Source organism: Streptomyces sioyaensis, from assembly GCF_004122735.1.
Lineage (GTDB): Bacteria > Actinomycetota > Actinomycetes > Streptomycetales > Streptomycetaceae > Streptomyces > Streptomyces sioyaensis.
Genome location: NZ_SDIF01000004.1, coordinates 57,672 through 112,770, shown reverse-complemented (window position 1 = coordinate 112,770; position 55,099 = coordinate 57,672). Strand labels below are relative to the sequence as shown.

54 protein-coding genes and 1 riboswitch (2 of these 55 only partly in view) are annotated in these 55,099 nt (G+C 71.9%); of the genes, 25 read left to right on the top strand and 29 right to left on the bottom strand.

Translation table 11 applies throughout. From position 1 onward, the window contains the following. The 3 genes from EST54_RS02645 to def all read left to right on the top strand — a co-directional run. A protein-coding gene (locus tag EST54_RS02645) for an HD-GYP domain-containing protein (protein WP_161989245.1) crosses the window boundary here: on the top strand, window positions 1-150 show its end. Its footprint begins 1,065 nt before the window's first position; the window shows 150 of its 1,215 coding nt (coding positions 1,066-1,215); its start codon lies off the left edge, out of view; its stop codon occupies window positions 148-150. A 428-nt stretch (window positions 151-578) separates the two neighbouring features. Beyond that, the gene (locus EST54_RS02640) at window positions 579-1,577 is read left to right on the top strand and encodes a tetratricopeptide repeat protein (protein WP_129244538.1); all 999 of its coding nucleotides are present in this window, start codon (window positions 579-581) and stop codon (window positions 1,575-1,577) included. A gap of 68 nt (window positions 1,578-1,645) precedes the next feature. Further along, window positions 1,646-2,290, top strand: a complete 645-nt coding sequence (gene def, locus EST54_RS02635; RefSeq protein ID WP_129244536.1) for a peptide deformylase — start codon at window positions 1,646-1,648, stop codon at window positions 2,288-2,290. Window positions 2,291-2,339: 49 nt separating this feature from the next. Here def and EST54_RS02630 read toward each other — a convergent pair whose 3' ends face one another. The 3 genes from EST54_RS02630 to EST54_RS02620 form a co-directional block, all read right to left on the bottom strand. Then, window positions 2,340-4,322, bottom strand: coding sequence for a transglycosylase domain-containing protein (locus EST54_RS02630; protein WP_129244534.1), 1,983 nt, complete (start codon window positions 4,320-4,322; stop codon window positions 2,340-2,342). 108 nt (window positions 4,323-4,430) lie between these two features. Further along, on the bottom strand, window positions 4,431-5,480 hold the full coding sequence (locus EST54_RS02625) for a ribonucleotide-diphosphate reductase subunit beta (RefSeq protein WP_129244532.1): 1,050 nt from the start codon (window positions 5,478-5,480) through the stop codon (window positions 4,431-4,433). Continuing rightward, a complete protein-coding gene (locus tag EST54_RS02620) occupies window positions 5,480-7,942 on the bottom strand; it encodes a ribonucleoside-diphosphate reductase subunit alpha (protein WP_174857377.1) in 2,463 nt (820 codons plus the stop codon). The genes EST54_RS02625 and EST54_RS02620 overlap by 1 nt, the downstream gene beginning before the upstream one ends. Window positions 7,943-8,131: 189 nt before the next feature. After that, a riboswitch (cobalamin riboswitch) is annotated at window positions 8,132-8,222 on the bottom strand. Between the two features lie 159 nt (window positions 8,223-8,381). On the opposite strand from EST54_RS02620, the gene EST54_RS02615 reads away from it, so the two are divergent. After that, window positions 8,382-8,969: a Uma2 family endonuclease gene (locus EST54_RS02615; RefSeq protein WP_129244530.1), complete on the top strand. Its 588-nt coding sequence runs from the start codon at window positions 8,382-8,384 to the stop codon at window positions 8,967-8,969. 72 nt (window positions 8,970-9,041) lie between these two features. On the opposite strand, the gene mctP is transcribed toward EST54_RS02615, so the two are convergent. The 3 genes from mctP to EST54_RS02600 form a co-directional block, all read right to left on the bottom strand. Continuing rightward, window positions 9,042-10,730, bottom strand: a complete 1,689-nt coding sequence (gene mctP, locus EST54_RS02610) for a monocarboxylate uptake permease MctP (protein WP_129244527.1) — start codon at window positions 10,728-10,730, stop codon at window positions 9,042-9,044. Further along, window positions 10,727-10,987, bottom strand: coding sequence for a DUF3311 domain-containing protein (locus EST54_RS02605; protein ID WP_129244525.1), 261 nt, complete (start codon window positions 10,985-10,987; stop codon window positions 10,727-10,729). Before EST54_RS02605 ends, mctP begins: the two co-directional genes overlap by 4 nt. Before the next feature lie 221 nt (window positions 10,988-11,208). Next, on the bottom strand, window positions 11,209-11,964 hold the full coding sequence (locus tag EST54_RS02600; protein WP_129244614.1) for a GntR family transcriptional regulator: 756 nt from the start codon (window positions 11,962-11,964) through the stop codon (window positions 11,209-11,211). A 383-nt stretch (window positions 11,965-12,347) separates the two neighbouring features. Between EST54_RS02600 and EST54_RS02595 the strand changes: the two genes are divergently transcribed. After that, complete coding sequence (locus tag EST54_RS02595) at window positions 12,348-13,898, top strand: glycoside hydrolase family 3 protein (protein ID WP_129244523.1); 1,551 nt, start codon at window positions 12,348-12,350, stop codon at window positions 13,896-13,898. 55 nt (window positions 13,899-13,953) lie between these two features. Here the strand turns inward: EST54_RS02595 and nagB are convergent, their stop codons facing one another. Continuing rightward, window positions 13,954-14,736: a glucosamine-6-phosphate deaminase gene (gene nagB, locus EST54_RS02590; protein WP_129244521.1), complete on the bottom strand. Its 783-nt coding sequence runs from the start codon at window positions 14,734-14,736 to the stop codon at window positions 13,954-13,956. Between the two features lie 606 nt (window positions 14,737-15,342). Between nagB and EST54_RS02585 the strand changes: the two genes are divergently transcribed. After that, window positions 15,343-16,815 carry a sensor histidine kinase gene (locus EST54_RS02585; protein ID WP_129244612.1) on the top strand — a complete coding sequence of 491 codons (1,473 nt, stop codon included), beginning with the start codon at window positions 15,343-15,345 and terminating at the stop codon, window positions 16,813-16,815. Window positions 16,816-16,991: 176 nt separating this feature from the next. Here the strand turns inward: EST54_RS02585 and EST54_RS02580 are convergent, their stop codons facing one another. Beyond that, on the bottom strand, window positions 16,992-17,249 hold the full coding sequence (locus tag EST54_RS02580; protein ID WP_003983230.1) for a WhiB family transcriptional regulator: 258 nt from the start codon (window positions 17,247-17,249) through the stop codon (window positions 16,992-16,994). 320 nt (window positions 17,250-17,569) lie between these two features. After that, window positions 17,570-18,553 carry a diacylglycerol/lipid kinase family protein gene (locus EST54_RS02575; RefSeq protein ID WP_129244519.1) on the bottom strand — a complete coding sequence of 328 codons (984 nt, stop codon included), beginning with the start codon at window positions 18,551-18,553 and terminating at the stop codon, window positions 17,570-17,572. A gap of 96 nt (window positions 18,554-18,649) precedes the next feature. On the opposite strand from EST54_RS02575, the gene EST54_RS02570 reads away from it, so the two are divergent. After that, window positions 18,650-19,111, top strand: coding sequence for a hypothetical protein (locus EST54_RS02570; RefSeq protein WP_129244610.1), 462 nt, complete (start codon window positions 18,650-18,652; stop codon window positions 19,109-19,111). An 89-nt stretch (window positions 19,112-19,200) separates the two neighbouring features. On the opposite strand, the gene EST54_RS02565 is transcribed toward EST54_RS02570, so the two are convergent. The 4 genes from EST54_RS02565 to EST54_RS02550 form a co-directional block, all read right to left on the bottom strand. Then, window positions 19,201-20,160 (bottom strand): RNA polymerase sigma factor SigF, encoded by a 960-nt coding sequence (locus tag EST54_RS02565; protein WP_129244608.1) that lies wholly within the window; start codon window positions 20,158-20,160, stop codon window positions 19,201-19,203. 43 nt (window positions 20,161-20,203) lie between these two features. Next, the gene (locus tag EST54_RS02560) at window positions 20,204-20,617 is read right to left on the bottom strand and encodes an ATP-binding protein (RefSeq protein ID WP_006603191.1); all 414 of its coding nucleotides are present in this window, start codon (window positions 20,615-20,617) and stop codon (window positions 20,204-20,206) included. A gap of 288 nt (window positions 20,618-20,905) precedes the next feature. Further along, window positions 20,906-21,394 carry a GNAT family N-acetyltransferase gene (locus EST54_RS02555; RefSeq protein WP_129244517.1) on the bottom strand — a complete coding sequence of 163 codons (489 nt, stop codon included), beginning with the start codon at window positions 21,392-21,394 and terminating at the stop codon, window positions 20,906-20,908. Between the two features lie 32 nt (window positions 21,395-21,426). After that, complete coding sequence (locus EST54_RS02550) at window positions 21,427-21,687, bottom strand: UBP-type zinc finger domain-containing protein (RefSeq protein WP_129244515.1); 261 nt, start codon at window positions 21,685-21,687, stop codon at window positions 21,427-21,429. Between the two features lie 59 nt (window positions 21,688-21,746). On the opposite strand from EST54_RS02550, the gene EST54_RS02545 reads away from it, so the two are divergent. Further along, a complete protein-coding gene (locus EST54_RS02545) occupies window positions 21,747-23,345 on the top strand; it encodes a Na+/H+ antiporter (RefSeq protein ID WP_129244513.1) in 1,599 nt (532 codons plus the stop codon). Between the two features lie 143 nt (window positions 23,346-23,488). On the opposite strand, the gene EST54_RS02540 is transcribed toward EST54_RS02545, so the two are convergent. The 3 genes from EST54_RS02540 to EST54_RS02530 form a co-directional block, all read right to left on the bottom strand. After that, the gene (locus EST54_RS02540; protein ID WP_129244511.1) at window positions 23,489-24,421 is read right to left on the bottom strand and encodes a 1-aminocyclopropane-1-carboxylate deaminase/D-cysteine desulfhydrase; all 933 of its coding nucleotides are present in this window, start codon (window positions 24,419-24,421) and stop codon (window positions 23,489-23,491) included. Window positions 24,422-24,467: 46 nt separating this feature from the next. Further along, on the bottom strand, window positions 24,468-25,058 hold the full coding sequence (locus EST54_RS02535; protein WP_129244508.1) for an N-acetylmuramoyl-L-alanine amidase: 591 nt from the start codon (window positions 25,056-25,058) through the stop codon (window positions 24,468-24,470). Window positions 25,059-25,224: 166 nt separating this feature from the next. Continuing rightward, window positions 25,225-25,458, bottom strand: a complete 234-nt coding sequence (locus EST54_RS02530) for a hypothetical protein (protein WP_006603185.1) — start codon at window positions 25,456-25,458, stop codon at window positions 25,225-25,227. A gap of 309 nt (window positions 25,459-25,767) precedes the next feature. Between EST54_RS02530 and EST54_RS02525 the strand changes: the two genes are divergently transcribed. Together EST54_RS02525 and EST54_RS02520 are read left to right on the top strand one after the other, a co-directional pair. Beyond that, entirely contained in the window at window positions 25,768-26,694 is a 927-nt protein-coding gene (locus EST54_RS02525; RefSeq protein ID WP_129244506.1) for a glutaminase, read from the top strand. A 99-nt stretch (window positions 26,695-26,793) separates the two neighbouring features. Further along, window positions 26,794-27,027, top strand: a complete 234-nt coding sequence (locus EST54_RS02520; RefSeq protein ID WP_129244504.1) for a hypothetical protein — start codon at window positions 26,794-26,796, stop codon at window positions 27,025-27,027. 55 nt (window positions 27,028-27,082) lie between these two features. Here the strand turns inward: EST54_RS02520 and EST54_RS02515 are convergent, their stop codons facing one another. Together EST54_RS02515 and EST54_RS02510 are read right to left on the bottom strand one after the other, a co-directional pair. Next, window positions 27,083-28,021 carry a beta-ketoacyl-ACP synthase III gene (locus EST54_RS02515; RefSeq protein WP_129244502.1) on the bottom strand — a complete coding sequence of 313 codons (939 nt, stop codon included), beginning with the start codon at window positions 28,019-28,021 and terminating at the stop codon, window positions 27,083-27,085. A 315-nt stretch (window positions 28,022-28,336) separates the two neighbouring features. Then, on the bottom strand, window positions 28,337-30,655 hold the full coding sequence (locus EST54_RS02510; protein WP_129244500.1) for a heavy metal translocating P-type ATPase: 2,319 nt from the start codon (window positions 30,653-30,655) through the stop codon (window positions 28,337-28,339). A 375-nt stretch (window positions 30,656-31,030) separates the two neighbouring features. On the opposite strand from EST54_RS02510, the gene EST54_RS02505 reads away from it, so the two are divergent. The 5 genes from EST54_RS02505 to crcB (EST54_RS02485) all read left to right on the top strand — a co-directional run bounded on the left by EST54_RS02505 (window position 31,031) and on the right by crcB (EST54_RS02485) (window position 34,491). Continuing rightward, window positions 31,031-32,116, top strand: coding sequence for a magnesium and cobalt transport protein CorA (locus EST54_RS02505; protein ID WP_129244606.1), 1,086 nt, complete (start codon window positions 31,031-31,033; stop codon window positions 32,114-32,116). Between the two features lie 232 nt (window positions 32,117-32,348). Continuing rightward, complete coding sequence (locus tag EST54_RS02500) at window positions 32,349-33,215, top strand: isocitrate lyase/PEP mutase family protein (protein ID WP_129244498.1); 867 nt, start codon at window positions 32,349-32,351, stop codon at window positions 33,213-33,215. Between the two features lie 84 nt (window positions 33,216-33,299). Further along, window positions 33,300-33,737, top strand: a complete 438-nt coding sequence (gene crcB / locus EST54_RS02495) for a fluoride efflux transporter CrcB (protein ID WP_129244496.1) — start codon at window positions 33,300-33,302, stop codon at window positions 33,735-33,737. Continuing rightward, entirely contained in the window at window positions 33,734-34,120 is a 387-nt protein-coding gene (locus EST54_RS02490; RefSeq protein ID WP_129244494.1) for a DUF190 domain-containing protein, read from the top strand. Before crcB (EST54_RS02495) ends, EST54_RS02490 begins: the two co-directional genes overlap by 4 nt. Continuing rightward, window positions 34,117-34,491, top strand: coding sequence for a fluoride efflux transporter CrcB (gene crcB / locus EST54_RS02485; protein WP_129244492.1), 375 nt, complete (start codon window positions 34,117-34,119; stop codon window positions 34,489-34,491). Before EST54_RS02490 ends, crcB (EST54_RS02485) begins: the two co-directional genes overlap by 4 nt. A 219-nt stretch (window positions 34,492-34,710) precedes the next feature. Here crcB (EST54_RS02485) and snpA read toward each other — a convergent pair whose 3' ends face one another. Further along, entirely contained in the window at window positions 34,711-35,379 is a 669-nt protein-coding gene (snpA, locus tag EST54_RS02480) for a snapalysin (RefSeq protein ID WP_129244490.1), read from the bottom strand. 218 nt (window positions 35,380-35,597) lie between these two features. Here snpA and EST54_RS02475 point away from each other — a divergent pair, with 218 nt between their 5' ends. Further along, window positions 35,598-36,557, top strand: a complete 960-nt coding sequence (locus tag EST54_RS02475) for a LysR family transcriptional regulator (protein WP_167511463.1) — start codon at window positions 35,598-35,600, stop codon at window positions 36,555-36,557. 67 nt (window positions 36,558-36,624) lie between these two features. Here EST54_RS02475 and EST54_RS02470 read toward each other — a convergent pair whose 3' ends face one another. Together EST54_RS02470 and EST54_RS02465 are read right to left on the bottom strand one after the other, a co-directional pair. Further along, the gene (locus EST54_RS02470; protein ID WP_129244488.1) at window positions 36,625-37,314 is read right to left on the bottom strand and encodes a hypothetical protein; all 690 of its coding nucleotides are present in this window, start codon (window positions 37,312-37,314) and stop codon (window positions 36,625-36,627) included. A 136-nt stretch (window positions 37,315-37,450) separates the two neighbouring features. Then, entirely contained in the window at window positions 37,451-38,758 is a 1,308-nt protein-coding gene (locus EST54_RS02465; protein ID WP_203525395.1) for an RNA polymerase sigma factor, read from the bottom strand. 239 nt (window positions 38,759-38,997) lie between these two features. Here EST54_RS02465 and EST54_RS02460 point away from each other — a divergent pair, with 239 nt between their 5' ends. After that, window positions 38,998-40,284: a cation:proton antiporter gene (locus tag EST54_RS02460; RefSeq protein ID WP_129244484.1), complete on the top strand. Its 1,287-nt coding sequence runs from the start codon at window positions 38,998-39,000 to the stop codon at window positions 40,282-40,284. 231 nt (window positions 40,285-40,515) lie between these two features. Here the strand turns inward: EST54_RS02460 and sodN are convergent, their stop codons facing one another. Further along, window positions 40,516-40,911: a superoxide dismutase, Ni gene (gene sodN / locus EST54_RS02455; protein ID WP_129244482.1), complete on the bottom strand. Its 396-nt coding sequence runs from the start codon at window positions 40,909-40,911 to the stop codon at window positions 40,516-40,518. A gap of 168 nt (window positions 40,912-41,079) precedes the next feature. On the opposite strand from sodN, the gene sodX reads away from it, so the two are divergent. Beyond that, on the top strand, window positions 41,080-41,550 hold the full coding sequence (gene sodX / locus EST54_RS02450) for a nickel-type superoxide dismutase maturation protease (RefSeq protein WP_129244602.1): 471 nt from the start codon (window positions 41,080-41,082) through the stop codon (window positions 41,548-41,550). On the opposite strand, the gene EST54_RS02445 is transcribed toward sodX, so the two are convergent. Next, complete coding sequence (locus EST54_RS02445) at window positions 41,454-42,092, bottom strand: CGNR zinc finger domain-containing protein (RefSeq protein ID WP_129244480.1); 639 nt, start codon at window positions 42,090-42,092, stop codon at window positions 41,454-41,456. The genes sodX and EST54_RS02445 overlap by 97 nt on opposite strands. Window positions 42,093-42,186: 94 nt before the next feature. On the opposite strand from EST54_RS02445, the gene EST54_RS02440 reads away from it, so the two are divergent. After that, a complete protein-coding gene (locus EST54_RS02440; RefSeq protein ID WP_129244478.1) occupies window positions 42,187-42,948 on the top strand; it encodes a class I SAM-dependent methyltransferase in 762 nt (253 codons plus the stop codon). Between the two features lie 99 nt (window positions 42,949-43,047). Here the strand turns inward: EST54_RS02440 and EST54_RS02435 are convergent, their stop codons facing one another. The 3 genes from EST54_RS02435 to EST54_RS02425 form a co-directional block, all read right to left on the bottom strand. Next, window positions 43,048-43,800: an amino acid ABC transporter ATP-binding protein gene (locus tag EST54_RS02435; protein WP_129244600.1), complete on the bottom strand. Its 753-nt coding sequence runs from the start codon at window positions 43,798-43,800 to the stop codon at window positions 43,048-43,050. 47 nt (window positions 43,801-43,847) lie between these two features. Further along, window positions 43,848-44,792: an amino acid ABC transporter permease gene (locus EST54_RS02430; protein ID WP_129244476.1), complete on the bottom strand. Its 945-nt coding sequence runs from the start codon at window positions 44,790-44,792 to the stop codon at window positions 43,848-43,850. Window positions 44,793-44,854: 62 nt separating this feature from the next. Continuing rightward, window positions 44,855-45,829 carry an ABC transporter substrate-binding protein gene (locus EST54_RS02425; RefSeq protein WP_129244474.1) on the bottom strand — a complete coding sequence of 325 codons (975 nt, stop codon included), beginning with the start codon at window positions 45,827-45,829 and terminating at the stop codon, window positions 44,855-44,857. 546 nt (window positions 45,830-46,375) lie between these two features. On the opposite strand from EST54_RS02425, the gene EST54_RS02420 reads away from it, so the two are divergent. The 5 genes from EST54_RS02420 to EST54_RS02400 all read left to right on the top strand — a co-directional run bounded on the left by EST54_RS02420 (window position 46,376) and on the right by EST54_RS02400 (window position 50,508). Further along, window positions 46,376-47,599, top strand: a complete 1,224-nt coding sequence (locus tag EST54_RS02420) for an NAD(P)-dependent malic enzyme (protein WP_129244472.1) — start codon at window positions 46,376-46,378, stop codon at window positions 47,597-47,599. Window positions 47,600-47,749: 150 nt separating this feature from the next. After that, window positions 47,750-48,712: a zinc-binding dehydrogenase gene (locus EST54_RS02415; RefSeq protein WP_129244470.1), complete on the top strand. Its 963-nt coding sequence runs from the start codon at window positions 47,750-47,752 to the stop codon at window positions 48,710-48,712. 134 nt (window positions 48,713-48,846) lie between these two features. Then, entirely contained in the window at window positions 48,847-49,521 is a 675-nt protein-coding gene (locus EST54_RS02410; protein WP_129244468.1) for a HutD/Ves family protein, read from the top strand. A gap of 214 nt (window positions 49,522-49,735) precedes the next feature. Beyond that, the gene (locus tag EST54_RS02405; RefSeq protein ID WP_009718008.1) at window positions 49,736-49,945 is read left to right on the top strand and encodes a helix-turn-helix domain-containing protein; all 210 of its coding nucleotides are present in this window, start codon (window positions 49,736-49,738) and stop codon (window positions 49,943-49,945) included. Next, on the top strand, window positions 49,945-50,508 hold the full coding sequence (locus EST54_RS02400) for a Clp protease N-terminal domain-containing protein (RefSeq protein ID WP_129244466.1): 564 nt from the start codon (window positions 49,945-49,947) through the stop codon (window positions 50,506-50,508). The genes EST54_RS02405 and EST54_RS02400 overlap by 1 nt, the downstream gene beginning before the upstream one ends. 139 nt (window positions 50,509-50,647) lie before the next feature. Here the strand turns inward: EST54_RS02400 and EST54_RS02395 are convergent, their stop codons facing one another. Beyond that, window positions 50,648-51,529, bottom strand: a complete 882-nt coding sequence (locus EST54_RS02395) for an SCO6745 family protein (protein ID WP_129244464.1) — start codon at window positions 51,527-51,529, stop codon at window positions 50,648-50,650. A gap of 356 nt (window positions 51,530-51,885) precedes the next feature. On the opposite strand from EST54_RS02395, the gene EST54_RS02390 reads away from it, so the two are divergent. Then, window positions 51,886-53,049 (top strand): serine hydrolase domain-containing protein, encoded by a 1,164-nt coding sequence (locus EST54_RS02390; protein WP_129244462.1) that lies wholly within the window; start codon window positions 51,886-51,888, stop codon window positions 53,047-53,049. Window positions 53,050-53,137: 88 nt separating this feature from the next. Here EST54_RS02390 and EST54_RS02385 read toward each other — a convergent pair whose 3' ends face one another. After that, window positions 53,138-54,301 (bottom strand): PadR family transcriptional regulator, encoded by a 1,164-nt coding sequence (locus EST54_RS02385; RefSeq protein WP_129244460.1) that lies wholly within the window; start codon window positions 54,299-54,301, stop codon window positions 53,138-53,140. 2 nt (window positions 54,302-54,303) lie between these two features. Then, on the bottom strand, window positions 54,304-55,099 hold the 3' portion of the coding sequence (locus EST54_RS02380; protein WP_129244458.1) for a DUF4097 family beta strand repeat-containing protein. It continues 134 nt past the right edge of the window; 796 of the gene's 930 nt are visible here — the last part of the coding sequence; the start codon falls outside the window, past its right edge; it ends in the stop codon at window positions 54,304-54,306.

Here is a 55,099-nt window from a genome sequence, read left to right as displayed (position 1 = left end):
GCCTACGACGACCTGTCGGGCGGCTCCGCGGGCCCGGGCGGCCCGCTGCGCGCGCTGGAGCGGCTGCGGCTGGCCACCGCGCAGGACCACGAACCACGGGTCGTCGAGGCGCTGGCCCGGGTGCTGTCGTGCGGCGGCCGCGCGGTGTGAGATGGCCGACTGTGGCGCACGGCGCGGGACGGGCGGCGCCCGCTCGGCGGCCCGCGGAGCCCCGGCCTGCCGCGTCCCGCCCCGGCAGCTCCCGGCGGGCCGCACACCGCCCGCGGACGGCCTGCCTGGGGCCCCGGAGGCCGCTCCGCCGCCCCGTCCCCGCCGTTGGGCCCGCGCCGTGCCCCCGAGGTGCGGGAACCCATGGGTAATGAGCGGCCGCCGAGATGGGCATGGTTGGATGCGAAGGAAGCCCCTTGCAGGGGGATTCAGGGGGTCGGCGAAGGGCAAGGAGCCGCAGGGGAGCGGCAAACCGGGCTGAGCCCGGCGGCAATCTGTGGCAGGTTGTCGAGTAGGCCCCTCGGAAGGCCCCGGGCGCCGCCCGGGGAGACCTCCTCGGCGGCATCAAGAGCAACCAGCAGGCGGGAATCGTGAGGATCTTCGGCAAGGTACGGCACCGGCCCTCCGCCTCGTGGCGTCAGGCGACCGACCGCGCTTTCACGCTGATCGGCGACGGCCGTTACGAGGACGCGGGGGCGCTGCTGACCCGTGCCGCGGACATGGAGCCGTGGCTTTCGGAGTCCTGGTTCAACCTCGCCCTGCTGCACAAGTTCCGGCACGACTGGGAGCAGGCCCGGGCGGCCGGTCTGCGTGCGGTGGCGCTGCTGGACCGGGAGGCGGGGGCGCCCGACTGGTGGAACGTCGGCATCGCCGCCACCGCCCTGCAGGACTGGCCGCTGGCCCGCCGCGCCTGGCAGGCGTACGGCCTGAAGGTCCCCGGTGAGGGCTCCCCGTCCGGTGAACCGCTCGGTATGGCGCTGGGCAGCGCCGCCGTCCGGCTCTCCCCGGAGGGCGAGGCGGAGGTCGTCTGGGGCCGCCGGCTGGACCCGGCGCGGATCGAGGTGCTGTCGATCCCGCTGCCGTCCTCCGGGCGGCGCTGGGGCGAGGTGGTGCTGCACGACGGCGTCCCGCACGGCGAGCGGACCATCCTCAGCGCCGACGGCGCCACCAGGGCCTATCCGGTCTTCGACGAGATCGAGCTGTGGGCGCCCTCCCCGGTCCCCACCTGGGTGGTGCTCCTGGAGGCCGCGTCGGAGGCCGACCGGGACGCCCTGGAGCGGCTGGCGGCCGACGCGGGCTTCGCCGCCGAGGACTGGTCGTCCTCGGTGCGGCTGCTGTGCCGTACGTGCTCGGAGAGCCGGATGCCCAGCGACGAGGGCGACGGCGAGCACCTGGACCCGCACGACCACAGCGAGCCCGGCCACCCCGGGCCGCTCGGGCACCGCACCGCGGGCTCGGGCTCGCTCTGGGTGCCGGAGCGCGAATGCGGCATCGCGGCGCCGTCCGCCCTGGTGCGTGGCCTGCTGGACGGCTGGGTCGCGGACAGCCCGGACACCCGGGAATGGCGGGATCTTGAAGAGGTCTGCTGAGCGCCCGCCGGCGTCCCCGTAGGCTGTAGGGCGACTAACCAGGGTTTTCAGGAAGGCGTACGGCGGAGATGGCCCAGCAGCCTGTGTTTGATCAAGAGGGTGACCAGCGCGTGGATGAGGCGTTCGTCGACGACGTCACCGACGCCGGGGAGCGGGAGGAAGCCCACCGTGCGCGGGGCACCTCGCGGCCGATCACGGTGGTCGGCAACCCGGTGCTCCACAAGGAGTGCAAGGACGTCACGGCGTTCGACGAGGAGCTCGGCCGGCTCATCGACGACATGTTCGCCAGCCAGCGCACCGCCGAGGGCGTGGGCCTGGCCGCGAACCAGATCGGTGTGGACCTGAAGGTCTTCGTCTACGACTGCCTTGACGACGAGGGCGTCCGGCACGTCGGTGCGGTCTGCAACCCCGTCCTGGAGGAGCTGCCGGCCGAGCGCCGCATCCTGGACGACTCCAACGAGGGCTGTCTGTCCGTGCCCGGCGCCTACGCCGAGCTGGCCCGCCCCGATTACGCCGTGGTCCGCGGCCAGAACGCCAAGGGCGAGCCGATCGCGATCGAGGGCACCGGCTACTTCGCGCGCTGTCTGCAGCACGAGACCGACCACCTCCACGGCTACCTCTACATCGACCGGCTGAGCAAGCGGGAGCGCAAGGACGCGCTGAAGCAGATGGCCGAGCGGGAGCCCCGCTACCCCGTCGTCGCCAACGACTGACGACGCGGGCGCGCGGGCGCCCGGCCGGTGGGCCGGGCGCCCTTCGCCGTCACGGTGCCTGCTGGTAGGCGCTCCAGACCTGGGGCGGGACGGTCGTCCCCAGCCCGGTCTCCGCGCCGCCGACGTCCTGCATCGGCAGCAGATCGGGGGCGCCCGGTTTGTTGCGGAACATGGTGACGGCGGTGGTCGGCTCATTGCCGTCCCCGTCGCCGGGAAGCTTGCCGGGACGGAAGCCGCCCCCGCTGCCGGGATCCGTGCCGAGGTCCGGCACACCGGCCGGCGGGCTGCCGATGAACCACGCCGACTTCATCCGGTCGCCCGGCTCGGTGAGACCGGCCGCGACCGGCTGCTGTGCCGCCTTGTCGCCCTGTGCTTCCAGGGCCTGCCGGCCGCGTTCCTCCAAGGCGCCGGACACCTGCTGGGCGACCCCGGCGTCGAGGACCTGGTGCGACTCGGGGCGGCGCAGGCCGGGTACCGGGCGGCCGTCGTGGGTGAGCGCGGACACCGCATACGGGTCGGTGTGCAGCCCGCCGTTGGCGAAGGTGGTGTAGGCGCTCGCCATCCGGATCGCGCTGGGGGCCGAGGTGCCCAGCGGGAAGGTCTGTTCCAGGCGCGCCATGCTCTCCTTACGCAGCCCCGAGGCCACCGCCAGATCCCGGATCCGCTCCAGCCCGATCTCCTTGCCGGCCTGCACGAACGGCGGGCTCTGGGCCTTCAGCAGGGCCCCGCGCAGGTCCCCGAACCGGGCCTTGCCGGCCGCCGCGCCGGACGGGTCGGCCCCCGGTGCCTCGGTCGCCGGGCCGTGCCACGCGGCGTCCGGCTCGTCGACCTGCTGCTGGAGCGCGGCCGCCAGCACGAACGGCTTGAAGGCGGACCCGGCCGGGACCGCCGTGGTGTCCGCGTTGTTGCTGAAGTGCTTGGTGGCGTCCGCGCCGCCGTAGAGCGCGACGATCGCCCCGTCCTTGGGGCGTACCGAGGCGGCGCCGAATTCCACGAACCTGTCGGACGTGCGCCGTTTCGGATCGATGGTGTCGCGGCGCACGTCGGTGACGGCCTTTTCCAGGCGGCGGGTGCGCTTTTTGTCGAACGTGGTGTGGATGCGGTATCCGCCGCGTGCCAGGTCTTTGTCGGTCAGGCCGGTGTCGGCCTTGATGAACTTGTTGGCGACATCGACGAGATAGCCGGTCTGGCCGGCCTGGCTGGTGGGTTTCGACAGCGCGCGGGGCTCGGGGAAGGTGCGGTATTTCGCCCGCTCCCGCGCGCTCATCTTCCCGGTGTCGACCTGCCGGTCGAGTATCCACTTCCAGCGGGCCACGGCGCGCGCGTGATTGGCCTTGCTCAGCCCCGGGTCGTACTGCTCGGAGCCCTTCAGCAGGGCCGCCAGCAGCGCGCCCTGACTGGGGTTCAGTTTCGTGGCGTCGATGCCGTAATACGCATGGGCGGCCGCCTGGATGCCGTACGAACCGCGGCCGAACCAACTGGTGTTCAGATAGCCGCGCAGTATTTCCCGCTTCGACTTCTGGTTGCTCACCTTCAGCGCGATGACGAATTCCTTCGCCTTGCGGGTGACCGTTTGGTCCTGCGAGAGATAGGTGTTCTTCACGAACTGCTGGGTGATGGTGGAGCCGCCCTGGGTGTCCCCGCCCGACACCATGGTGACCAGGGCCCGGCCGATGCCCTTGAGCGAGATTCCGGAGTCGGTGTAGAAGGTGGCGTTCTCCGCCGAGATCACGGAATTCTCGACGGAGTCGGGAACTTTGTCGAGGGTGACGTTCTGCCGGTTGACGGCCCCCACGCTCACCATCTGGCTGCCGTCCGCCCAGTAATAGACGGTCGCCTCCTGGCCGGCGAGCGCGTTCTCACTCGGTATGTCGACCTTTGCGTACACGATTGCTAACAGCCCCGCCAGGCCGCCCACGCCGAGCGCGACGGCGCTCAGCCACTGTCTCCATGACGGCAGCCAACGGCGCAGACCTTCCCGTCCCTGACGCGGATAGTCGATGAACCGACGACGCCCCTTCGTGCCCTTCATGCCCGCTTAGATGTGGTGGCCACGCGTTCCGGTTGCGAAGGTAACAGAACGCTCACAAAAGGCGGGTGACCGGAGCGAAGGGGCGTCGCGGTCCGTCTTCGAGGACTTCTAGAAGTCGTCGTCGAAGGAGACCGAGCCCTCGACCGCGACCTGGTAGGCGGAGGCCCGGCGCTCGAAGAAGTTGGTCAGCTCCTGGACGTTCTGCAGCTCCATGAAGGAGAACGGGTTCTCCGAGCCGTAGACCGGCGCGAAGCCCAGCCGCTGCAGGCGCTGGTCGGCGACGCACTGGAGGTACTCGCGCATCGACGCGGTGTTCATGCCCGGCAGCCCGTCACCGCACAGATCGCGCCCGAACTGGAGCTCCGCCTCGACGGCCTCCTTGAGCATCTCGGTGACCTGCTGCTCCAGCTTGTCGTCGAACAGGTCCGGCTCCTCCTGGCGGACGGTGTCCACCACCGAGAACGCGAACTCCATGTGCATCGACTCGTCGCGGAAGACCCAGTTGGTGCCGGTGGCCAGCCCGTGCAGCAGACCGCGCGAGCGGAACCAGTACACGTATGCAAAGGCGCCGTAGAAGAACAGCCCCTCGATGCAGGCCGCGAAGCAGATCAGATTCAGCAGGAAGCGGCGCCGGTCGGCCCGGGACTCCAGCCGGTCGATGCTCTCGACCGAGTCCATCCACTTGAAGCAGAACTCGGCCTTCTCCCGGATGGACGGGATGTTCTCCACCGCGGCGAAGGCGGCGGCGCGGTCGTCCGGGTCGGGGAGGTAGGTGTCCAGCAGGGTCAGATAGAACTGGACGTGCACCGCCTCCTCGAAGAGCTGACGGCTCAGGTACAGCCGCGCCTCGGGGGAGTTGATGTGCTTGTAGAGCGTCAGCACCAGGTTGTTGGCGACGATCGAGTCACCGGTTGCGAAGAACGCCACCAGCCGGCCGATCATGTGCTGCTCGCCCGGCGAGAGCTTGGCGAGATCGGCCACGTCGGAGTGGAGGTCGACCTCCTCCACGGTCCAGGTGTTCTTGATCGCGTCCCGGTAGCGGTCGTAGAACTCGGGGTACCGCATGGGCCGCAGGGTCAGCTCGAAGCCCGGGTCGAGGAGGTTCTTCTCGCCGGTGGTGGCGGTGTGGGTTGCCGAAGCGCTGGTCTCGGTGGTCATTACTGGCAGGCCTCGCAGGACTCGGGGTTTTCCAGGGAGCAGGCGACGGCCTCGGGGTCGGTGGCCTGCTGGGGTACGGGGGCACTGGCGGCGGCGGTGCCGCGCGCGGACTGGGCGATCCGGGTCGCCGGCCGGGAGCGCAGGTAGTACGTCGTCTTGATGCCGCGCTTCCAGGCGTAGGCGTACATCGAGCTGAGCTTGCCGATGGTCGGCGACGCCATGAAGAGGTTCAGCGACTGGCTCTGGTCCAGGTACGGCGTACGGGCCGCGGCCATGTCGATCAGGGCGCGCTGCGGGATCTCCCAGGCGGTGCGGTACAGCGCCCGGGTCTCCTCGGGAATCCACGCGACGTCCTGCACCGAGCCGTTGGCCTCGCGCAGCGCGTCACGGGTCCGGGCGTCCCACAGGCCCAGCGCCTTGAGCTCCTCGATCAGGTAGGCGTTGACCTGGAGGAACTCCCCGGACAGCGTCTCGCGCTTGAAGAGGTTGGAGACCTGCGGCTCGATGCACTCGTACACGCCCGCGATGGAGGCGATGGTCGCGGTCGGCGCGATCGCCAGCAGCAGGGAGTTGCGCATGCCGGTCAGGGCGATACGGCTGCGCAGCGCCGCCCAGCGGTCGGCCCAGCGCGGCTCGGCGTTCGGGTAGTGGTCCGGGTGCAGTACCCCGCGGGCGGTGCGGGTCGCGGACCAGGCCCGGTGCGGGCCGTGCCGCTCGGCGAGGTCGGCGGACGCCTCGTACGCGGCGAGCATGATCCGCTCGGAGATGCGGGTGGACAGCTCCCGCGCCTCGGGCGAGTCGAAGGGCAGCCGCAGCCGGAAGAAGACGTCCTGGAGGCCCATCAGGCCCAGACCCACCGGCCGCCAGCGGGAGTTGGAGGCGCCGGCCTGTTCGGTCGGGTAGAAGTTGATGTCCACGACGCGGTCGAGGAAGGTGACGGCGGTGCGGACCGTGGCGTCCAGCCGCTCCCAGTCCATCGCCTCCTCCCAGCCGCCGGCGTCGTTGCCGAGGTGCGCGGCGAGGTTCACCGACCCCAGGTTGCAGACCGCGGTCTCCCCGTCGTTCGTCACCTCCAGGATCTCCGTGCACAAGTTGGAGGAGTGCACGACCTGGCCGGGCTCGGCGGTCTGGTTGGCGGTGCGGTTGGCGGCGTCCTTGAACGTCATCCAGCCGTTGCCGGTCTGCGCCAGGGTGCGCATCATCCGGGAGTACAGCACCCGCGCCGGGACCTGCTTGACGGCCCGGCCCTCGGCCTCGGCCCGGCGGTAGGCGGCGTCGAACTCCTCGCCCCACAGGTCCACCAGCTCCGGGGCGTCCGCGGGGGAGAACAGCGACCAGTCGGCGTCCGCCTCGACCCGGCGCATGAACTCGTCCGGGATCCAGTGCGCGATGTTCAGGTTGTGGGTACGGCGGGCCTCCTCACCGGTGTTGTCGCGCAGCTCCAGGAACTCCTCCAGGTCCGCGTGCCAGGTCTCCAGGTAGACGCAGGCGGCGCCCTTGCGCCGGCCGCCCTGGTTCACGGCCGCGACCGAGGCGTCCAGCGTGCGCAGGAACGGCACGATGCCGTTGGAGTGTCCGTTGGTGCCGCGGATCAGCGAACCGCGGGCGCGGATGCGGGAGTACGACAGGCCGATGCCGCCGGCGTGCTTGGACAGCCGCGCGACCTGGTGGTAGCGGTCGTAGATCGAGTCCAGCTCGTCCAGCGGGGAGTCCAGCAGATAGCAGGACGACATCTGCGGGTGGCGGGTGCCGGAGTTGAAGAGGGTGGGGGAGGAGGGCAGGTAGGACAGCGAGCTGGTGAGGCGGTAGAGCTCGGCGACGTCCGCCAGCGCGCGCTCGCTGCCCTCGTCGGAATCAGAGCTCTCCGCGAGGCCGCAGGCCACCCGCAGCAGGAAGTGCTGGGGGGTCTCGATGACCTGACGGGTGGTGGGGTGGCGCAGCAGATAGCGCGAGTGCAGGGTGCGCAGCCCGAAGTAGCCGAAGCGGTCGTCGGCGCCGTCGGCCAGGGCCCGCTCGACCAGCGCGTCCAGCCGGGCCGCGTGGACCCGTACGAACTCCGCGGTCTCGTCGGCGATCAGGCCCTCGCGGTGGCCGGTCGCGACCGAGGCGGAGAACGAGACGGCGCCCTGGCCGGCGGCCTCCTCGGCGATGGCGAGGGTGAGCAGCCGCGCGGCGAGCTTGGAGTACTGCGGCTCGTCACCGATCAGACCGGCCGCGGCATCGGTGGCCAGCGACCGCAGTTCGGCCGCGCCCGCGCCCTCGTACCGGCCGCGCAGGGCGGCGGCGGCCACCTTGCCGGGGTCGGTCGCGGTCAGGTCCTCGGTCAGTTCGGTCAGGGTGCGCAGCAAGGCGACGCCCGGGCCGTCCTCGCCCGGGCCGCCGTCGGCACCGCCGGCAGGCGTGGCCACCGCAGGCGGCACGACCTCGGCGTCTGACGCGGGCTCCGTTGGCGCGATGGTCACGTGATGCTCTCCCTCACTCGGCGGGGGCCGGGAGAGCCGGACGCGACGGGCGCACGCGGGCATGCGGCACCCCGACACGGTCAGGAGTGCGCGGGCTCACCACGCGGCGTCCACCGGCCCAGCCCTCGGGGCCCGGACGTATCGACGTCCACACCCATGGCGGTGCGGTCGTACCGTCGGCAGGTCCTCGGACTCCGGGCGCGCGTCGGGGCCGGTTTCCGGCCGGGGAAGCGCGCCTTGACACCGTTGCGGGACAGTTCCGGATTCGCACCGGATTCCCCTGCGGCGACAGCGAGGACGAGCATACATGTGGTGGTGGCCCGTCAGACGCACCCCCATATCTAGTGTGTCGTGAGTGATCACACAGTGTCTGTCAGTGGCCTCGGCTATGGTCGGTGGCAGCTCTCTGTTCCGTCCCGTGGAGTAAGGAGAAGGCCTCATGACCGCGCTCGCCGACCGGCCGCACATCATGGAGACCGAGCATTTCGAAGAGGCCGCCCGGATACTCGCCCGCCTGGAAGAAGGCGCGCGGTTGGAACTCATCGACGGGAAGGTCAAGAGCAAGCCCATGCCGGACGGGGATCACGGACGGATCATCGAGTGGCTGACGCGCATCTGCATTCAGTCACACCCCGAGCTGTGGCTCTATCCGGACCAGGGGCTCAAAGTGGAGGAGTACCGCAGCGGCAGGGCCCGGCCGGACGGGGTGCTCTCCGTCAGTGGCGCTTTTGTCGGCAAGGGGGAATGGGCGGCCCCTGAACCGGTGTTGATGGCAGTCGAGGTCACCTCCGCCGACTCCGACACGCACCAGCGTGACCGTGTGGAGAAGCCCCGTGCGTACGCGGGAGCCGGTATCCCGCTCTATCTGCTCATCGACCGGCAGGAATGCCAGGTGTCGCTGTACAGCGACCCCGATGGCACCCGCTACGAAGACGTCCGCACCGTTCCGTACGGCAAGTCGCTCCACCTCCCCGACCCCGTCGGCATCACCCTCGAAACCGAGCAGCTGAAGGACTGGGTGAACTGACCCGCGCACGGCAGCGGGCCGCCGCTTCCCCGAAGGAACGCGACGGCCCGATGCCGAAGGCCGGCCGGTGGCTCAGTGGCCGGCCGGTGCTCCCGCCGTGGCGGGTGGCAGTTCGACGACGACGCCCTCGTCGCCGGCGTCCGCCGTGTAGTCCGCGGGGCTGGTCTCGTCGGTGCCCTCGGGAGCGTTGACGGCCTTCAGGACGACGGTCAGCACGACCGACACCACGACGTTCAGGACGAAGGCGGTCAGACCGATGTAGCCGATCTCACCGATGCCGGGGATCTCCTTGCTGGAGCCGCCGAAGTGCGCCTGGGTCGGGCTGGCCACGCCGTACGCCGCGAGCGTGCCGTAGAGCATGCCGACCGCCCAGCCGGCCAGCAGCGCCCAGCGGTGGAACCAGCGGGTGAACAGGCCGCCGACCAGCGACGGCATGGTCTGCAGGATCCAGATCCCGCCCAGCAGCTGGAAGTTGATCGCGACGGTCTTGTCCATGGTGAGGACGAAGATCAGCGCGCCGACCTTCACCAGCAGCGAGACGAGCTTGGCGACCTTGTGCTCCTGCGCGGGCGTGGCGTCCGGTTTCAGGAAGTCCTTGTAGACGTTGCGGGTGAAGAGGTTGGCCGCGGCGATCGACATGATGGCTGCGGGCACCAGCGCCCCGATGCCGATCGCGGCGAACGCGACGCCGGTGAACCAGCTCGGGAACATGTCCTCGAAGAGCTGCGGGATGGCCAGCTGGGGGTTGCCCTGGATGTCCGTGCCGGCCTTGATCGCCATGAAGCCCAGCAGCGCCAGCAGCCCCAGCATCAGGGAGTACAGCGGCAGGATGGTGGTGTTGCGGCGGATCACATTGCGGCTGCGCGAGGACAGCGTCGCGGTGATCGAGTGCGGGTACATGAAGAGCGCCAGCGCCGAGCCGAGCGCCAGAGTGGCATACGCCCACTGGGCGTTGGGCCCGCTGGTCAGCTCGCCGCGCGGTTTGCCGGGCACGGGTCCCGGCTGGGCCAGCGCCTTGCCGGCCGAGTGGAAGACCGCGTCGAAGCCGCCCAGCTTGATCGGGATGTAGATGATCGCCACGCCGATGACGAGATAGATCAGCCCGTCCTTGACGAACGCGATCAGCGCCGGCGCCCGCAGCCCCGAGGAGTAGGTGTACGCGGCCAGGACGGCGAACGCGATCAGCAGCGGCAGGTCCTTGACGAACCAGTTGGTGTGCTCGCCGCCGCCGATGCCCAGCACGTCCAGGACGGCCTGGATGCCGACCAGTTGCAGCGCGATGTACGGCATCGTGGCGAGGATGCCGGTGAGCGCCACGGCCAGCGACAGGCCCTTGGAGCCGAAGCGGCCGCGCACGAAGTCCGAGGTGGTGACGTAGCCGTGCTTGTGCGAGACCGACCACAGACGCGGGAGGAACGTGAAGATGAGGGGGTAGACCAGGATCGTGTACGGCACGGCGAAGAAGCCGGCCGCCCCCGCCGCGTAGATCGCCGCCGGAACGGCCACGAAGGTGTACGCGGTGTAGAGGTCGCCGCCCAGCAGGAACCACGTCACCCAGGTGCCGAAGCTGCGGCCGCCCAGCCCCCATTCGTCGAGGTTGGCGGACTCCTCGGCCTTGCGCCAGCGGGCGGCCAGGAACCCCATGACCGTCACGGCGAGGAAGAAGAAGATGAAGACGGCGAGCGCCACGCCGTTGACGCCCTTGGTCGCGGAGGCGGCCAGCACGGCCGAGGTCTCCGGTGCGGTCGTGGTCAGGCTCATTCCGACCCACCGCCCTTGCGCGCCCGCTGCTCACGCTGCACGAGCTTGTACGCGATCATGGTGAGCACGGTCGAGATCAGCACCCACGCCATCTGGTACCAGTAGAAGAACGGGATCCCGATGAGCGTCGGCTCGATCCTGGCGTACGAGCTCACCCACAGCATGGCGACGAACGGAGCGATCAGGCAGAGCCCGGCGATCACCCGTGTGGGCGTGACCACCTGTCTGCGATCCGGCGTTGCAGCTGACTGTGTCATGACCGTTGCTCCGTCCCCTCGCGGTGTCCTGCGTAATCGGCTGGAAATCTATGGCAGCGACGTGGCGCGCGTCACCACCCATCCGCATATCGGTATGAAGACTCCACCTTGCGGCAGGCCGCGGGGGGTGCGGTGGCAGGGCCGGGCCGGATCCGGGCAGCGGTGGCCGCGGCCCGGCGGGGCCGGGCGGACGGTGCCCGGCCCGCCCCGGGGCCGGCGGGTCAGTCCGTGGGGCGGCGCAGCCTGGCGACGAACTTGTAGCGGTCGCCGCGGTAGACCGAACGCACCCACTCCACCGGCTGCCCCTGCGCGTCGAGGGAGTGCCGGGAGAGCATCAGCATCGGCAGCCCGACGTCCGTGCCCAGCAGACCCGCCTCGCGCGGGGTGGCCAGGGAGGTCTCGATGGTCTCCTCGGCCTCGGCCAGCCGGACGTCGTAGACCTCGGCCAGCGCGGTGTAGAGGGAGGTGTACTTGACGAGGTTCCGGCGCAGCGCGGGGAAGCGCTTCGCCGACAGATGGGTGATCTCGATGGCCATCGGCTCGCCGCTGGCCAGCCGCAGCCGCTCGATGCGCAGGACCCGCCCGCCGGTGGCGATGTCCAGCAGCCCGGCGAGCCGGTCGTCGGCGGTGACGTAGCCGATGTCCAGCAGCTGGGAGGTCGGCTCCAGGCCCTGGGCCCGCATGTCCTCCGTGTAGGAGGTCAGTTGCAGCGCCTGGGAGACCTTGGGCTTGGCGACGAAGGTGCCCTTGCCCTGGATGCGCTCCAGCCGGCCCTCGACGACCAGCTCCTGCAGGGCCTGCCGCACCGTGGTGCGCGAGGTGTCGAACTCCGTGGCGAGGGTGCGCTCGGGCGGGACCGGGGTGCCGGGCGGCAGGGTCTCGGTGATCTCCAGCAAGTGCCGCTTGAGCCGGTAGTACTTGGGCACCCGCGCGGTCCGTGCGCCGCTCTCGGCAGTGCTGCCCCCGTCCGTCTCCATGACCCGCCTCTCCGACTCCTGTCGTGCTGCCGTCACCGGCTCCTCCGTACGTAGCGGCTCACATCGTGGCACGAGAGCCTTCCCCGTGCGCTGTTGCAGGTCCCGGCCCCGCCGGATGTCGGTCAGACAACGGACCTGGCAGCGACCCTTATACACCCCTTGACACCCCAAAAGGTCTAGGCCAAGCTGCGGGCGCTGGTCTAAACCATTAAAGACCACGCCCGGCCTTGGGGGGAGAGCGCCGTGGAGCGTGGGCGCACAGCGGCGACAATCCAGGAGACCGGGACGACCGCACCCAGGGCGGGCCGCCCGGGAGACGCGGTCCGGCAACACAAGGCGGTCGGCGGTCTCACCTCCGGCGCAGTGAAGGGATGACGCAGCCCATGGCCCCTCTCGTCCGCGCGGTACCCACCGACACCCTCACCCGCGACGCACTCACCGTCCTCCAGCCGGGCTTCACCGGCACCACCGCCCCCGACTGGCTGCTGCGCCGGATCGGCGAGGGCCTGACCTCGGTCGGCCTCTTCGGCCGCAATGTCGCCGATCCCGCGCAACTCACCGCGCTCACCGCCCGGTTGCGCGCCGAACGCGCGGACCTCCTCATCGCCGTCGACGAGGAGGGCGGCGACGTCACCCGCCTCGAAGTGCGCGGCGGCTCCTCCTTCCCCGGCAACCATGCGCTCGGCGCCGTCGACGACACCGCCCTGACCCGCGATGTCGCCCGGGAACTCGGCCGTCGGCTGGCCGAGTGCGGCATCACCCTCAACTGGGCGCCCTGCGCCGACGTCAACTCCGACCCCGACAACCCGGTCATCGGCGTCCGCTCCTTCGGCGACGATCCGCAGCTGGTCGCCCGGCACACCGCCGCCTATGTCGAGGGGCTGCAGTCCGCCGGCGTCGCCGCCTGCACCAAGCACTTCCCCGGACACGGGGACACCGCCGTCGACTCCCACCACGACCTGCCGCGGATCACCGCCGGGCTGACCACCCTCCAGGAACGCGAACTGGTGCCGTTCCGCGCCGCCGTCGCCGCCGGCACCCGCGCCGTGATGAGCGCACACATCCTGCTGCCCGCCCTGGACGCCGACCGCCCCGCCACCCTCAGCCCGGCGGCGCTGGGCGGTCTGCTGCGCGCCCCCGCCGACCGCGGCGGTCTCGGTTTCGACGGGCTGATCATCACCGACGGGATGGAGATGCGGGCCGTCTCCGCCGCGTTCGGCCTCGAACGGGGCAGCGTGCTGGCCGTCGCGGCCGGTGCGGACGCCCTCTGTGTGGGCGGCGGACTGGCGGACGAGGACACCGTGCTGCGGCTGCGCGACGCCCTGGTGCGGGCGGTGCGCGCGGGGGAACTGCCCGAAGCGCGGCTCGCGGACGCCGCGGCACGGGTACGCGCCCTGGCGCGCTGGACCCGGCGCACGGACGCGGGGGAGGGGGTCGCGCCCGCCCCCGGGATCGGCCTCACCGCGGCCCGGCGGGCCCTGCGCCGCACCGCCGACGGCCCGTTCACCCCCCTGACCACGCCCGCCTGCGTCGCGGCCTTCACCCCGCTGGCCAACATCGCCGTGGGCGACGAGACCCCCTGGGGCGTCGCCGCCGAACTGGCCCGGCTGCTCCCCGGCACCGGGACGGTCACCTGCACCGCGGAGTCCGCGGCCGCGGCCGGCACCCCCGCGCTGGTCGACGGCCTGCTCACGGCGGCCGCCGGGCGCCGTCTGGTCGCCGTGGTCCGCGACATCCACCGCCACCCCTGGATGGCCGAGGCGCTCGACGCCCTCCTTGCCGCCCGCCCCGACACCGCGGTCGTCGACATGGGTGTCCCGCAGTCCCCGCCGCGGGGCGCTCTGCACCTCGCCACCCACGGCGCCGCCCGGGTCTGCGGCCGGGCTGCCGCCGAGGTCCTCACCGGGCGGCCGGGCCCGGCGGACGGGGACTGACCACCGGGCCCGGGAACTACGGGCCGGAACTACGGGCCCGGGAACTCCGGGCCCTTCAGAGGCCCTGCCAGTGCGGCTTCGCGGCGTAGGTGGCGCGGAAATAGTCGGCGAGCTTCAACCGCGACGCGGCGGCCTCGTCCACGACGACCGTCGCATGCGGGTGCAGCTGCAGCGCCGAGGCCGGGACCAGCGCGGTGAGCGGCCCCTCGACGGCCCGGGCCACGGCGTCGGCCTTGCCCGCGCCGGTGGCGAGCAGCACCAGATGGCGGGCCTCCAGGATGGTGCCGATGCCCTGGGTGATGACGTGGTGCGGTACCTCGTCGAGGCTGTCGAAGAACCGGGCGTTGTCCTTGCGGGTCTGCTGGGTCAGCGTCTTGATCCGGGTACGCGAAGCGAGCGACGAGCAGGGCTCGTTGAAGCCGATGTGCCCGTCGGTGCCGATGCCCAGCAGCTGAAGATCCACCCCGCCGGCCTCGCGCAGCGCACGGTCGTACGCCTCGCAGGCGGCCTGGACGTCCTCGGCCGCGCCGTCGGGCCCCATGAAGGAGTCCGCGCCGAGGCCGAGCGGCTCGACCACCTCGCGCAGGACCACCGAGCGGTAGGACTCGGGATGCCCGGCCGGCAGGCCCACATATTCGTCGAGCTGACAGACGCGCGCCCGTGCGGCGTCCACCGACCCGGCCCGGACCTGGGCCGCGAGTGCCTGGTAGATGGGCAGTGGGGTGGAGCCGGTGGCCACACCGAGCAGCGCGTCGGGCTTACGGCGCAGCAGGGCCGCCAGGGCCTCCGCGATCAGCTCGCCACCCGCCATGGCGTCCGGAACGATGACAACTTCCACGCTTGGCCTGCCGTTCTGGAGAATCTCATGTGGTATAGACCAATCTAGCAGAGCGCGGCCCCCGGAACCCGTTGGCGCTGCCGAACGGACGGCTGCGATATCCGGGGGATCGGGGGCTTCCGGTGGCGGCGAGGCGTGCCGGGGTGGCGCGGGGCCGGACGGCGGCGCGCCGGCGAACTCGCGGTCGCGAGCGGTGGGGTGGAGAGGTGGATCGCCCTCGCGGGGCGGGCGGGGCGCTCGGCCCCGGCTCATCGGCCCGGCGGCAGTGACCGGAGGTGCACGGCCCCGGAAACACCCGCGGGCCGCGGCGCCGGGACAGGACCCTCAACCTGTCCGGCACCGCAGCCCGGAGCTGACATCGGCCGGTCCCGCCCTACGGGCGGAAGGCACCCCCGTGTGCGGTGGGGGCACGGTCCCGTCCTGGGACCGGTCGATCGGAGGCCTCGGCGCAGTCAGGGCAGAGAGCGCCTGCGGCCTCGTTCCGTTCTCCTGTGCGGGGAGAACGGAGGCCTTGCCGCATTCTGGAGTAGACCATTCTCACTTGTCCATGCCCATGCAGACGCAGCGCCTACAGGGTACGCCGGTAGGCTCCAAGACGTGCCCTCCATGAACGACCTCGTACGCCAGCACACCGCTCTGAGCGACACCGACCTCGAGTGGCTCCATCTGCTGGTCTCGGAGTGGCAGCTGCTCTCCGACCTCTCCTTCGCCGATCTGGTGCTGTGGGTGCCGACCCTCGACGGCACCCGCTATGTCTCGGTGGCCCAGATGCGGCCCAATACGGGCCCCACCTCCTATCAGGACGACATGGTCGGCCATCTCGTTCCCCGCGGCCGGCGCCCGATGCTGGATTCCGCGCTGGACGAGGGCCGCATCGTGCGCGAGGGCGACCCGGAGTGGCGCGAGGAGGTGCCGGTACGCGTCGAGTCCATCCCGGTACGCCGCGAGGGCCGGGTGCTCGGGGTGATCGCCCGCAACACCAATCTGCTGACCGTACGCACCCCCAGCCGGCTGGAGCTCACCTATCTCCAGAGCGCCTCCGACCTCGCCCAGATGATCGCCGCCGGCACCTTCCCCTTCCCCGGCCAGCAGGTCGACATGGACGCCTCGCCGCGCGCCGGCGACGGACTGATCCGGCTCGACGCGGACGGTGTCGTCCAGTACGCCAGCCCCAACGCCCTCTCCGCCTACCACCGGCTCGGTCTCGCCGCCGACCTGGTGGGCCATCACCTGGGCCGGGCCACCGCCGAACTCGCCCCCGCCCGCGGCCCGGTGGACGAGGCACTGGTCCGGCTCGCCAGCGGCTGGGCCCCCCGGGAATTCGAGGTCGAGGGAAATGAGGGCGTCATTCAATTGCGCGCCATTCCGCTCAAACCGAAGGGGACGCACATCGGTTCACTGGTTTTGCTGCGCGATGTGACCGAACTGAGACGTCGCGAGCGCGAGCTGATCACCAAGGACGCCACCATCCGGGAAATCCACCACCGGGTGAAGAACAATTTGCAGACGGTGGCCGCGCTGCTGCGGCTGCAGTCCCGCCGGATGGATTCCGCCCAGGGCCGCGACGCGCTCAACGAGGCCGTACGCAGGGTCGGTTCGATCGCGATCGTGCACGAGACGCTGTCCCAGACCCTCGATGAACGGGTCGAGTTCGACGAGATCGCCGACCGGGTGCTGGCCATGGTGGCGGAGATCTCCCCGGGCAAGGTGACCACCCGCCGCACCGGACGCTTCGGCATCCTGGACGCCGAGGTGGCCACCCCGCTGTCGATGGTGCTCACCGAGGTCCTGCAGAACGCCCTGGAGCACGCCTTCGGCCCGGCGGAGCACGGCACGGTCGAGGTCAGCGCGGTGCGCGGCGGCAGCCGTACGGAACCCCGGCTGCTGGTCACCGTCCAGGACGACGGCCGCGGCCTGCCCGAGAACTTCGATCCGCAGCGCGCCGGAAATCTGGGGCTGCAGATCGTACGGACCCTGGTGGAGGGGGAGTTGGGCGGCACGTTCGACATGGTGCCGGCCCCCGAGCGCGGCACGCAGGTCATCCTCGACGTCCCCGTACGCGCCGAGAAGCAGCACTGAGACCCGGGCCGCCGTCCCCGCCGCCGGTCCGTACCCGCCCCGGACAGCAGCAAGCCCCGGACCCATCCGGTCCGGGGCTCAAAGCTCTTGCGATGCGATTACGACCGGGCTGATCGGCTCCGGAGGTGCATCGGGGGTACTGCGCGCTGCGGCTCGGGGGCCACGGGGCGGCTGGCTCAGGCGCTGGCGTTGCGCGCCCGGTTGCGAGCTGCACGGCGCTTCATCGCGCGGCGCTCGTCCTCGCTCAGACCTCCCCAGACGCCGGAGTCCTGGCCGGACTCGAGCGCCCACTGCAGGCACTGCTCCATGACGGGGCAGCGGCGGCAGACGGCCTTGGCTTCCTCGATCTGCAGGAGCGCAGGACCGGTGTTGCCGATGGGGAAGAAGAGCTCGGGGTCTTCCTCGCGGCAAACGGCGCGGTGACGCCAGTCCATGGCTGCTCCATCTCCTCGTGTGACGGGATCGTTGCTTGTGAATGTGAACGCTTTCACGAATCCCTCCACAAGGGAAGGGCCGAACCCCAGTCGTGAACTGGCGCGGTCCTGAAGAATGAGGAGGAGGATTCGGGCTCTCAAGGGGGCCGGTGAAGCGGCCGTCCCGATCGCCAGGAAGAGACTCGCAAACCTCGGCTGCGGATACAACCCCTTCCGGAAACTTTTTTTTGAATCCTTGGTGTCGCCTAGCTCACAGCCGTCATTCCAGGGGGTGGAAACCAGTCTAAACGTTCGAGTGAAAGGACTTTGGCCCCTACTGCTCACACAATCACACGCAGTGCACGGCGAACGCCTGTGAACGTCACACTCGTACGCAGTCCCAGGTGGTCACCGTCCATCTGGAAGGGCAGGGGAACCTGCGAATGCAAGGTGAAGTTCGTGAGGTCGTGATGTGAGAGTGCGTGCTTGCCGTGGGGCCCGCGCTCGGGCGTTGACGTCAGAAGCTGGGTGACATACCGGGTCACCGCGGCCGGTGAGAGCTTGCTCAGTGCGAACACATCCAGGGCCGTGTCGAACGAGGCGTCCGGCGCCGGGTAGATCGGCCGATTGCCCAGGTAGGACCACGGAGCGGTGTTGCAGATTATGGCCAGCGCGAGGTTCTCGACGATCTCCGCGGCGCCCTCGGTGTCGCCCGGGCGTTCGAGGGTGATCACGCCCCGCCTGCGGTTCGCCTCGCCCAGGAACTGCCGTACGACCTGTCGCACGTACAGGGCGTGGGTCGAACGCTTGCCGCGTTCGCGCTGCTGCTCGACCCGGCCGACGACACCGGCGTCGAAACCGAAGCCCGCGCAGAAGGTGAACCAGCGTTCCGGTACGCCCTCGTCCTCGGTGCCGGGCGTGCCCGCGGCGAGGCCCAGGCCGATCGTGCGCTCGCTGCCGTCGCGCAGCGCGTCCAGCAGGGCGCCGGTCGCCTCCACCACGTCGTTGGGCAGCCCGAGGGCGCGGGCGAAGACATTGGTGGAGCCGCCGGGGACGACGGCCAGCCGGGGATGTGACTCCGGATCAGGGCCGCTCGCCAGCAGACCGTTGACGACCTCGTTGACCGTGCCGTCGCCGCCGAGCGCCACGACCAGTTCGGTCTGCCCGCCCTCGGTGGCCTGCCGGGCGAGATCACGTGCATGCCCGCGGTACTGCGTCTCGGCGACCTCCAGCTTGAGGTCGCTGGCGAGCGCGTGGGTGAGGACGTCACGGGTGCGGACACTGGTGGTGGTTGCTGCGGGATTGACCACGAGGAGTGCGCGCATATGGAGCAGCGTACCTACCTGCTGTTACCGGTCTCACGCCCCGTCCGCCCCCGGGGCGTCCCCGGCGGCGGCGCGCACCGGCGCTACCCTGCTGGGGTGAGCAGTCAGCAGAAGCAGTCCGCGTCCCGAGCCGCCGACGCCCCCGCCGTCCAGGAGCCGGCCGGCCCGCGGCCCGCCCGGTTGACCGCCGCCGCGGCGCTCACCGCGGTCGAAGGGCTCGCGCTGGCCGCCCTCGGTGCGTACATGCTGATCATGGGGCTCGCCGGTGCGCCGGACAGTGCGCAGCAGGCGGAGATGGGCGGGCTGACCGTCGTCGCGCTCGCGGTGCTGCCGCTGGTGGCCGCGCGGGGGCTGTGGCTGCGCCGCCGCTGGAGCCGGGGCCCCGCGCTGATCACCCAGATCGTGGCGCTGCCGGTGGCCTGGACGCTGGTGAACGGCGGCGGTGCGCTGATCGCGGCCGGCATCGCACTGGCCGTGGCCGCGCTGGTGGTGCTCGTCCTGCTGGTCAATCCGACGGCCACCGAGGCCCTGGGCATCGGGCCGCGGGAGGCTCCCTGACCGGCGCCGGGAACGGAACGGACGAAGGGGCGGGATCCGGTGGATCCCGCCCCTTCGCCTGTCGGCCGGTGCGTGCGCGCCGGGTCCGTTCACTCCTCGACGAGCAGCTTGTCGCGCAGCTGGGCGAGGGTGCGGGCCAGGAGCCGGGAGACGTGCATCTGGGAGATGCCGACCTCCTGGGCGATCTGCGACTGGGTCATGTTGCCGAAGAACCGCAGCAGCAGGATCTTCTTCTCCCGCGGCGGGAGGTCCTCCAGCAGCGGCTTGAGGGACTCGCGGTACTCCACGCCCTCCAGCGCCTCGTCCTCGGCGCCGAGGGTGTCGGCGACCGCGGGGGACTCGTCGTCCGTGTCCGGGACGTCCAGGGAGAGCGTGCTGTACGCGTTGGCGGACTCCAGGCCCTCCAGCACCTCCTCCTCGGAGATCGCCAGATGCTCGGCCAGTTCATGGACGGTGGGGGCCCGGCCGTGCCGCTGGGACAGCTCGGCGGTCGCGGTGGTCAGCGACAGCCGCAGCTCCTGGAGGCGGCGCGGAACGCGGACCGCCCAGCCCTTGTCGCGGAAGTGCCGCTTGATCTCGCCGACGACGGTGGGGGTGGCGTAGGTGGAGAACTCCACCCCGCGGTCCGGGTCGAAGCGGTCCACGGACTTGATCAGACCGATGGTGGCGACCTGGGTCAGATCGTCCAGCGGCTCACCGCGGTTGCGGAAGCGCCGGGCCAGATGCTCGACGAGCGGGAGGTGCATCCGCACGAGAGCATTGCGCAGCTCCGCGCGCTCCGGGGAACCGTCCGGCAGTCCGCGCAGTTCGTAGAACATCGCCCGGGCGCCGCTGCGGTCGTGCGGCTCCTGGGAATGCTGGTGATCCTGCAGCTGGTGTTCGGGGGCCGGCGCATCGTGCTGATGCTCCTGCTGCCCCGGCTGCTCGCTCTGCTCCATGTGGTCCGCCCGCTCTGCCTGCTCCGCCGCATTCAACCGGCCGCCGTGGTGGGACACACCCACCGGATGCGGCCGGGCCTGCTGCCCGGGGATGGTGGTACTGGCCGCCATCCGCCCGCCGCGTTCGAGATCTTTCACGGGGCCCCCTGTTCGGTCATGACGGTCCGGGACCGGCGCCGCGCTCCTTGTACAGACTGATGGTGACCGTCTGGTCCTCGGCGACGGTGGAATCGACCTTGCCGGCCAGTGCGGAGAGCACCGTCCAGGCGAAGGTGTCGCGCTCCGGGGCGCGGCCGTCGGTCGTCGGGGCCGACACCGTGACCTGAAGTGCGTCGTCGATCAGGCGGAAGACGCAGCTCAGCACGCTGCCGGGGACGGCCTGTTGCAGCAGGATCGCGCAGGCCTCGTCGACCGCGATGCGCAGATCCTCGATCTCGTCGAGGGTGAAGTCCAAGCGGGCTGCGAGTCCGGCCGTGGCCGTACGCAGCACGGACAGGTAGGCACCCGCAGCGGGCAGACGGACTTCCACGAAGTCCTGAGTCCCGGGCTCGCCTGCGATCTGGGACACCCTCACCTCCAAGGTGGCACAAGCTGGTTGAGCTGGAATGCGCGATATTCGCGTTGTTCGGGATATGCGCCGGCCTTTTCCCCTTCCGTGAAAGAAGAACGATCAGGCGCGATGCATGGTTCGGCTGTGACGCTATCGCGATCTGTGGGCCGGTGTCGCCCGGAAGAAGGACGACTGCCGTCCGGAGGGCGATCCGGCCCCGGTTCTCCCGGCGCCACTGCTGTTACTGATTGTAAATCCACGGGTACGGAAAGTGGCTAGGGGTGTGCACTGCCAAATCGATGGCGATTACGCTCCGTTGACACGTGAGGTGGCGGCAAGGTGGTGCAGTGCCTCCCCAGTGAGCCGGAAGGTCGTCCATTCGTCCATGGGCCGGGCGCCGATGGACCGATAAAAGCCGATGGACGGTTCATTCCAATCCAGGACCGACCACTCGAAACGCTCGTAACCGCGGGCCACGCAGATCTCCGCGAGAGCCGCGAGCAGCGCCTTGCCGTGACCGTCGCCGCGCGCCTCGGGGCGGACGTACAGGTCCTCCAGATAGACACCGTGCGTGCCTGTCCACGTCGAGAAGTTCCGGAACCACAGGGCGAAGCCGACCGGGGCGTCACCGGACTCCGCGAGCAGTGCGAAGGCGGCCGGCTGCGGGCCGAAGAGGGCCTCCTTCAGCTGCGGCTCGGTGGCCTGCGCGGCCTCGGGCTCGCGCTCGTACGCGGCCAGCTCGCCGATCATGGCCAGGATGGCGGGGACGTCGTCGGGGGTCGCTGCGCGGATCATGTCCGAAGGCTAAACGGACGCCGCCCGGCTCTTCACACCAGCTGCTGATCGACGAAGCACCAGCGCCAGGAGTCGCCCGGTTCGAAGGTCCGCATCACGGGGTGGCCGGTCTCCTCGAAGTGCCCGGTGGCATGCCGGAACGGCGAGGAATCGCAGCACCCGACATGGCCGCAGACCAGGCAGAGCCGCAGCTGTACGGGGTGGCTGCCGACGGCCAGGCACTCCAGGCAGGTGGCGCTCAGCGGGGCCGGCTCGGCGCGCGGCAGTCCGGGAACGTGGGTGCACTCGCTCATGATGGCCAGGTTAGAGCGCCGGGACGGCCGGCGGAGAATACCGGGACGGGACGGGGCCGATGGCTGTCATGCCGCTGTTGTTGCTGGTCGCGGGGAGCGCGGCGGTCGCCGGACTGGCGCGCCGTACGCCGGTCCCCGCCCCGCTGCTGCTGGTCGCCGCGGGGCTCGCGGCCTCCGTCGTCCCGGGCCTGCCGGACTACACCCTCGATCCGCACATCGTGCTGCCGCTGGTGCTGCCCCCTTTGCTGCACACCGCGGCGCTGGACAGCTCGTACCTGGATCTGCGGGCCAATCTGCGGCCGGTGGCGCTGCTGTCGGTGGGCTATGTCCTGTTCGCCACGCTCGTGGTCGGCTATGCGGCCCATCTCGTCGTCCCGGGCCTGCCGCTGACCGCCGCGCTCGTCCTGGGCGCCGTGGTCGCGCCGCCGGACGCGGTCGCGGCCACCGCCATCGCCCGCAGGCTCGGGCTGCCGCACCGGATCACCACGATTCTGCAGGGCGAATCCCTGGTCAACGACGCCACCGCGATCACCGCGTACAAGGTCGCGCTGGCCGCGGCCCTCGGGGCGGCCACCACCTGGGGAGAGGGGCTCAGGGCGTTCGCCGTCGCGTCCCTGGGTGGCATCGGCATCGGCGTCGTCCTGATGGTGCCGCTGCACTGGCTGCGGGTCCGGCTGCGCGAATCGGCGCTGCTGGAGAACACCCTCTCGCTGCTCATCCCGTTCGTCGCCTACGCGGTGGCCGAGCAGTTCGGCGCCTCCGGTGTACTGGCCGTCGTCGTGGTCGCCCTCTATCTGGGCCACCGCTCCTGGCAGGTCGACTTCGAGACCCGGCTCCAGGAGGAGGCGGTGTGGAAGATGGTCTCCTTCGTCCTGGAGTCGGCCGTCTTCGCGCTGATCGGGCTGCAGCTGCCGGTCGTGCTGCGCGGCCTGGGGCGGTTCAGCGGGACGCAGGCCCTGGCGTACGCGGTGGTGCTGTTCCTGGTCGTGGTCCTGGCGCGGTTCGTGTGGGTCTTTCCGGCCACCTATCTGCCGCGCGCCCTGTCGGCCCGGATCCGCGCCCGCGAACCGGGGACGAACTGGACCGCGCCGGTCATCGTCGGCTGGGCCGGGATGCGCGGGGTGGTGTCGCTGGCCATCGCGTTCTCCATCCCGGCGGCCGGGCACGGCGCCGCCTTCCCGGCCCGCAACCTCGTGCTCTTCCTGACCTTCACCACCGTCATCGCCACCCTGGTCGTCCAGGGGCTGACGCTGCCGCCGCTGATCCGCGCGCTGAAGCTGCCCGGCCGGGACGCCCAGGCCGAGACGCTGGCCGAGGCAGAGGCGCAGAACGAGGCCTCGCGGGCCGCCGAGGAACGTCTGGAGGAGCTCTTGCGGGACGACCGCAACGCCCTGCCGGGACCGCTCGCCGACCGGCTGCGCACGGTCATGGAACGGCGCCGCAACTCCGTGTGGGAGCGGCTCGGCGCGGTCAACGAGGTGACCGGGGAGTCCGCCGACGAGACCTACCGGCGGCTGGCCCGGGAGATGATCGACACCGAACGGCAGGTGTTCGTCCGGCTGCGGGACGCCCGGCGGATCGACGACGAGATGCTGCGGACGCTGCTGCGCAGGCTGGACCTGGAGGAGGCGACGGCCTACCGGGAAGTGGCGGCGTAGGGGAGGGGGAGGGGCTCCTGGCGTGGGGGGCGGACGGCCGGAGTTCGGCGGCCCCCGCCGTCCCGCTGCCCCGTTGGCCCGCCGCTTCGCCGTCCCGCCGTCCCACCGTTTCGCCGGTCCGCCGTCCCGCGAAGGCTCCCCGCTCAGGGCCTGCCGGTGATCACGGCGGCCACTGCGCTGCCGGGGGCGAAGGCGCCTTCCTCGGCCAGCGTGGTCAGCCCGTACAGCAGCTTGGCGACGTAGCTGCGCTCCAGCGGCAGCCCGTGCCGGTCCTCGAAGGCGTCCGCGAACGCGTCGAGTTCAGGGGTGCGGCGGGCATAGCCGCCGCAGTGGAAGCGGTCGTCCAGCCGCCAGGTGCCGCGCGGCCCGCCGAACGCCGCGGTCTGCAGCTCCGCGACCGCCCGCCCCAGGAAATGCGGACGGCCGCCCTTGAGCACGGGGAAGCCCAGGGCGCGCTGCCTCGGGCCCAGTCCGGCGGCGAGCCCCGCCAGCGTGCCGCCCGTGCCGCAGGCCACCGCGACCGTGTCCGCCACCCCGCGCAGCTCCCGGCCCAGTTCCGTACAGCCTTGGGCGGCAAGGGAGTTGCTGCCGCCCTCCGGTATGAGGCGGAATGCGCCGAAGCGGTCGTGCAGGACGGCGAGGACGTCCGGGTCGGTGGCGCGGCGGTAGCGGGCCCGGTCGAGGAAGTGCAGCCGCATCCCGTCGGCGGCGCAGCGGGCCAGCGACGGATTGAGCGGCCGCCCGGCCAGCTCGTCGCCGCGGACCACGCCGATGGTGCAAAAGCCCAGCAGCCGGCCCGCCGCGGCCGTCGCCCGCAGATGGTTGGAGTACGCCCCGCCGAAGGTCAGCAGCGTGCGGTCGCCGGCCGCGGCGGCGGCCCGCAGATTCGGCTCCAGTTTGCGCCACTTGTTGCCCGGCAGATCCGGGTGGATCAGATCGTCCCGCTTGAGCAGCAGCCGTATCCCGCGGCGGGCGAACGGCCCGTCCGTGAGTTCCTGGACGGGCGAGGGCAGACGCGGGCGCAGGGTGTGCGGGTCCGGCTGCTGGCCGGGGGCGGTGCGGGTCACCCGGCCCATTGTCCCGGGTGGCGCCGCGGCGGGCCCGGCGCGTACCGCGGGCCGCTCATTTCAGCCGGTCGCCGATCCGCTCGCGCAGCCAGTGCATCGTGAAGCCGCGCGGATCGACCTTGCCCGGCTGCCACTCCAGATGCCCGATCACCGAGCGCTCGGTCCAGCCGTGCGCCCGGCACAGCGCCGCCGCGGCCTTCTCCACGGCCTCCAGCTGCGCCGGCGGCCAGGGGTCCTTGCCGTCGCCGAGGTTCTCGCACTCGAAGCCGTAGAAGAAGCAGTTGCCGTCGGTGTCGGCCTCGTTGTCCGGCGGCAGCCGCTTCTCGGCGATCACCGCGCGCAGCACGTCGCCGTCGCCGAGGCCCGCGTGATTGGCGCGGCCGCAGCCGACCAGATGCACCGTGCCGTCCTTGGTGATCACGCCGTGGCACAGCGGCCCCGGCAGGTCCGGGCGGCCGTCGTAGCAGAGCTGGACGGTGCTGTCGGCGCCGGAGGTACCGGTGTGGTGCACCATCACGCCGTGCACCGGGCCCCAGGGCCCCTTGCTGTTGCGGTTGTGCGTCTCCCAGCCGGCGACCTCGGCGACCCGCAGGCCCTCGGCCGTGAGCGCGTGGCGGAACCGGGCGGCGGACAGTGGTACGGACATGGCCCACTCCGATGCGGACACGGCGGCCGCCGACCGCGCACCGCCTCCTGTCTCGCTTGTACGGGACCGGGCCGGGCCGCGGGAGGGGAACGGCGAAAAGCGGGCCGGCCGTTCGGGGGATGAGCGAGCGATTTCGGCCTCGCGCGCGGCGGGACCGGGCGCGGTGCTATCCGTGCAGGAAGGCGTCGCCGTGCGCGTTGACGTGCGCTTCGAGGGCGTTGAGCGCGTCCTGGGTCGCCTCGGGGGAGCCGCTGCCGCGCCGCTCGGCGAAGTAGGCGGCGCCCAGCTTCTTCAGCAGGTCGTTGCCGGCCCGCTGTTGCTGTACCTCGTCGACCTTCTGCTTGCCGGCTTCCAGGCCCTGCCGGGCCTGCTCCTTGGCGCGATCGAGAAACCCTGTCATGTGCCACCTCCGTGAGGTCCGTGTCGTAAGGGATCAACGGCGCGGACCGCCGTGGGGTTCCCGTGCCAGGCTGGGCGATGCGGGCGCGGAGCGCGAGACGGGTGGGCCACCCGGCGTAGCCGGCGGACACCGGGAGCGGGTGTCCCGGCCGCCCGGCGCGAGGAGGGGAACCCGCCGTGCACCGTTCCCGCTCCGGCCGGTGGGTCCGACGGCACAGCGGCTCCCCGGCCCAAGACCCCGGCCGTGCGGTGGAGTCACTGGTGGGGGCTCCCCTGGGGGCGCCGGGCACGCCGGGTTAGCGTGTGCGTCATGGACTACCAGGCCGTTCTGGAAGAGGTAGCGGCCTACGCCCGGCCGCTGGTGCGACGGGGGCGCGTCGCCGACTACATACCGGCGCTCGAACGGGTCTCCGCGGACCGTTTCGGGATCGCGGTGGCCGACATCCACGGCGCGGTGCACGGCGTCGGCGACTGGGAGGTCCCGTTCTCCGTCCAGTCCATCTCCAAGGCCTTCTCGCTGGCGCTGGTGATGGCCCAGAGCCCCGGCAGCCAGGGCGAGGACGGCATCTGGAAGCGGGTGGGCCGCGAGCCGTCGGGCACGCCGTTCAACTCGCTGGTGCAGCTGGAGGCGGAGAACGGCATCCCGCGCAACCCGTTCATCAACGCGGGCGCGCTGGTGGTCACCGACCGGCTGCAGACCCTGACCGGTGACGCCAGCACCTCGATGCTGGACTTCCTGCGGGAAGAGAGCGGCAACCCGGACCTCGCCTTCGACCCGGCGGTGGCCGAGTCCGAGGCCGGGCACGGTGACCGCAACGCCGCGCTGGCCCACTTCATGGCGTCCTTCGGCAACCTGGAGAACCCGGTCCCCAGCGTCATCGAGCACTACTTCTGGCAGTGCGCGATCGAGATGAGCTGCCGGGACCTGGCCGTGGCCGGCGGATTCCTGGCCCGCCACGGGCTGCGCGCCGACGGCAGCCGGCTGCTGGAGGCCCGCGAGGCCAAGCGGATCAACGCGGTGATGCTCACCTGCGGGACGTACGACGCCGCCGGGGAGTTCGCCTACCGCGTCGGGCTGCCCGCGAAGAGCGGGGTCGGCGGCGGCATCATCGCGGTGATCCCCGGCCGCTGCACCCTGTGCGTGTGGAGCCCCGGCCTCGACGCCCGGGGCAACTCCGTCGCGGGCGCCGCGGCCCTGGACCACTTCACGACGCTGACCGGCTGGTCGGTGTTCTAGCCAGGGCCTGAGAGGGCATGGCCGGCCCGGTGAGCGGCCGGGGCTGCCGTTGTGGCCCCTGGTCGGCTGGCGCATCGTGGGCGTAGGAGGTGCAGCGCCATGGAGCACGAGATGCGCGCCGAGTACGAGGAAGGCGTCCTGCCGCACGCGGACACACCGGTGAAGATCTGGCACATGGTGCGGCTGGACGGCACCCTCGCGATGTGCGGACGGGAGCTGGCCCCGGCGGCCGCCACCCAATCGGCCGAGGTGTGGGGCACGCGCCAGGGGGAGCCGTTCTGCCACACCTGCGGCGCGCTGTACCTGCGTGAGCACCCGGGGGACATCGCGTAGCCGGTCGTCCGTTGTGGCGCGGTCCTGGACGGACCGGTCCCGGCCCGGTGCGGCCTCAGGGGCAGCGGATGACCTGTCCCGCGTACGAGAGGTTGCCGCCGAAGGCGAACAGCAGCACCGGGTCGCCGGCGGCGATCTCGCGCCGTTCGACCAGCTTGGACAGCGCGAGCGGGACGGAGGCCGCGGAGGTGTTCCCGGAGTCGACGACGTCCTTGGCGACCACCGCGTTGACCGCGCCGAGCCGCTCCGCGACCGGCTCGATGATCCGCAGGTTGGCCTGGTGCAGCACCACCCCGGCGAGGTCGGCGGGCGTGATCCCGGAGCGTTCGCACACCTGGCGGGCGATGGCCGGCAGCTGGGTGGTCGCCCAGCGGTAGACGGTCTGGCCCTCCTGGGAGAACCGGGCCGGCTCGCCCTCGATGCGGACCGCACCGCCCATCTGCGGCACCGAGCCCCACAGCACCGGCCCGATCTCCGGGTCCGGCGAGGCGCTGACGACGGCGGCCCCCGCCCCGTCCCCGACCAGCACACAGGTCGTGCGGTCCGTCCAGTCGACGACGTCGGTGAACTTCTCCGCGCCGATGACCAGCGCATGCTTCGTGGAACCGGCCCGGATGGCGTGGTCGGCGGTGGCCAGCGCATGGGTGAAGCCGGAGCAGACGACGTTGAGGTCCATGGTGGCCGGGGCGCTGAGCCCGAGCCGGGCGGCGACCCGGGCCGCGGCGTTCGGGCTGCGGTCGGCGGCCGTGCAGGTGGCGACCAGCACCAGGTCGATGTCCTGCGGGGCCAGCCCGCTGGCGGCCAGGGCCTTGGCCGCGGCGGCGGCCGCCATCGCGTCCACGGTCTCGTCCGGGGCGGCCACATGCCGGGTGCGGATACCGACCCGGCTGCGGATCCAGGCGTCGTCGGTGTCGACGATCTTGGCCAGGTCGTCGTTGGTGAGCACGCCGGAGGGCTGGTAATGGCCGAGGGCCAGGATGCGTGACCCGGTCATGAATTCCCCTGTACGTCGTGGGCGGTAAGTCACCAGTCTCACCCCTCGCTCCTGGCCGGTGGCTGCGTGAACTGCCAATCTTCCGTCGCCAGAACTGGAGACAGTGGTCAGAACCGGGGCCGGCGCCCGCCGTTCCGGACCCGTGGGCGCCCCGCACGGTGCGGGGCGCCCACAGGCGGCGACGCGGGATCGCGCAGGGGCAGCAGCCCGCCCGATCCAACGGCAGAGCGGGGGCCCGCGGGGGGTATTGCTCCGCTCGCGGGCGCGTCCTGCGGCCGGCGGGGCGCGCCCCTGACCGCCGGGCGCGTCCGGCGACTATCCGGCGAGCGCCCGGAAGCGGCGCAGCCGCAGGCTGTTGCCGACGACGAAGACCGACGAGCAGGCCATCGCGGCCCCGGCGATCATCGGGTTGAGCAGTCCGGCCGCGGCCAGCGGCAGCGCCGCCACGTTGTAGCCGAACGCCCAGAACAGATTGGTCCGGATGGTGCCGAGGGTGGCGCGGGCCAGCCGGATGGCGTCCGCCGCGGCCCGCAGATCGCCCCGGACGAGGGTGAGGTCCCCGGCCTCGATGGCGGCGTCGGTGCCGGTGCCCATCGCCAGCCCCAGGTCGGCGGTGGCCAGCGCGGCCGCGTCATTGACGCCGTCGCCGACCATGGCGACCGAGCGGCCCTCGGACCGCAGCCGCTCCACCACCGCCACCTTGTCCTCGGGCAGCACCTCGGCGATCACCTCGTCGATCCCGACCTCGGCCGCGACCGACGCCGCGACGGCCTGGTTGTCGCCGGTCAGCAGCACCGGGGTCAGCCCCAGCGCGCGCAGCCGGCGCACCGCCTCGGCGCTGGTGGGCTTCACCGCGTCGGACACCACCAGCACCGCGCGCGCCGCGCCGTCCCAGCCGACGGCCACCGCGGTACGGCCCCGGGCCTCGGCCGTGGCCCGGGCCGTCGCCAGCGCGGGCGGCAGGGGCAGCTCCCGCTGCTCCAGCAGCTGTGCGCGGCCCACCACGACGGCGTGGCCCTCGACCACACCCGTCACGCCGAGGCCCGGGACGTTCGTGAACTCCGCGGGGGTGGGCAGGGTGCCGGCGCGGGACGCGGCCTGCGCGGCGACGGCGCGGGCGACGGGGTGCTCGGAGGCGTGCTCCAGCGCACCGGCCAGCCGCAGCACCTCCGCCTCCGACTCGCCCTCGGCGAGATGGATCCCGGTCAGCGTCATCACGCCGGTGGTGACCGTGCCGGTCTTGTCCAGGACGACGGTGTCCACCCGCCGCGTCGACTCCAGCACCTCGGGCCCCTTGAGCAGGATGCCGAGCTGGGCGCCGCGGCCGGTACCGGCCATCAGTGCGGTGGGGGTGGCCAGGCCCAGGGCGCACGGGCAGGCGATGATCAGGACCGCGACGGCCGCGGTGAAAGCGGCCGCCGCGCCCGCGCCCGCGGTGAGCCAGTAGCCGAGGGTGCCCAGGGCGAGCACGATCACGACCGGGACGAAGACCGCGGAGATCCGGTCGGCCAGCCGCTGCGCCGCGGCCTTCCCGTTCTGCGCCTCCTCGACCAGCCGACCCATCCGGGCGAGCTGGGTGTCGGCGCCGACCCGGGTGGCCTCGACGACCAGCCGGCCGCCCGCGTTGACGGTGGCGCCGGTGACGGTGTCGCCGGGGGAGACCTCGACCGGTACGGACTCGCCGGTGAGCATCGAGGCGTCCACGGCGGAGGCGCCCTCCAGCACCGTGCCGTCGGTGGCGATCTTCTCCCCGGGCCGGACGGTGAAGCGGTCGCCGACGCGCAGTGCGGCGGTCGCCACGCGCACCTCCCGGCCGTCCCGCAGCACCGTGACGTCCTTGGCGCCCAGCTCCAGCAGCGCCCGCAGCGCCGCCCCTGCCTTCCGCTTCGAGCGGGCCTCGGCATAGCGGCCGGCCAGGATGAAGGTGGTGACCCCGGCCGCGGCCTCCAGGTAGAGGGCGCTGCCGCCGTCGGTGCGGGAAAGGGTCAGCGCGAAGGGGTGGGTCATCCCGGGCATGCCGGCGGTGCCGAAGAACAGCGCGTACAGCGACCAGCCCATGGCGGCGAGGGTGCCCATCGAGATGAGGGTGTCCATCGTGGCGGCGCCGTGCCGCAGGTTCGTCCAGGCCGCCCGGTGGAAGGGCCAGGCGCCGTACGCCACCACGGGCGCGGCCAGGGTCAGCGACAGCCACTGCCAGTAGGTGAACTGCAGCGGCGGCACCATCGCCATCAGCACCACCGGGACGGAGAGCGCGAGCGAGATCAGCAGCCGCCGGCGGAGCGCGGCGAGCGGGTCGGCGCCATGGCCGTCGGCGCGGTCGCCGTCGCCGTCCGCGCCCTCCGCCGCGCCGCGGTCCGCGCCGTCGGGGAGCTGGGCAGGAGCCGGCGTGGCGGCGGCCGGCGGCCGGGGGACCTCGGCGGTGTAGCCGGTCTTCTCCACGGTGGCGATCAGGTCCGCGGCTCGGACGCCGCTGCCCTGCGCGAGGGTCACCTTCGCCCGCTCGGTGGCGTAGTTGACGGTGGCGGTGACGCCTTCCATCCGGTTGAGCTTCTTCTCGATGCGGGCGGCGCACGAGGCGCAGGTCATCCCGCCGATCTGCAGCTCGACGCCGTGCTCTCCGATCGCGGTGGCCATGAGTGCTCCTCGGTGTGCTGCGGGTGTCCGTCCCCAGTGAGAACCTTATACCCCCTCGGGGTATTCCCGGCCGTGTGATGGCTCACCCCCTGGTCGTCTCGTGGCCGGTGGGGGCCGGGGCACACACCGTCGGCCGCCGATCCGGTTCTCGGCACGGTAGCCGTGGGGCGCTCTCCGTCGGCCCCGGCACCGACGGTGCCGTCGGCCAAAGCCCGGCGGGATCCGCGGAGTTGGCCGCTCGCGGGGCCACCCGGGCCGGCGCGCGGCCCGGATCCCGGTGCGCCACCCCGCGTTTCCGTGCCACCACGCCGCGTGAAAACGTGCGCTCCGCCGTACCGTTCCCGGGCCGTCGCGGGCCATACTGGCCCGGTGTCGATGATCAGCAACCTCCGTAAGGCCGTCCGGCTGCCGCAGCCGCGCACCCGGGGAGTCGACCTCAGTCACCCGGCGCGCTCGCCGCTCGGCACCGCCGTGGTGAACTGCGCGGTGTACGTGGACGGCGTACGGCAGGACGGCGATCACCCGGCCGATGTGGCGATCCGGCGGGTCCGTGACTCGCGCAAGGGATTTGTCTGGATCGGTCTGCATGAGCCGTCCGAGAAGGAATTCGCCGGAATCGTCGAGCTGTTCGGGCTGCACCCGCTCGCCGTCGAGGACGCGGTCTACGCTCACCAGCGGCCCAAGCTGGAGCACTACGACGGCTCGCTGTTCACCGTCTTCAAGACCGTCCGCTATGTCGAGCACGACCGGCTCACCGACACCAGTGAAGTCGTGGAGACCGGCGAGATCATGGTCTTCACCGGCACCGACTTCGTGATCACCGTACGACACGGCGGGCACGGCTCCCTCGGTCCGCTACGGGAGCAACTGGAGTCCGTGCCGGAGCAGTTGGCGCTCGGCCCGTCCGCGGTGCTGCATGCCGTCGCCGACCTCGTCGTGGACGACTACCTCGATGTCACGGCCGACGTCCAGGGCGACATCGACGACGTCGAGAGCGAGGTCTTCTCGGTCCGCGGCAGCGGCGGCGCCGGCCGGATCTACCAGCTCAAGCGCGAACTGCTGGAACTGAGGCGCGCGGTGGCCCCCCTGGACGGGCCGATGCAGGAGCTGGCGACGCGGCCCATGCGGGAGGTCGACTCCAGGATCACGACGTACTTCCGCGACGTCGCCGACCACCTCGACCGGGTCACCGAGCAGATCACCGCCTTCGACGAACTGCTCAACTCCATACTTCAGGCCCATCTCGCCCAGGTCACCGTCGCCCAGAACGAGGACATGCGCCGGATCAGCGCCTGGGTCGCGATCCTCGCCGTACCGACCATGGTCTGCGGCGTGTACGGCATGAATTTCGACCATATGCCGGAAAAGCACTGGACGTTCGGCTATCCGCTGGTGATGGTGCTGATCGTGGCCACCTGCTGGGTGATCCACCGCGGCTTCAAGCGGAACGGCTGGCTCTAGCCGCCCGCCGCCCGCCGCCCGCCGCTCGCCCGCCGGTAAGAGCCGGTAAGAATTGAGAAAGCCGCCACCGGTTGTGGCGTGTTACGGCGATGTGGGCCGCGTGCTGGACAACCATGCCCCTGACCAGTTCTCCGGTGAACGGGCCGGCGCGCCACGGGGCCTTCCTCGCGCCCCTGCCACGCCCCGGACACCGGACCGGCCCTCGCTGCCGGTTCTGTTAAGGAGCACCACATTGCGGTACGGACCAGCGCTGCGCGACGAGATCGCGGCCGAGGGGACGACGCCCCTGATCGGCGTCCACGACATGTATTCGGCCTCGATCGCCGCCGGGCACTACAACGGCTTCTTCGTGTCCGGCTTCGGCTTCGCCGCCTCGTACTACGGGCTTCCGGACATCGGGTTCATCGCCTGGCCCGACATGGTCGCCTTCGTGGAGCGGCTGCGCGGTGCCTTCCCCCGCCACCATCTGCTGGTGGACATCGACGACGGCTACGTCGACCCCGAGGTGGCCTGCCATGTGGTGCGCCGCCTGGAGCGGAGCGGGGCGAGCGGGGTGATCCTGGAGGACCAGAAGCGGCCGCGCCGGTGCGGGCACGCGGACGGCAAGCTGGTGCTGCCGCTGGAGGAGTATCTGGACAAGCTGCACCAGGTGCTCGCCGTCCGCGGCGATCTGGTCGTCGTGGCCCGTACGGACGCCACGGAGGAGGACGACATCCTGCGGCGGGCCGCGGCGCTGGCCGAAACCGAGGCGGACGTGGTGCTCGTCGACGGGGTGCGCAGCGTCGACCGGATCCGCCGGATCCGTGAGGTCACCGGCGACAAGCCGCTGCTGTTCAACCAGATCGCGGGCGGGAAGTCCCCGCGGCTCTCGCTGTCCGAACTGACCGATCTGGGCGTCGGCGTGGCCATCTACAGCACCCCGTGCCTGTTCGCCGCGCACCGGGCGATGGAGAGCGCGATGGCCGAGCTGGCGTACGCGGACGGGCGGCTGCCGGCCGCCGGGGAGCCCGGCGGGGAGATCGGGGTCAGGGAAGCCACCGAACTGCTGGCCCGCAACCTCGGCCGGCCGCACCCCGTACGAGCGGTCCTGGCGGTCTGACCCGCCGGGCCGGGAGCGCGCCCCTGTGTGGCCGGTGCACAGGGGCGGAGGTAGCCTGAGGTCGCCGATGATCTCGGGAGAACCATGGACGAGCGACGCCGCGGGGCGGCGCCCTGGCGGGGCCAGTGGCCGGTGATCGGCGTGGTGGCCGTGGGCGGCGCGATCGGCGCCACGGCCCGTTACGGCGCCGCGCTCCTGTGGCCCACCGCCGCCGGCACCTTCCCCTGGACGACCCTGACCGTCAACGCCGTCGGCTGCGCCCTGATGGGCGTCCTGATGGTGGTGATCACCGAGGTCCGCTCGGCCCACCGGCTGGTGCGTCCCTTCCTCGGCACCGGCATCCTCGGCGGCTTCACCACCTTCTCCACCTACGCCGTCGACATCCAACGGCTGGTCGACGCCCGCCGGCCGGCCCTGGCCGTGGCGTACCTCGCGGGCACCCTGCTCCTCGCGCTCGCGGCCGTCTGGGCCGCGGTCGCGGGCACGCGCGCACTTCTCGAACTGAGGCGGCGGACGGCATGACACACGGCACGGCACATCCCGGCGGCGCCCCCGCGCTGCGGCTCACGGTCTTCGTCGGCGAACAGGAGGCCTGGCACCACAAGCCGCTGTACGCGGAGCTGGTGCACCGCGCCCGCCGGGCCGGACTGGCCGGCGCCAGCGTCTTCCGCGGCGTCGAGGGCTTCGGCGCCACCTCCCTCATCCACACCCAGCGGCTGCTGTCGATGAGCGAGGACCTGCCGGTCGCGGTCGTCGTCGTGGACACCGAGGAGCGGATCCGGGCCTTCCTGCCGGAGCTGGACGAACTCCTCGCGGGCGGCGGCCTGGTGACGCTCGACCCCTGCGAGGCACTCACCTACCCCCGCCCGGACCGCCCGGCCGCGGACGAGGGCGGACGCGGGTGAACTGGCTGCTGGTGGTGGTCGGTGCGATGGTCGGCGCGCCGCTGCGGTTCCTCACCGACCGCGCCGTGCAGTCCCGGCACGACACGGTCTTCCCCTGGGGGACCTTCACCGTCAATGTCGTCGGCTCCCTGATCCTCGGGACGCTGACCGGCGCGGCCGCGGCCGGCGCCGCCTCCTCGCACCTCCAACTGCTGCTGGGCACCGGCCTGTGCGGGGCGCTGACCACGTACTCGACGTTCTCCTACGAGACCCTGCGGCTGGCGGTGGACGGGGCGCGCGGCTATGCCGCGGCCAATGCCGTACTGAGCCTGCTGGCCGGGCTCGCGGCCGCGTTCGCGGGTGCGGCGGCTGCGCAGGCCTGGTGGGGCTGACCCGGGCGGTCGCGGACGGACGAAAGCGGTGGGGCTCGTGGTGAGCCCCACCGCACGGGCGGCGCAGGGATGCGAGGGCTGGTGGGGATACGAGCGCCGTCCGCCAGGTACCGGTACTCGTCAGCCCCAGGCCGTACGCGGAGCCGGCTGCCGTCAACCGGGCCGGGACCGCTGGGCCACCGCCGAACTTCGTTGTTTCCGGAGCGTCCTCCTAGGGGGTCAGGAGGCCTTGCCGAAGCGGATGCCCGCCAGGCCGTTGGCCCAGAGCTGGTCCACCTTGGCGCGTTCGTTCGCGTCCGGCTGGGCGTTCTGGCACGAGGTGCCGGGGCCGCCGCCGGACATCAGCTCGCTGCACGGACCCTCGTAGTGGTCCGGCAGGCCCAGTACATGGCCGGTCTCGTGCGCGGCCACGCGGGTGGAGTTGTACTCCTGGTTCTGCTTGTGGTCCAGGAAGACGTAGCCCTTGCCGTGGCCGTCGGTGCTGGCGTACGAACCGCGCGGGTCGTCGCCCTCGCGGTACTGGAAGTCGCCGCCGCTGCCTTCCTGCAACTTCACGTTGTGCACCGCGCTGTTCCAGATCGAGGTGCTCTCGGCTATCTGGCTCTTGTACGTCGGCGCCGCACCGGCGTCGTAGGTGACGGTGACCGTCGCCGCGTTCGGGTGGGCCTTCATCTTGGCCCGCGCGGACTTGATCACCGCTTCGAAGAACGCCTTGGTGTCGGCCTTCTCGGCCGCCGAACCCTGGTAGGCGGCGATCGAAGCGGGCGTGCTGTGGTGGGAGTTGGCGAGGGAGGAGGGGGAAGCTGCCGAAACCGGCGCCGCGGCTGCGAGTGCCGCGGCGAGGCCCAGGCCCAGCGCTGCCGACAGCGCTGTCTTGGGAGATCTCATGTGGGGGGCTCCTTCATCTCCGAGGGCCGTACGGTCGCCGTGTGGGGCGGCGACCGGGGCCCTGCGGATTTCTTGGTGCCGTCGAGTCTGGACGCAGTTCACCCACGGGACGGAGATGCCAGGTGGCGATAGCGCCGGCCAATACCCCGGAGAGAAAGGGAGTTGAGGCAGGTTTAAGAGTCTGGTGTGACGGATGCCGACCTCGTTATGCTCCGGACGTGGAGCTAGAGGTCAGGCATCTTCGCGCATTGTGCGCCATCGCCGACACCGGCAGCGTACGCAAGGCGGCGCGGCAGCTCGGCATGACCCAGCCCTCCCTGACGACCCAGCTCCACCGCATCGAGAAGGCCCTCGGCGGCCAGCTGTTCTTCCGGGAACCGACCGGCAGCCGTCCCACGCCGCTGGGGCATGCGGTCCTGTGCCGGGCCCGGCCGATCGTGGCCGAAATGCGGGCACTCATCGACGAAATCGCCTCGGCCTCCCACCACGAACGGGGCGCACGGCTGCACATCGGCAGCACCAACAGCCCCGCCGTCGCGGGCTGGCTGCGGCGGCTGCGGGTGCGGCTGCCGGAGACGGACACCACGATAAGAGCCGATGTGTCCGCCAATGCCCTGCTCCACATGGTGGCGACCGGACAGCTCGACGCCGCCTTCGTCCACGAGGTCGAGGGCGCGCCGCTGCGGGTCCCCGACGGCCTGGTCGAGCATGAACTCGTCGCCAGAGAACCGCAGTTCATCGCCCTGGCGGACAGCCACCCGGCGGCCGCCCGGGACGTCGTGCGGGTGGCGGACCTCGCCGACGACCAGTGGATGGTGGACCCGACCGTGGACGGCGAATGGGCGGGGCTGCGCCGTATCTGGGCCGCGGCCGGCATCACCCCGCGGGTCGTGCACGGCGACTACCTCACCGCGGTCGACCTCGTCACGGCCGGCGAGGTGGTCACCCCCTGCCAGCCGACCGCCCGCTCCCGGCACGGCATGGCGATCCGCCCCCTGTACGGCGACCCGCTGGCCGTCCGCCTCTTCATGGCCTGCCGCCACGACGCCACCCCGGCTGCCTCCGCGGACGACCTGTTCGCCGATCTGACCGCCTCGTACCTGGAGATCGCCTGGGCGAGCGAGGCGTACCGGGCGTGGCTGGTGCGCCATGACGGGCTGTTGTCGGTGGGGATTTAGGGGGTGTCCCCTGGGGCAGGGGCGGAAAGGTCCTGGGTGCAGTGCCGGCCGGCGGGACGACGTCGGCTCATTTCCGGCTCGACTCCACGTATTCGAAGGTCCGCTCGTTCATGGCGTGTTCCCGCTTGTCCCAGGAGTAGACCCGGCGGATGTCGTACCCCCTGTCGGCCGGCTCCTGCACGATCACGTCACGGCCCGACAGCTTCACCGACCGGGGGCGCTCGGCCTCGTCCATGATCAGGGTGACCTGGCCGTGGTTGACGGTGAAGGCCCACAGGAACAGGAAGTACGGCCCCGAGGCGATGCCGAGCAGCAGCTCGTCCTTGCCGTCACCGTTGAGGTCCCGGTACTGCGGCGCCTTGACCGGGCACGGATCCTGCCCGAGGGCCGTGCAGTTCTTGATCTTCTTGTCCGTGCCCTCTTCGTCGAGAGGGCTGGTCATCGTGGTGAGCCGGGCCTTGGCGACGGCGAGCGCCGAGACCCGGTGGATGTCGTCGGACGGCACCCGCGGCAGCCCGCGCACCGGTGACGGCACACCGTCGTTGAGCTCCGAATTGGGCTCGCCGAGCGGTGGCGGGGGCTTTCTGGGGGTCCACAGCTGCTTGGGGGCCGAAGCGGCCGGCGTGGGGCCGGCGCTCTTGGGCTCCCCGGCCCCGCTGCAGCCGGACACCAGGAACACGGCCGACGCCATGACGAGGGCCAGCACCGGCAGCGCCGCCCGGGAGCGCCCCTCGGGGGCCGGCGGAGTGCGAGACATCGGCAGGTCATTTCCAGTCACGGTGGCGGGCGGGTCACGTCGGACATGATGCTGTCTGTTCCGCATTGCGGCAATCCTGCCGTGCGCTGGGGGCGCCGCCGGGGGCGCGGCGCGGCCCTTGCGGCGCGGCGGATCCTCAGCTCCCGGGCGGGCGGCCACGGCCGGTGCCTCCCTCCTCCTGCTCTGCCGCCCGCTCCTCCAGGAGGGCCCGTTCCCGGGCGTTGCGGGTCAGTGCGGCGGCCCGCAGGAACTCCTGCCGGGCCTCCGCCGCGCGCCCCAGCCGGGCGAGCAGATCGCCGCGCACGCTCGGCAGGAGGTGGTAGCCCGCGAGCGCCGGTTCCGCCGCCAGCTCGTCCGCCACCGCCAGGCCCTGTGCGGCACCGAACGCCATGCCCACCGCCACCGCCCGGTTCAGCTCCACGACCGGGGACGGCGCGACCTGCCCCAGCGCCTCGTACAGCACCGCGATCCGCGGCCAGTCCGTCTCCTGGGCGGTGCGCGCCCGGGCGTGGCAGGCGGCGATCGCGGCCTGCAGGGCGTACGGGCCGAGGGTGCCGCCCAGTTCCTCGGCGCGGGCGAGCGCGGCCAGCCCGCGCCGGATCAGCAGCCGGTCCCAGCGCGACCGGTTCTGCTCCAGCAGCAGCACCGGCTCGCCCGTCGGCCCGGTCCGGGCGGCCGACCGCGAGGCCTGGATCTCCATCAGCGCCACCAGCCCGTGCGCCTCCGGCTCCTTCGGCAGCAGCCCGGCCACCATCCGTCCCAGCCGCAGCGCGTCCTCGCACAGCGCCGGCCGCATCCAGTCGTCCCCGGCCGTCGCGGCGTACCCCTCGTTGAAGACCAGATAGACGACCTCCAGCACCGACGCGAGCCGCTCGCCCCACTCCACCCTGGCCGGCACCTCGAACGGCACCCGCGCGTCGGCGAGCCGCTTCTTCGCCCGGACGATCCGCTGCTGCACGGTCGCCTCGGACGTCAGGAACGCGCGGGCGATCTCGTCGGTCCGCAGCCCGCCGACCAGCCGCAGGGTCAGCGCCACCCGCGCCCGGGTGGACAGCACCGGATGGCAGGAGAGGAACACCAGCCGCAGCAGATCGTCCTCGATCTCCGCGCCGCCCTCGACCCGGGCGAAGGCGGCCTCCGGCCGGCCGGGACCGCTCTCCGCCTCCCGTCCGAGCAGCTCGACCTTGCGGGCCAGCCGCTCCTGTCTGCGCAGCAGATCGATCGCACGGTTCCTGGCGGTCGCCATCAGCCAGGCGCCCGGATTATCCGGGATGCCGGTCTCCGGCCATCGTTCCAGCGCGGCCACCATGGCGTCCTGGGCCAGCTCCTCGGCGAGCCCCACGTCGCGCACGATCCGGGTGAGACCGGCGATCAGCCGCGCCGACTCGATGCGGAACACCGCCTCGACCGCGCGTCGTGCGTCGCCTGTTGCCGTCACGGCCACATCAGAACACCCGGGCCCCGCGGCGGCAATCGGACACCGCACGGCGGGGCCGGGCGGGGGCCCTGGCCGGCGGCCGGCTGACGCCCTGGTGGCCGCAGAGCGCCGCGGCCCGGTGGCCGGCGCTTCGGCCAGCTGCGTGAAAGGCGGCGCCCCGGCCTGCCGCGCGCCGCCCGGTGCCGGGTGCGATGCCCGAGAGTGGGGTGCCCGAAGGCCGACGAGGCCGAGCCCTGGAGAGCCCCGTGGACGGCACCCTTTCCCTGGTCCTGCTCCTGTTGTTCCTGTGGTGCCTGTGCTCACGGCGGATGGAGCACTTCGAACTCACTGCTCCGGCCGCCTTCGTGCTGCTGGGCCTGCTGCTGGGCGAGGGCACCGGCGCCCTCGACCTCGCGCTGCCGCACGAAACGGTCAAGGCGCTGGCGGAGGTCACCCTGGTGTGGGTGCTCTTCACCGACGCCGCACGGCTCTCCTTCCGCGCCCTGCGCCCCGAACTCGGCCTCTACGTAAGGCTGTTGGGTATCGGACTGCCGTTGTGCGTGGGCCTGGGCGCGCTGCTGGCGGCCGCCCTGCTGCCCGGCGTCTCGGGCTGGGCCGCCCTGTACGTCGGGGCCGCACTCGCTCCGACGGACGCCGCGCTCGGCGCCACGATGATGGTCAACCCGGAGGTACCGGTGAAGATCCGCCGGGTCATCAACGTGGAGAGCGGCCTCAACGACGGCATCGTCACACCGCTGGTGGTGCTCGCCCTGGCCGGGATGGCGTCGGCCGAGGGGGCCGCCGGACCGCATGCCACCGGCCATGCCCTGGTGGAACTCGCCGTCGGTGCGGCGTACGGCGCGGTGGCCGGCCTGGCCGCCGGCTGGCTGCTGCGCACCACGCTCCGCAACGGCTGGGCGGCCGAGGACTTCGCCGGCCCGGGCGTCCTGGCGCTGTCCCTGCTCAGCTACACCTCCGCCCTCGCCCTCGGCGGCAACGGCTTCGTCGCCGCCTTCGTCGCCGGTCTGGCGTTCGGCACGATGCACGGTGCGCCGCAGCGGGTGCTGCTGTACGTCGAGCAGTCCGCGGCACTGCTGTCCGTGCTGGTGTGGCTGGTCTTCGGCGCCCTCCTGCTCCCGGAGATGGCCGCCGACTTCACCTGGCAGGCCGTGCTCTACGCCGTCCTGAGCCTCACGGTGATCCGCATGGTGCCGGTGGCGCTGTGCCTGGTCGGCAGCGGTCTGGACGCCCGAACCGTGCTGTTCGTCGGCTGGTTCGGGCCCCGTGGACTGGCCTCGGTCATCTTCGGCCTGCTCGCGGTCGAGGAGCTCGACCGCGCCGGTGCCCGTCCGGTGCTCCCGGTGCTCGCCTGCACGGTCCTGCTCAGCGTCCTCGCCCACGGCCTCACCTCGACACCGCTGGCCCGGCGCTACGGGCGGGCGGTCAAGGACACCGGCCCCGCGGCCGCCCCGGCGGACGAACTGCCCGTCAGGGGCATGGCGGCCGGCGGTCTGCACCGCGTCCGGCGCCGGGGCGGCCCCCTCCGGCCGTGAACGCCACGGACGGGACGCGGCACCCCTGCCGCCGGAACGAGAAGACCGCACCCGGAGAACGGACACCGAACTCGGAGAACGCACACCGCACTCGGAGAACGCACACCGCACCCGGAAAAAGAAGACCGCACCCGCTCCGTCATGGACGCCATGTGCGGCGCCCCGCGGACCGGGTGCGGACAGGTGGCCGACGCGACCCGCGCAGTGCAGGTCAGGCCGTCCGGGCCGAGGTCAGGCCTTCTTGGTCTCCCAGAAGATCCGGTCGATCTCGGCGATGAGCTCCAGCGCCTTCTCGCCCGTCTTCGGGTCGTTGGAACCCTTGGCGGCGCTGAGGGCCTTGAGGGTGTCGTTCACCAGCTGGTGCAGCTGCGGGTACTTCTCGAAGTGCGGGGGCTTGAAGTAGTCGCTCCACAGCACCGAGACGTGGTGCTTGGCCAGCTCGGCGCGCTGCTCCTTGATCAGGACGGCGCGGGTGCGGAAGTCCGCGTCCTCGTTGGCCTGGTACTTCTCCTGGACGGCCTTGACCGACTCGGCCTCGATGCGGGCCTGGGCCGGGTCGTAGACGCCGCAGGGCAGGTCGCAGTGGGCGCTGACCTTCACCTTGGGGGCGAACAGGCGCGAAAGCATGTTCAGTCCTTCCTCGTGATCGTCTTCTCAGGTGCGAGATTACTCGGTGGGGGAAGGCTTTTCTCGGGCGGCCCGGGGGTCTTAGGGCAAAAGTCCGGTGTCACGCTGGGACTGTTGGAGGATGGGCCGGTGAGCGGGTCGGACCGGGGCTGGACCGGGAGGTACGGGATGCCGGAGCAGGTGCACGAGCGCGGGCCCGGGCAGGGCGAGGGCTCAGAAGCGGGGCAGGCGCGGGGCGGACCGCTGCGGGCGTTCGGGCTGGCCGAGGTGTACAACCCGTCGATGGTGCCGACGCTGCAGCCCGGTGACCAGCTGGTCGTGCAGTACGGAGCGGCGGTGCGGCCCGGCGCCGTGGTCGTGCTGCGGCATCCGTTCCGGCAGGATCTGCTGATCGTCAAGCGGGCCGTACAGCGGCGGGACGGCGGCTGGTGGGTCCAGGGGGACAATCCGTTCGTCGAGAACGACAGCCGGGAATTCGGGGTGGTTCCCGACGAACTGGTCATTGCCCGCGCCTGGGTGCGGGTCCGCCCGCCGCGGGGGGTTCAGCGGTCGGTCGCCGGGGTGCTGTCCTGGGTGGTCTCGGCGGTGCGGCCGGTACGGGCCGAGCGTTCGCTCTCCAGCCGCTTGCGGGCCCGGTAGGCGGCGACGTTGGCGCGGGTGGCGCAGCGGTCGGAGCAGTAGCGCCGGGAGCGGTTGGTGGAGGTGTCCAGGTAGACGTTCCGGCAGGGGCGCGCCTGGCAGAGGCCGAGGCGGTCCACGCCCAGGTCGGTGAGGTGGAAGGCCAGGCCCATACAGGCGGTGGCGGTGTAGCCGGCGGTGGCGTTGGCCGCGTGGTCGGCGATGTGCATGTGCCAGTGGGGGCGGCCTCCCGTGCCCCCGTCGTCGCGGTCCTCGTGGCCGGAGATCTGCGGGCTGACGGGGAACTCCATCATCAGGGCGTTGAGGAGGTCCACGGCCAGCACCTCGTCGCCGGCGTCGGCGGCCTCGAAGACGGCGCGCAGCCGGGAGCGGACCGTGCGCAGCCGCGTGACGTCGCTGTCGGTCGCGCGCCGGGCGGCCTGCTGGGCGGGGCCGAACAGCTCCCGTACCGCCTCGACCGAGGTGAGGCTGTCGGTGCCGCGCTCGGGCTGCTCGGTGTTGACCAGTCGCACGGCATAGTCCGAGTAATAGGCCAGTTCCACTTGTAGTCCTTACGGGCGAGGGCTAAGGTACGGAATGCTGGATGAAGTAATGGGTGATATAGGTACCAGGGTATTACGCCCGGAAGGGGAAGCGATGACCGAGACCGTCGTCGGTGCCGACTGGCAGGCGTGGCAGCACAGTTGGGACCGCCAGCAGGAGTGGTACCTCCCCGACCGCGAGGAGCGGTTCCGGGTGATGCTGGACATGGTCGAAGCGCTGGTGGGTCCCGCTCCCCGGGTCCTGGACCTCGCATGCGGCACGGGCAGTATCTCCGACCGGCTGCTGCAGCGGTTCCCCGGGGCCGAGAGTGTGGGCGTCGATCTGGATCCCGCGCTGCTGGCCATCGCGGAAGGGTACTTCTCCGGCGAGCGCCGGGTCCGCTTCGTGCGGGCCGATCTCAAGGACCCCGAGTGGACGGCGAAGCTGCCGCACGCCTCCTACGACGCGGTGCTCACCGCCACCGCCCTGCACTGGCTGCACAGCGGGGAGCTGCGCGGGCTGTACGGGCAGCTCGGCGGGCTGGTGCGGGACGGCGGGGTCTTCATGAACGCCGACCGGATGCCCGACGAGGCCACCCCCCGGATCAACGCCGCCGACCGCGCCTTCCGGCATGCGCGGCGGGACGCGGCGAAGGCGGCCGGTGCCGTCGACTGGGCCGAGTGGTGGCAACTGGCCGCCGCCGACCCGCGGCTGGCCGCGCCGACCGCCGAGCGCTTCGAGATCTTCGGCGAGCACGCGGACGGTGACACGCCGTCGGCGGCATGGCATGCCCAGGTGCTGCGTGAGTCCGGCTTCGCGGAGGCGCGGACGGTGTGGTCCTCGCCCACGGACGCGCTGGTGCTGGGCCTGAAGTAGGCCCGGTGCCCCGGCGGCGGGGGTGCCGCCGGGCGGCGCGTGCGCACCGCGGTGGCACCCCGTGCGGGCTCCGCCGCACAGGGCACCCCCGCCAGGGCGCTACAGGACCTTCGACAGGAACGACTTCGTCCGCTCGTGCTGGGGGTTGCCCAGCACCTCGCGCGGATGGCCGGATTCGACGACCACGCCGTCGTCCATGAAGACCAGCGAGTCGCCGACCTCGCGGGCGAAGCCCATCTCATGGGTCACGACGATCATCGTCATCCCGTCCGCGGCCAGGTCCTTCATGACGTCCAGGACGTCACCGACCAGCTCCGGGTCGAGCGCCGAGGTCGGCTCGTCGAAGAGCATCAGCTTCGGCTCCATCGCCAGCGCCCGGGCGATGGCCACGCGCTGCTGCTGGCCGCCGGAGAGCTGCGAGGGGTAGTTCGCGGCCTTGTCGGCGAGGCCGACGCGGTCCAGCAGCGTGGTCGCGCGCTCCCGGGCGGCGGCCCTGGACTCGCCCTTGACCTGGATCGGCGCCTCCATGATGTTCTCCACCGCGGTCATGTGCGGGAAGAGGTTGAAGCGCTGGAAGACCATGCCGATGTCGCGGCGGCGGGCGGCGACCTCCTTGTCGCGCAGCTCGTAGAGCTTGCCGTTGTGCTCGCGGTAGCCGACCAGTTCGCCGTCGACGGACAGCCGGCCGGCGTTGACCTTCTCCAGGTGGTTGATGCAGCGCAGGAACGTCGACTTGCCGGAACCGGAGGGGCCGATCAGGCAGAAGACCTCCCGGGGCGCCACCTCCAGGTCGATGCCCTTGAGGATGTGCGCCGTGCCGAAGGACTTGTGGACGCCCTCGGCCTTGACCATCGGGCCGCCGCTGGTGCCCGCGGCCTTGCTCGTCGTCATCTTGGTGGTCATGCCGCACCTCCGGCGCTGCGGTTGAAGCCGCCGGACAGCTTCGCCTTGGCGCGCTGGAGCGGAGTGAGCGGGAGCTGTCGGCTGGAGCCGCGGGCGTAGTAGCGCTCCAGGTAGTACTGGCCGATGCTCAGCACCGTGGTGGCGATCAGGTACCAGGCGGCGGCGAGGATCAGCATCTCCACCACGACGCCCGAGTCCCGGCCGACGTTCTGGGCGGCCTGGAGGAGGTCGTAGTACTGGACGGCGATGACCAGCGAGGAGGTCTTCAGCATGTTGATGACCTCGTTGCCGGTCGGCGGCACGATCACCCGCATCGCCTGCGGCACGATGATCCGGCGCAGCGTCTTGGCGTGGCTCATGCCCAGCGCGTGCGCCGCCTCGGTCTGGCCCTCGTCGACCGCGTTCAGACCGGCCCGGCAGATCTCCGCCATGTACGCGGCCTCGTTGAGCCCCAGGCCCAGCAGCGCACACAGGAACGGGGTCATGAAGTCCGACCACTCGTCCTTGTAGATCGGCATGATGTCGATGTACTGGAAGACCAGGCCCAGGTTGAACCAGAGGAACAGCTGGACATAGACCGGCGTACCGCGGAAGAACCAGACGTAGAACCAGGCGACCGTCGAGGTCACCGGGTTCTTGGACTGGCGCATCACGGCCAGGATCACCCCGAGGACGATGCCGATGATCATCGACAGCACGGTGATCAGCAGGGTGTTGCGCAGGCCCTTGAGGATGTCCGCGTTGAACATGTACTGGGGGATGGCGTCCCAGTTGACGTTCCCCGAGGCGAAGGCCCGGCCGAGCAGGGCGACCAGCCCGAGGACGACGACCGCCGCCACCCAGCGCCCGTAATGGCGGACCGGGATGGCCTTGAGGGGCTCGGGCTGGGGCGGCGGAGCGTCCGCCGGCGGCTGGGCCGACTTGTCGACGTCAACTGACACGGGTGTTGCCTTTCAGCATTCGGCGGGAGGTGCGCGGAGCGGACGGGAGGGCTGACGGCGGCTCAGGAGCCGCCATTGAGCTGCACGTCCTTGACCGCGGCATCCTTGACGTCCCACTTGTCCAGAACCTTGGCGTACGAGCCGTTCTTGATCGCGAGTTCCATCGCGGCCTTGAGGGCGTCGCGCAACTGCTGCTTGCCCTTGGGGACCGCGATGCCGTACGGGGCCGCCTTGAGCGGCGCCCCGCCGACCATCTGGAAGTCCTTGCCGTGGCCGGAGACCTTCACTGCGTACGCCGCGACCGGGTAGTCGCTGGAGACGGCGTCCACACCGCCGGTACGCAGCCGGGTCTGGGCCTCGGAGTCGTTGTCGAACGCCTCGATGGAGATGGCCTGCTCGCCGTTCTTCTCACAGGCCTTCGACTTGTCCTTGGCCAGATCGTCCGAGACCGTGCCGCGCTGCACCGCGATCTTCTTGCCGCACAGCGTCTCCCAGCCGTCGACGCCGTTGGTCTTGCCCTTGCGGGTGTAGAGCGAGACGCCGACATTGAGGTAGTCGATGAAGTCGACGCCCTCACCGATCTTCTTGCCGGTGTTGCTGTCGATGCCCTGCTGGCGTTCCTTGGTGTCCGTCATCGCCGACATCGCGATGTCGTAGCGCTTGGACTTCAGCCCGCCCATGAGGGTGTCGAAGGTGGCGTTGTTGAAGTTGAGCTTGATGCCCAGCTCCTTGCTCATCGCCTCCGCGAGGTCCGGGTCGATGCCCTCGACCGCGCCGTTGGAGCGGAACTCCACCGGCTTGTACGTGATGTCCGAGCCGACCTGGAGCAGGGCCTTCTCCTGCACGTCCTTCGGCAGCTTCTTGAACAGCGGCGCATGCACATTGCGGTTCTTCTTCGCCTCACGCCTGGCGATGGCCGCGTCCGTCTGGTCTCCACAGGCGCTGAGCAGCAGGAGCGAAGCCGCGACCGCGGCCGCCGTGGCCACGGCTGTACGAGACCTGCCGTGGGCCGGGCGACGGGTGGTGCGTGCGGTCATGCTGATCCTCCTGCGGATGGAGAAGCCGACGTGACAAAGGCCGGGGTGCACGCCCTGGAGCGTCGTGACCTCGGTTGGTGACGGGAATCCTGCCACCCGGACTCCGGTATTCGGACCATCACACAGGTCAAAATCGCATAACGGACGGCTCGGCGGGTTGACGGCCTTGCGGCGCAAGGGGGGTGTGCCGCCGGCGGAATGCGAAGGATGCCCTGCTCACTTCGGCCGTCTCGGGATGCGGACCGCGCAGCTCGGCACTCTTGAGTTCTTTGTGCGCTTCCCGCATTTTGCGCACTAAAAGGTTATTGTCTGGTCTCTGAAGCCGAGGGTAATGAATCCAACTCGTCGGGGCCCGCGCCCGTCGGGTAAAAAGGTTCGTTACACCCCTCATCCGGGGCTCAGGGCGCGTGTGCGGCGCGCCCGGCGTCCGTTCCTCCCCCCGCGCGGCGGCCATCTGCCGCGCAGGGCCCGGACGCGGTGCCCGCCCACCCCTCAACCAGGGAGTGGCCACCCTCAGCAGATTCACGATTAAAAGGGGTAAAACAAGTGGCAGCGGAGATCGTCAATCCTCGCAGCGACAGCAATACAGGCGCGGGCGCGGGCAGCGCGCCCGACGACGCCTTCGATCCGGCCTTCGCCCTGCATCGCGGCGGCAAAATGGCCATCCAGGCGACGGTGCCGGTCCGCAACAAGGACGACCTGTCCCTCGCGTACACACCGGGCGTCGCCAAGGTGTGCAGCGCCATCGCCGAGCAGCCCGCGCTCGTGGACGACTACACCTGGAAGTCCAACGTCGTCGCCGTCGTCACGGACGGCACCGCGGTGCTGGGCCTGGGCGACATCGGCCCGGAGGCGTCCCTCCCGGTGATGGAGGGCAAGGCCATCCTCTTCAAGCAGTTCGGCGGCGTCGACGCGGTGCCGATCGCGCTCGGCACCACGGACACCGACGAGATCATCGAGACCGTCGTCCGGATGGCCCCGTCCTTCGGTGGCATCAACCTGGAGGACATCTCGGCGCCGCGCTGCTTCGAGATCGAGCGCCGGCTCCAGGAGCGGCTGGACATCCCGGTCTTCCACGACGACCAGCACGGCACCGCCGTGGTCACGCTGGCCGCGCTGCGCAACGCCGCCAAGCTCACCGACCGGGCGCTCGGCCAGCTGCGTGCGGTCATCTCGGGCGCCGGTGCGGCCGGTGTCGCGATCGCCAAGATCCTCATCGAGGCGGGCATCGGCGATGTCGCGGTGTGCGACCGCAAGGGCATCGTCTCCGCGGACCGCACCGACCTCACGGACGTCAAGCGTGAGGTCGCCGGCTTCACCAACAAGGGCGGGCTGACCGGCTCGCTGGAGGATGCGCTGGACGGCGCCGATGTCTTCATCGGGGTCTCCGGCGGCACGGTGCCGGAGGAGGCGGTGGCGAAGATGGCGAAGGAGTCGCTGATCTTCGCGATGGCCAACCCCACCCCGGAGATCCACCCGGACATCGCGCACCGGTACGCGGCCGTGGTCGCCACCGGACGCAGCGACTACCCCAACCAGATCAACAACGTGCTGGCCTTCCCGGGCATCTTCGCCGGAGCCATGCAGGTGCGGGCCTCGCAGATCACCGAGGGCATGAAGCTCGCCGCCGCCGAGGCGCTGGCCGCCGTCGTCGCCGATGAGCTCAGCGCCGACCGGGTCATCCCCTCGCCGTTCGACGAGCGGGTCGCCCCGGCCGTCACCGCCGCGGTCGCGGCCGCCGCCCGCGCCGAGGGCGTGGCGCGCCGCTGACGCCCCGGCAGACTCCGCCCACGGGCCGGGCCCGCACCTCACAGGTGCGGGCCCGGCCCGTCGTCGTGGCCGTGTGCGGTCGTCGCGGCGCGGTGCGTGTCACACCCGTACGCGGTACCGCAGCGCCCGTCCGCGGCCTACGTTGGGATCATGTTTGCTGCCTATGCCGCCCGCATCGACCGTGACCAGCCGCTGAACGGCCTCGAATTGGGGGAGCGCCCGGCCCCTGACGTACGCCCCGGCTGGACGACCGTCAACGTCAAGGCCGCCTCCCTCAACCACCACGACCTGTGGTCGCTGCGCGGGGTGGGGATCACCGAGGACGCGTTCCCGATGATCCTCGGCTGTGACGCCGCCGGCATCGACGCGGACGGCAACGAGGTCGTGCTGCACTCCGTCATCGGCCAGACCGGTCACGGCGTCGGCCCGAAGGAGAAGCCCTCCATCCTCACCGAGCGCTACCAGGGCACCTTCGCCGAGCAGGTCACCGTGCCCGTGTGGAATGTGCTGCCCAAGCCGAAGGAGCTGTCCTTCGAGGAGGCGGCCTGTCTGCCGACCGCCTGGCTGACCGCGTACCGGATGCTGTTCACCAACGCGGGCGTACGGCCCGGCGACAGCGTGCTGGTGCAGGGCGCGGGCGGCGGGGTGGCGACCGCCGCCATCGTGCTGGGCGCCGCCGCGGGGCTGCGGGTCTTCGCCACCAGCCGGGACGAGGCCAAGCGCAAGCGGGCGCTGGAGCTGGGCGCCGAGGCGGTGTTCGCGAGCGGGGAGCGGCTGCCGCAGCGGGTGGACGCGGTGATCGAGACGGTCGGCGCCGCCACCTGGTCGCACTCGGTCAAGTCGCTCAAGCCCGGCGGCGCGCTGGTGATTTCGGGCGCCACCAGCGGCTTCACCCCCAAGAGCGGGGAGCTCAACCGGATCTTCTTCCTGGAGCTGAAGATCGTCGGCTCCACGATGGGCAGCAAGGAGGAGCTGGCGTCGCTGCTGAGCTTCTGCGCCGCCAAGGGCATCCGCCCGGTCATCGACTCCACGCTGCCGCTGGACCGGGCGCGGGAGGGCTTCACGAAGATGGCGGAGGGCGAACTGTTCGGGAAGGTCGTGCTGACGGTCTGATTCCGGGTCGGGGCTCTGGTGCTTGGGGGGCTCGGGGCTCCGGGGCTCGGGGCTGCCGACTCTTCCACCGGCCGACTTTTCCACCGGCCGTCATTTCCATGGGCCGTTGTTTCGACGGGGAAGGGGCCGGAGGCATGCGGATCCTGCGGGCGGCAGGGCGGGCGGCCGCGCCGTGGAGCAACGGCGGCGGGGTGACCCGCGAGATCGCGGTCCATCCGCAGGGCGCCGGCTGGGACGGCTTCGCCTGGCGGGTCAGCCTGGCGGACGTCACCCGCGACGGGCCGTACTCGCCGCTGCCCGGGGTCCGGCGGATCCTCACCGTCGTCGACGGCGCCGGGCTGGAGCTGACGGTGGACGGCACCCCGCGGCTGCTGCCGGGCCGCTACCGCCCGTACGCCTTCCCCGGCCGCGCCACCACCGTCTCCCGGCTGCTGGACGGCCCGGTCGTCAACCTCAATGTGATGCTCCGGGACGGGCGGGCGGCGGCGACCGTGGAGGTGGTGGCCGGGAGCTGGTCGCCGGAGCGGGAGCCGGAGCCGGGCCCGGAGCCGGACAGCCGGGTGGCGGGCGGCCCGGACCCCGCGGGCGGGCCGGACCTCGTGGGTGGCCCGGACCCCGCGGGCGGGCTGCTCGTGGTGGCGCTGGAGGGAGCCACCCGACTCACGGTGCCTGGGGAGCCCGGCGAGTCCGGGGTGCGGCTGGAGCGGTTCGACGCGGTGCTGTGGGCGGGGCCGGACGCGCTGCCCGGCGGACTGCGGACGGACGGCACCGTGGCGGTCGTCCGGTTGCGGGGCCGCCCGCCCGGCTGACGCTTCCTCAACGACGGGTGCCTCTCGGTCGGTCCTTCCTCGCTACGGGATGCCTGCGCGTCAGCCTCCCTTGCCGCCGGGTGCCTCTCGGTCGGCTCAGCCTCGCCGCCGGGCTCTCGGTCGTCCCTTCCCCCCTTCCCCTCTTCCCCCCTTCGACCCGGAATCCGTGTCAATGAAGGTTGACGCGCCCGGTGTGTCAACCTAAATTGACACCATGACTGAAGCAACGGATCTCGCCGAGCGGGCGGGTGACCGCGACCCCAGGGTCGGACTCCGTGCCGTGGCCGCGCTCCGTCGGCTGCTGGAGCAGCTCGAAGCCGTACAGGTGCGCAGTGCCCGGGCGAAGGGCTGGTCGTGGCAGGAGATCGCGGCGGAGCTGGGGGTCAGCAGGCAGGCGGTCCACAAGAAGCACGGGAGGCGCTGATGTTCGAGAAGTTCACGGCCGAGGCGCGCGCAGTGGTGAGCTGCGCCGCGGAGCAGGCGGACCGTACGGGCAGTGACACGATCGGCGAGCCGGAGCTGCTGCTCGCCCTGCTGGACCGGACGGATTCACCGGCCGCCGGGGCGCTCGCCGCCCTCGGCCTCCATGAGCGGCGGCAATCGGTGGCGGACGGCCTGGCGGCGGTGCGCCGGCGGGGTGGGGTCTCGGCGGCCGATGTGGCGGCACTGGCCGGGCTCGGTATCGACGTCGACGCGATCGTGGCGAGCGTGGAGCAGGAGCACGGGGTGGGTGCGCTGGCCGCCGACCGGACGCCCGGGCGGCGCCGGCGGGTGCGCCGTCGGTTCACGGCGGAGGCGAAGTCCGTCCTGGAGCGCGCCCTGCGGATGGTGGCCGGCCGCGGCGAGCGGTCCATCGGCGACGAGCATCTGCTGCTCGCGCTGACCACCGGGCGCGGACCGGCGGCCGCGGTGCTCGCCGACCACGGGGTGACCCACGAGGCGGTGGTGCGGGTGCTGGGGGAGAGCCGCGGCACACGCGCGAGTTGAGGCGCCGGGGAGGGGTGAGGGGCCGGGGCGGGGCGTACGCCGGGCCGCCCCGGACGGTGCGGGGCGATCCAAGCGGTGTGGGGCACTCCGGACGGTGCCGGCCGCTCGGGTGCGCGGCACTGCACCCCACTGCCGCCGGTTACGGGTAGGCGACCTTGACCGTGCCGATCCCCAGCGTGCTGTGCCGCGGCAGGTACCCGGCCTCGAAGACCGCGCCGAGGACGGGGTTGAGCAGCTGCGCCAGCCGTTCGGCGCGGGAGTGGCCCAGGGCGCGCCAGGGGCCGGCCGCCAGCCGGTCCGTGGTTCGCTCGATCGCCTCGCGCTCCGTGCGGGCGCGCTCGGTCGCGGTGCCGTCCGGAGCGATCCAGCCGCGGGCGGCGAGGCGGTGCCGGGCGTCGCTCCACTCCTGGGCGCTCCAGCCGCGCCCCATGAAGTCGGCGGCCGGCGCGGCACCGATCGCGGCGAACGACACCAGAGCCTCACACGGATCGAGTCCGCAGGTCAGCAGGGCTGCCAGATGGCCGTCGCCACGGTGCTCGCGGAGTACCGTCGCGGCCTGCCAGAGCGTCAGATGCGGGGCGTCCGGCCAGGGCAGATCGCGGTTGGCGGCGGCCAGCGGGCGGGCGGCGGTTCCGGCGTTCTCGGCCGCCTGTCGGGCGAGCCGGGCCGCCTCGGCGAGTTGCGCGGCGCTCAGCCGGCCGCCGATCAGGGTGGTCAGCGCACGGTCCATGGCCAGCAGCCGCGCGTCCAGCACCTTGGCAGGGTCCGCGACCGTCCAGATCCGCGGGAGGTAGCGGGCGATCATCCGCGGGCTGAAGGTGTAGTACGTCGCGGCCACCAGCTCGGGCCCGGCGGCACCCAGCGGAGCCGTACGCCAGGCGAAATAACTGGGCCAGCGGGACGCGACGTCATGGCCGAGGTCGGCGGCGACCTGACGGGCCTCGGGGGCGAAGTACAGCGTGGCGTGCAGTGGCTCCAGCAGGTGCCACATCCGGCGGGCGACCGAAAGGTATTCCGACATCGCTTTACCTCATGGCCTTCACGATGCGTGCGCAGACAGGGAGTGGGGCGGTGGTCCGGAACACGGCCCGCCGGTCCGCGGAGTCGGGCAGCTGGGGCCCCTGGAGCCCGGTGCCGGACGAAAAGCCGTGCGAAGTAGTGGTTTCCCCGATTACGCCGCGTGAATCCAGACCGTCGATGGCAACTGTGGGTAACAGGGGCCGAGTTGGGGCCTCTCCGGATCCGGCCGCTGTCGTCGGTGGCCGGTCGTCTCCGCGCGGAGATATTCGATCGAGGAGCGGCGGCCGGCTCCGTATCGTGGCCCCGCCGGACGGCCCGTTGGGGGCCACCGGTCCGATGCGAGGAAATGAGCAGCAGATGCCGTACCACGGAACGGCCGACGAGGGCTTCGGAGCCGTCGCGGACGCGTTCGGCCGGAACTTCGCCGAGGGCGGGGAACTCGGCGCCGCCGTCACCGTGTTCGTGGGCGGGCGCAAGGTCGTCGACCTGTGGGGCGGGACTGCCGACGACCGGACCGGCCGGGCGTGGGACGAGCGCACCGTCCTTCCCGTCATGTCCCTCGCCAAGGCCCTCATCAGCGTCTGCGTCCATCTGCTCGCCGAACAGGGGCGGTTGGACCTGGACGCTCCGGTGGCCGACTGCTGGCCGGAGTTCGCCCGGCACGGCAAGGAGGGCATCACCCCGCGGATGGTGCTGGCCCACACCGCCGGCATTCCGCTCGCCGAACGCAAGCTGACCTTCGAGGAGTTGACCGCCTGGACCCCGGCGATCCAGGCCCTGGAGGAGCAGCCGCCGCTCTGGGAGCCCGGTACGGCGTACGAGTACCACGCCCATGCCTTCGGCTTTCTCCTCGGCGAGGTGATCCGCCGGCTGACCGGTCTGACGCCGGGCCGCTACTTCCGCCGGGCCGTCGCCGACGAGCTGGGCCTGCGCACCTGGATCGGCCTGCCGCAGGAGGAACTGCCGCGGCTGGCCCGGCTCGTCGAGGCCGAGGGGCGGCCGTCGCTGCCGAGCCCCGACCTCCTCGCCATGCGGGCGCTGACGATGAACGGCGTACTGCCCTTCCCCGGGCTCGACGATCCGCACGGCTACAACGCCCCTGCCTTGCTCACCGCCGAATTCCCCGGTGCGGGCGCGGTCTCGTCGGCGCGCGGTCTGGCCGCCCTGTACGCCGCGGTCGCCACGGGGGTGGACGGCGGGCCGCGGCTGCTGGGCGCGGAGACCGTCACGGATGCGGTCCGGCCGCAGTCGGGCGGCGCCTCGTGGTCGGGGCTGCCGGACCTCGGCGCACGCTGGGGGACCGGCGTCCTCCTCGATGCGCCGTTCCGCCGGCTGCTCGGCCCGCGCTCGTTCGCCCACAGCGGCGCGGGTGGGCAATTCGGCTTCGGCGACGACGAGTTCGGCGTCGGCTTCGCCTATACCGCCAACCGGATGGGCGGCAGCGGCGACCAGCGGTGCGAACGGCTCATCGCCGCACTGCGGACGTGCATCGGGGCGCCGGAGCCCCGGCCGTTGAGCTGAGCGGGCGGCCGGGGGCGGGGTGGGGCGGCGCAGAAACCCACCCGCCCCCGCTCCGCCCCGGCCGCCCGGCCGGGCCGTCGGCCCAGGCTCAGGCGTCCGGATCCGTCCCGGACTGATACCGCTCCGGCTGGCTCAGCAGCGCACCGATATGGGCGGCGGCCGCCGACAATCGACGCCGGGACTCCTTCAACTGCTCGGCGTTCACGCCGTGATCGCGGGCCGCGTCCCGCAGATCGTCGCGGAAGCGGTCCAGCAGCCGGTCGAAGTCGCGGGCCGGGTCGTCACCGGCCGGCTCCGTCGCCCACTCCGGGGCCGGTGGGGCCCCGGCCGCCTCGTCCTCCCCGGGGTCCGGCTTGCCGAGGTCGACACGCTCGACCGTCACCCGGGTCCCGTGGTCCGTGCCGCCCCGGCCGGCGCCGCTCCGCCCGGCCTCCTCCTGGCTCGCGCCGGACTGGCCGGTGAAGCGCCCGACCTCGCGGGTCACCTCGGACAGCGCCTCGCGCACCGCCCCCGACCAGTCGCCGGACCGCACCGCCCCCTGGGCCTGCTCCTGCACGCGCCTGAGGACCCGCTGGACCTCCTCGCGCGCGAGCGCCTGGGCGTCCCGGGCCTGCTTACGGGCCCGCTGGGCGTCCTGCCTGGCCCGCCGGCTCTCCTCCTTGGCCCGCCGGGCCTGCTCCTTCCACTCGTCCTTGGCGCGCCGGAACTCCTCCTTCGCCTGCCGCCAGGGCTCCTTGTCGCCGAACATGCCGTCGAAGTAGTCGCCGGCATCCGGGAACGGCCGCCCGGCGCCGTCTTCCTCGGCGTCCGGCCGCCCGCCGGCCCGCCCGCCGGTCCGCCCCGCCGTCCCGCGCTCCGCGTCCTTGCGGGCCTGCTGGGCGGCCTCCTGTATCTCCCGGCGCAGATCCCGTGCCGAACCGCTCACGTCCTCCCGGATGTCGGAGGCGAGGGCGGCGACCGACTCCCGGATCTCCAGCTCCAGATCCGCCAACTCGCCTCCCCGGTCGGCGAGTTCGGCCCGTCCGGCGTCGGTGATCGAGTAGACCTTGCGGCCGCCCTCGGTCGCGTGCGTCACCAGGCCCTCGGCCTCCAGCTTGGCCAGTCGGGGGTAGACCGTGCCGGCGGACGGGGCGTAGAGGCCCTGGAAGCGCTCCTCCAGGAGGCGGATGATCTCGTAGCCGTGCCGCGGTGCCTCGTCCAGCAGCTTGAGGAGGTAGAGGCGCAGGCGGCCGTGGGCGAAGACAGGGGGCATGGTCAGCGCACCTTCTTCCCGGTGGTGGTGGCGGAGGAGTCCTCGTGCGGGCCGCTGTCGTGGCCGCCGTCGGTATCGTGCCGCCCGTGGTCCTCGTCCTCAGGGGCGGGGCGGCGCAGCAGGGCCAGGCCGCCGGAGATGGTGGTGGCCTTGAGGGTGCCGGTGCCCGCGCCCAGTGAGCCGGTGATCCGCTTGGTGCCCCACTGGCCGCTGACCCGCAGGTCGTCGAAGGCGTTGGCGACCGTGCCGGACGTGGTGTTGGCCTCCACCCGGGCGTCGGCCGGGTCGGGCAGCCGGATGGCGACCTCCCCGGAGACCGTCGTCAGCGCGATGTCGGCGCCCTTGCCGGGAGCGAGGTCGAGGACCATGTCGCCGCTGACGGAGTCCGCGTGCACCCCGCCGCCCGCACCGTCGATGACGGTCAGATTCCCCGAGACGGAGTGGAACCGCAGATCGCCGGTGAGCGACTGCACCTCGACGTTGCCCGAGACCGTTTCGGCCAGCACCGTGCCGGTCAGGCCGACGAGCGTGCTGTCGCCGGAGACGCCGCGCACGTCCGCACGGCCCGAGATGCCGGAGACCACCGCGCCCGCGCGGACCACGCCGACCTCGACGCGGGTGCCGGCCGGCACCGTCACCGAGACCACCGCACTGCGGTTCCAGGCCCTGCGGTCGAGGAACTTCAAAAAGCCCCGCCAGGGGAGGTCCTCATACGCGACCGACAGGACGCCGTCGCGGCACGAGACGGTCAGCGGCGGGCCCTCCAGCTCGCTGATCTCCACCCGCGCGGGGCCGCCG

Excerpts from the sequence above, each read along its gene's own strand:
- def (WP_129244536.1), top strand. The coding sequence starts at position 1,646 with ATGGCCCAGCAGCCTGTGTTTGATCAAGAGGGTGACCAGCGCGTGGAT.
- EST54_RS02415 (WP_129244470.1), top strand. The coding sequence starts at position 47,750 with ATGTTTGCTGCCTATGCCGCCCGCATCGACCGTGACCAGCCGCTGAAC.
- EST54_RS02525 (WP_129244506.1), top strand. The coding sequence starts at position 25,768 with ATGGACTACCAGGCCGTTCTGGAAGAGGTAGCGGCCTACGCCCGGCCG.
- EST54_RS02580 (WP_003983230.1), bottom strand. The coding sequence starts at position 17,249 with ATGGACTGGCGTCACCGCGCCGTTTGCCGCGAGGAAGACCCCGAGCTC.
- EST54_RS02390 (WP_129244462.1), top strand. The coding sequence starts at position 51,886 with ATGCCGTACCACGGAACGGCCGACGAGGGCTTCGGAGCCGTCGCGGAC.
- EST54_RS02435 (WP_129244600.1), bottom strand. The coding sequence starts at position 43,800 with ATGGTCAAGGCCGAGGGCGTCCACAAGTCCTTCGGCACGGCGCACATC.
- sodX (WP_129244602.1), top strand. The coding sequence starts at position 41,080 with ATGCCGGAGCAGGTGCACGAGCGCGGGCCCGGGCAGGGCGAGGGCTCA.
- EST54_RS02555 (WP_129244517.1), bottom strand. The coding sequence starts at position 21,394 with ATGATCCGCGCAGCGACCCCCGACGACGTCCCCGCCATCCTGGCCATG.
- EST54_RS02540 (WP_129244511.1), bottom strand. The coding sequence starts at position 24,421 with ATGGGCCGGGTGACCCGCACCGCCCCCGGCCAGCAGCCGGACCCGCAC.
- EST54_RS02530 (WP_006603185.1), bottom strand. The coding sequence starts at position 25,458 with ATGACAGGGTTTCTCGATCGCGCCAAGGAGCAGGCCCGGCAGGGCCTG.
- EST54_RS02615 (WP_129244530.1), top strand. The coding sequence starts at position 8,382 with ATGACCGCGCTCGCCGACCGGCCGCACATCATGGAGACCGAGCATTTC.
- EST54_RS02630 (WP_129244534.1), bottom strand. The coding sequence starts at position 4,322 with ATGAAGGGCACGAAGGGGCGTCGTCGGTTCATCGACTATCCGCGTCAG.
- EST54_RS02385 (WP_129244460.1), bottom strand. The coding sequence starts at position 54,301 with ATGCCCCCTGTCTTCGCCCACGGCCGCCTGCGCCTCTACCTCCTCAAG.
- EST54_RS02550 (WP_129244515.1), bottom strand. The coding sequence starts at position 21,687 with ATGAGCGAGTGCACCCACGTTCCCGGACTGCCGCGCGCCGAGCCGGCC.
- EST54_RS02605 (WP_129244525.1), bottom strand. The coding sequence starts at position 10,987 with ATGACACAGTCAGCTGCAACGCCGGATCGCAGACAGGTGGTCACGCCC.
- EST54_RS02535 (WP_129244508.1), bottom strand. The coding sequence starts at position 25,058 with ATGTCCGTACCACTGTCCGCCGCCCGGTTCCGCCACGCGCTCACGGCC.
- EST54_RS02505 (WP_129244606.1), top strand. The coding sequence starts at position 31,031 with ATGATCAGCAACCTCCGTAAGGCCGTCCGGCTGCCGCAGCCGCGCACC.
- EST54_RS02625 (WP_129244532.1), bottom strand. The coding sequence starts at position 5,480 with ATGACCACCGAGACCAGCGCTTCGGCAACCCACACCGCCACCACCGGC.
- EST54_RS02595 (WP_129244523.1), top strand. The coding sequence starts at position 12,348 with ATGGCCCCTCTCGTCCGCGCGGTACCCACCGACACCCTCACCCGCGAC.
- EST54_RS02520 (WP_129244504.1), top strand. The coding sequence starts at position 26,794 with ATGGAGCACGAGATGCGCGCCGAGTACGAGGAAGGCGTCCTGCCGCAC.
- EST54_RS02395 (WP_129244464.1), bottom strand. The coding sequence starts at position 51,529 with ATGTCGGAATACCTTTCGGTCGCCCGCCGGATGTGGCACCTGCTGGAG.
- EST54_RS02470 (WP_129244488.1), bottom strand. The coding sequence starts at position 37,314 with ATGTCTCGCACTCCGCCGGCCCCCGAGGGGCGCTCCCGGGCGGCGCTG.
- EST54_RS02545 (WP_129244513.1), top strand. The coding sequence starts at position 21,747 with ATGGCTGTCATGCCGCTGTTGTTGCTGGTCGCGGGGAGCGCGGCGGTC.
- sodN (WP_129244482.1), bottom strand. The coding sequence starts at position 40,911 with ATGCTTTCGCGCCTGTTCGCCCCCAAGGTGAAGGTCAGCGCCCACTGC.
- snpA (WP_129244490.1), bottom strand. The coding sequence starts at position 35,379 with ATGAGATCTCCCAAGACAGCGCTGTCGGCAGCGCTGGGCCTGGGCCTC.
- EST54_RS02565 (WP_129244608.1), bottom strand. The coding sequence starts at position 20,160 with ATGGCGGCCAGTACCACCATCCCCGGGCAGCAGGCCCGGCCGCATCCG.
- EST54_RS02510 (WP_129244500.1), bottom strand. The coding sequence starts at position 30,655 with ATGGCCACCGCGATCGGAGAGCACGGCGTCGAGCTGCAGATCGGCGGG.
- mctP (WP_129244527.1), bottom strand. The coding sequence starts at position 10,730 with ATGAGCCTGACCACGACCGCACCGGAGACCTCGGCCGTGCTGGCCGCC.
- EST54_RS02515 (WP_129244502.1), bottom strand. The coding sequence starts at position 28,021 with ATGACCGGGTCACGCATCCTGGCCCTCGGCCATTACCAGCCCTCCGGC.
- EST54_RS02405 (WP_009718008.1), top strand. The coding sequence starts at position 49,736 with ATGACTGAAGCAACGGATCTCGCCGAGCGGGCGGGTGACCGCGACCCC.
- EST54_RS02490 (WP_129244494.1), top strand. The coding sequence starts at position 33,734 with ATGACACACGGCACGGCACATCCCGGCGGCGCCCCCGCGCTGCGGCTC.
- crcB (WP_129244496.1), top strand. The coding sequence starts at position 33,300 with ATGGACGAGCGACGCCGCGGGGCGGCGCCCTGGCGGGGCCAGTGGCCG.
- EST54_RS02400 (WP_129244466.1), top strand. The coding sequence starts at position 49,945 with ATGTTCGAGAAGTTCACGGCCGAGGCGCGCGCAGTGGTGAGCTGCGCC.
- EST54_RS02600 (WP_129244614.1), bottom strand. The coding sequence starts at position 11,964 with ATGGAGACGGACGGGGGCAGCACTGCCGAGAGCGGCGCACGGACCGCG.
- EST54_RS02425 (WP_129244474.1), bottom strand. The coding sequence starts at position 45,829 with ATGACCGCACGCACCACCCGTCGCCCGGCCCACGGCAGGTCTCGTACA.
- EST54_RS02440 (WP_129244478.1), top strand. The coding sequence starts at position 42,187 with ATGACCGAGACCGTCGTCGGTGCCGACTGGCAGGCGTGGCAGCACAGT.
- EST54_RS02410 (WP_129244468.1), top strand. The coding sequence starts at position 48,847 with ATGCGGATCCTGCGGGCGGCAGGGCGGGCGGCCGCGCCGTGGAGCAAC.
- EST54_RS02585 (WP_129244612.1), top strand. The coding sequence starts at position 15,343 with ATGAACGACCTCGTACGCCAGCACACCGCTCTGAGCGACACCGACCTC.
- EST54_RS02575 (WP_129244519.1), bottom strand. The coding sequence starts at position 18,553 with ATGCGCGCACTCCTCGTGGTCAATCCCGCAGCAACCACCACCAGTGTC.